47 protein-coding genes, 1 tRNA gene and 1 pseudogene (1 of these 49 running past the window's edge) are annotated in these 57,671 nt (G+C 39.4%); 42 read left to right on the forward strand and 7 right to left on the reverse strand.

The genetic code is table 11. The annotated features are described in order from the left end of the window. The first annotated feature begins 99 nt into the window (after positions 1-99). From AC0KSB_RS09930 to AC0KSB_RS09980, 11 genes and pseudogenes are all read left to right on the forward strand, one after another. Complete coding sequence (locus tag AC0KSB_RS09930) at positions 100-489, forward strand: small basic family protein (RefSeq protein WP_472308809.1); 390 nt, start codon at positions 100-102, stop codon at positions 487-489. Between the two features lie 204 nt (positions 490-693). Beyond that, positions 694-1,809, forward strand: a pseudogene (ftsZ, locus tag AC0KSB_RS09935) (cell division protein FtsZ); the annotation flags it as partial. 492 nt (positions 1,810-2,301) lie between these two features. After that, the gene (nrdR, locus tag AC0KSB_RS09940; RefSeq protein WP_472308811.1) at positions 2,302-2,757 is read left to right on the forward strand and encodes a transcriptional regulator NrdR; all 456 of its coding nucleotides are present in this window, start codon (positions 2,302-2,304) and stop codon (positions 2,755-2,757) included. A gap of 67 nt (positions 2,758-2,824) precedes the next feature. Further along, positions 2,825-3,526, forward strand: coding sequence for a response regulator (locus AC0KSB_RS09945; protein ID WP_472309010.1), 702 nt, complete (start codon positions 2,825-2,827; stop codon positions 3,524-3,526). 13 nt (positions 3,527-3,539) lie between these two features. After that, on the forward strand, positions 3,540-5,072 hold the full coding sequence (locus AC0KSB_RS09950; RefSeq protein ID WP_472308813.1) for a sensor histidine kinase: 1,533 nt from the start codon (positions 3,540-3,542) through the stop codon (positions 5,070-5,072). A gap of 134 nt (positions 5,073-5,206) precedes the next feature. Beyond that, on the forward strand, positions 5,207-6,490 hold the full coding sequence (locus tag AC0KSB_RS09955; RefSeq protein WP_472308815.1) for a S1C family serine protease: 1,284 nt from the start codon (positions 5,207-5,209) through the stop codon (positions 6,488-6,490). Beyond that, positions 6,487-7,167, forward strand: coding sequence for an endonuclease III (gene nth / locus AC0KSB_RS09960; RefSeq protein ID WP_472308817.1), 681 nt, complete (start codon positions 6,487-6,489; stop codon positions 7,165-7,167). Before AC0KSB_RS09955 ends, nth begins: the two co-directional genes overlap by 4 nt. Further along, positions 7,154-9,241, forward strand: a complete 2,088-nt coding sequence (gene recG / locus AC0KSB_RS09965; protein WP_472308819.1) for an ATP-dependent DNA helicase RecG — start codon at positions 7,154-7,156, stop codon at positions 9,239-9,241. Before nth ends, recG begins: the two co-directional genes overlap by 14 nt. A gap of 68 nt (positions 9,242-9,309) precedes the next feature. Then, on the forward strand, positions 9,310-9,867 hold the full coding sequence (gene rsmD, locus AC0KSB_RS09970) for a 16S rRNA (guanine(966)-N(2))-methyltransferase RsmD (protein ID WP_472308821.1): 558 nt from the start codon (positions 9,310-9,312) through the stop codon (positions 9,865-9,867). A gap of 37 nt (positions 9,868-9,904) precedes the next feature. After that, positions 9,905-10,384 (forward strand): pantetheine-phosphate adenylyltransferase, encoded by a 480-nt coding sequence (gene coaD, locus AC0KSB_RS09975; RefSeq protein ID WP_472308823.1) that lies wholly within the window; start codon positions 9,905-9,907, stop codon positions 10,382-10,384. A gap of 33 nt (positions 10,385-10,417) precedes the next feature. Next, entirely contained in the window at positions 10,418-10,897 is a 480-nt protein-coding gene (locus AC0KSB_RS09980; RefSeq protein ID WP_472308825.1) for an ATPase, read from the forward strand. 133 nt (positions 10,898-11,030) lie between these two features. Here AC0KSB_RS09980 and AC0KSB_RS09985 read toward each other — a convergent pair whose 3' ends face one another. Beyond that, entirely contained in the window at positions 11,031-12,104 is a 1,074-nt protein-coding gene (locus tag AC0KSB_RS09985; protein WP_472308827.1) for a branched-chain amino acid aminotransferase, read from the reverse strand. A 216-nt stretch (positions 12,105-12,320) separates the two neighbouring features. Here AC0KSB_RS09985 and uvrB point away from each other — a divergent pair, with 216 nt between their 5' ends. The 6 genes from uvrB (at position 12,321) to AC0KSB_RS10015 (ending at position 24,077) form a co-directional block, all read left to right on the forward strand. Further along, positions 12,321-14,330: an excinuclease ABC subunit UvrB gene (gene uvrB / locus AC0KSB_RS09990; protein WP_472308829.1), complete on the forward strand. Its 2,010-nt coding sequence runs from the start codon at positions 12,321-12,323 to the stop codon at positions 14,328-14,330. Between the two features lie 86 nt (positions 14,331-14,416). Continuing rightward, complete coding sequence (locus AC0KSB_RS09995; RefSeq protein ID WP_472308831.1) at positions 14,417-16,156, forward strand: phospho-sugar mutase; 1,740 nt, start codon at positions 14,417-14,419, stop codon at positions 16,154-16,156. Next, positions 16,153-19,869 carry a DNA polymerase III subunit alpha gene (locus AC0KSB_RS10000; protein ID WP_472308832.1) on the forward strand — a complete coding sequence of 1,239 codons (3,717 nt, stop codon included), beginning with the start codon at positions 16,153-16,155 and terminating at the stop codon, positions 19,867-19,869. Before AC0KSB_RS09995 ends, AC0KSB_RS10000 begins: the two co-directional genes overlap by 4 nt. Before the next feature lie 99 nt (positions 19,870-19,968). Beyond that, complete coding sequence (gene pfkA / locus AC0KSB_RS10005; RefSeq protein ID WP_472308834.1) at positions 19,969-20,949, forward strand: 6-phosphofructokinase; 981 nt, start codon at positions 19,969-19,971, stop codon at positions 20,947-20,949. A 95-nt stretch (positions 20,950-21,044) separates the two neighbouring features. Then, positions 21,045-21,596: a CDP-alcohol phosphatidyltransferase family protein gene (locus AC0KSB_RS10010; RefSeq protein ID WP_472308836.1), complete on the forward strand. Its 552-nt coding sequence runs from the start codon at positions 21,045-21,047 to the stop codon at positions 21,594-21,596. 3 nt (positions 21,597-21,599) lie between these two features. Beyond that, positions 21,600-24,077 (forward strand): endonuclease MutS2, encoded by a 2,478-nt coding sequence (locus AC0KSB_RS10015; RefSeq protein ID WP_472308838.1) that lies wholly within the window; start codon positions 21,600-21,602, stop codon positions 24,075-24,077. Positions 24,078-24,146: 69 nt separating this feature from the next. On the opposite strand, the gene AC0KSB_RS10020 is transcribed toward AC0KSB_RS10015, so the two are convergent. The 6 genes from AC0KSB_RS10020 to AC0KSB_RS10045 form a co-directional block, all read right to left on the reverse strand. Beyond that, positions 24,147-24,788 (reverse strand): corrinoid protein, encoded by a 642-nt coding sequence (locus AC0KSB_RS10020; RefSeq protein WP_472308840.1) that lies wholly within the window; start codon positions 24,786-24,788, stop codon positions 24,147-24,149. 19 nt (positions 24,789-24,807) lie between these two features. Next, positions 24,808-25,797, reverse strand: a complete 990-nt coding sequence (locus AC0KSB_RS10025; RefSeq protein ID WP_472308842.1) for a CobW family GTP-binding protein — start codon at positions 25,795-25,797, stop codon at positions 24,808-24,810. Between the two features lie 17 nt (positions 25,798-25,814). Then, the gene (locus AC0KSB_RS10030; RefSeq protein ID WP_472308844.1) at positions 25,815-27,200 is read right to left on the reverse strand and encodes a methyltransferase MtaB domain-containing protein; all 1,386 of its coding nucleotides are present in this window, start codon (positions 27,198-27,200) and stop codon (positions 25,815-25,817) included. A 956-nt stretch (positions 27,201-28,156) separates the two neighbouring features. Continuing rightward, the gene (locus tag AC0KSB_RS10035) at positions 28,157-29,386 is read right to left on the reverse strand and encodes a cofactor-independent phosphoglycerate mutase (RefSeq protein ID WP_472308846.1); all 1,230 of its coding nucleotides are present in this window, start codon (positions 29,384-29,386) and stop codon (positions 28,157-28,159) included. A gap of 158 nt (positions 29,387-29,544) precedes the next feature. Further along, a complete protein-coding gene (locus AC0KSB_RS10040) occupies positions 29,545-30,768 on the reverse strand; it encodes a sodium ion-translocating decarboxylase subunit beta (protein WP_472308848.1) in 1,224 nt (407 codons plus the stop codon). Between the two features lie 102 nt (positions 30,769-30,870). Then, positions 30,871-31,239: an OadG family protein gene (locus AC0KSB_RS10045; RefSeq protein WP_472308850.1), complete on the reverse strand. Its 369-nt coding sequence runs from the start codon at positions 31,237-31,239 to the stop codon at positions 30,871-30,873. A 156-nt stretch (positions 31,240-31,395) separates the two neighbouring features. Here AC0KSB_RS10045 and AC0KSB_RS10050 point away from each other — a divergent pair, with 156 nt between their 5' ends. The 25 genes from AC0KSB_RS10050 to AC0KSB_RS10170 all read left to right on the forward strand — a co-directional run. After that, on the forward strand, positions 31,396-32,094 hold the full coding sequence (locus tag AC0KSB_RS10050; protein WP_472308852.1) for a P-loop NTPase family protein: 699 nt from the start codon (positions 31,396-31,398) through the stop codon (positions 32,092-32,094). Positions 32,095-32,239: 145 nt separating this feature from the next. Beyond that, complete coding sequence (locus tag AC0KSB_RS10055) at positions 32,240-32,446, forward strand: 4Fe-4S binding protein (RefSeq protein WP_472308854.1); 207 nt, start codon at positions 32,240-32,242, stop codon at positions 32,444-32,446. 15 nt (positions 32,447-32,461) lie between these two features. Continuing rightward, on the forward strand, positions 32,462-33,526 hold the full coding sequence (locus AC0KSB_RS10060; RefSeq protein WP_472308856.1) for a 3-methyl-2-oxobutanoate dehydrogenase subunit VorB: 1,065 nt from the start codon (positions 32,462-32,464) through the stop codon (positions 33,524-33,526). Positions 33,527-33,541: 15 nt separating this feature from the next. Beyond that, entirely contained in the window at positions 33,542-34,291 is a 750-nt protein-coding gene (locus AC0KSB_RS10065) for a thiamine pyrophosphate-dependent enzyme (protein ID WP_472308858.1), read from the forward strand. 1 nt (position 34,292) lies between these two features. After that, a complete protein-coding gene (locus AC0KSB_RS10070) occupies positions 34,293-34,841 on the forward strand; it encodes a 2-oxoacid:acceptor oxidoreductase family protein (RefSeq protein ID WP_472308860.1) in 549 nt (182 codons plus the stop codon). A gap of 139 nt (positions 34,842-34,980) precedes the next feature. Beyond that, positions 34,981-36,240 carry a glucose-1-phosphate adenylyltransferase gene (locus AC0KSB_RS10075; protein WP_472308862.1) on the forward strand — a complete coding sequence of 420 codons (1,260 nt, stop codon included), beginning with the start codon at positions 34,981-34,983 and terminating at the stop codon, positions 36,238-36,240. 25 nt (positions 36,241-36,265) lie between these two features. Then, on the forward strand, positions 36,266-37,378 hold the full coding sequence (gene glgD / locus AC0KSB_RS10080) for a glucose-1-phosphate adenylyltransferase subunit GlgD (protein ID WP_472308864.1): 1,113 nt from the start codon (positions 36,266-36,268) through the stop codon (positions 37,376-37,378). Then, a complete protein-coding gene (glgA, locus tag AC0KSB_RS10085) occupies positions 37,375-38,838 on the forward strand; it encodes a glycogen synthase GlgA (RefSeq protein WP_472308866.1) in 1,464 nt (487 codons plus the stop codon). Before glgD ends, glgA begins: the two co-directional genes overlap by 4 nt. After that, positions 38,838-40,829, forward strand: a complete 1,992-nt coding sequence (locus tag AC0KSB_RS10090; RefSeq protein ID WP_472308868.1) for a glycoside hydrolase family 13 protein — start codon at positions 38,838-38,840, stop codon at positions 40,827-40,829. Before glgA ends, AC0KSB_RS10090 begins: the two co-directional genes overlap by 1 nt. A 69-nt stretch (positions 40,830-40,898) precedes the next feature. Beyond that, positions 40,899-40,981: transfer RNA gene (locus AC0KSB_RS10095), tRNA-Leu, on the forward strand. A gap of 500 nt (positions 40,982-41,481) precedes the next feature. Then, positions 41,482-42,948, forward strand: a complete 1,467-nt coding sequence (locus tag AC0KSB_RS10100) for a sodium:solute symporter family protein (RefSeq protein WP_472308870.1) — start codon at positions 41,482-41,484, stop codon at positions 42,946-42,948. Further along, on the forward strand, positions 42,945-44,246 hold the full coding sequence (locus AC0KSB_RS10105; RefSeq protein WP_472308872.1) for a phenylacetate--CoA ligase family protein: 1,302 nt from the start codon (positions 42,945-42,947) through the stop codon (positions 44,244-44,246). The genes AC0KSB_RS10100 and AC0KSB_RS10105 overlap by 4 nt, the downstream gene beginning before the upstream one ends. A gap of 56 nt (positions 44,247-44,302) precedes the next feature. Continuing rightward, the gene (iorA, locus tag AC0KSB_RS10110; RefSeq protein WP_472309012.1) at positions 44,303-46,078 is read left to right on the forward strand and encodes an indolepyruvate ferredoxin oxidoreductase subunit alpha; all 1,776 of its coding nucleotides are present in this window, start codon (positions 44,303-44,305) and stop codon (positions 46,076-46,078) included. Next, positions 46,075-46,680 carry an indolepyruvate oxidoreductase subunit beta gene (locus AC0KSB_RS10115; protein WP_472308874.1) on the forward strand — a complete coding sequence of 202 codons (606 nt, stop codon included), beginning with the start codon at positions 46,075-46,077 and terminating at the stop codon, positions 46,678-46,680. Before iorA ends, AC0KSB_RS10115 begins: the two co-directional genes overlap by 4 nt. 15 nt (positions 46,681-46,695) lie before the next feature. Further along, positions 46,696-47,127, forward strand: coding sequence for an acetolactate synthase (locus tag AC0KSB_RS10120; protein WP_472308876.1), 432 nt, complete (start codon positions 46,696-46,698; stop codon positions 47,125-47,127). Beyond that, the gene (locus AC0KSB_RS10125; RefSeq protein ID WP_472308878.1) at positions 47,124-48,401 is read left to right on the forward strand and encodes a methionine gamma-lyase family protein; all 1,278 of its coding nucleotides are present in this window, start codon (positions 47,124-47,126) and stop codon (positions 48,399-48,401) included. The genes AC0KSB_RS10120 and AC0KSB_RS10125 overlap by 4 nt, the downstream gene beginning before the upstream one ends. Further along, positions 48,398-49,879, forward strand: a complete 1,482-nt coding sequence (locus tag AC0KSB_RS10130; protein ID WP_472308880.1) for a biotin/lipoyl attachment domain-containing protein — start codon at positions 48,398-48,400, stop codon at positions 49,877-49,879. The genes AC0KSB_RS10125 and AC0KSB_RS10130 overlap by 4 nt, the downstream gene beginning before the upstream one ends. Next, complete coding sequence (locus tag AC0KSB_RS10135) at positions 49,869-50,582, forward strand: YggS family pyridoxal phosphate-dependent enzyme (RefSeq protein WP_472308882.1); 714 nt, start codon at positions 49,869-49,871, stop codon at positions 50,580-50,582. Before AC0KSB_RS10130 ends, AC0KSB_RS10135 begins: the two co-directional genes overlap by 11 nt. Before the next feature lie 149 nt (positions 50,583-50,731). Then, a complete protein-coding gene (locus AC0KSB_RS10140; RefSeq protein WP_472308884.1) occupies positions 50,732-51,217 on the forward strand; it encodes a cell division protein SepF in 486 nt (161 codons plus the stop codon). A gap of 180 nt (positions 51,218-51,397) precedes the next feature. Continuing rightward, positions 51,398-52,408: a glycosyltransferase family A protein gene (locus tag AC0KSB_RS10145; RefSeq protein WP_472308886.1), complete on the forward strand. Its 1,011-nt coding sequence runs from the start codon at positions 51,398-51,400 to the stop codon at positions 52,406-52,408. A 66-nt stretch (positions 52,409-52,474) separates the two neighbouring features. Further along, positions 52,475-53,299 (forward strand): type II pantothenate kinase, encoded by an 825-nt coding sequence (gene coaW, locus AC0KSB_RS10150; protein WP_472308888.1) that lies wholly within the window; start codon positions 52,475-52,477, stop codon positions 53,297-53,299. An 82-nt stretch (positions 53,300-53,381) separates the two neighbouring features. Further along, positions 53,382-55,934, forward strand: coding sequence for an AMP-binding protein (locus AC0KSB_RS10155; protein ID WP_472308890.1), 2,553 nt, complete (start codon positions 53,382-53,384; stop codon positions 55,932-55,934). After that, positions 55,921-56,754, forward strand: a complete 834-nt coding sequence (locus AC0KSB_RS10160; RefSeq protein WP_472308892.1) for a heparan-alpha-glucosaminide N-acetyltransferase domain-containing protein — start codon at positions 55,921-55,923, stop codon at positions 56,752-56,754. Before AC0KSB_RS10155 ends, AC0KSB_RS10160 begins: the two co-directional genes overlap by 14 nt. 9 nt (positions 56,755-56,763) lie before the next feature. Next, entirely contained in the window at positions 56,764-57,453 is a 690-nt protein-coding gene (locus AC0KSB_RS10165) for an HAD family hydrolase (protein WP_472308894.1), read from the forward strand. A 17-nt stretch (positions 57,454-57,470) separates the two neighbouring features. After that, positions 57,471-57,671, forward strand: the beginning of a protein-coding gene (locus tag AC0KSB_RS10170) for a DUF3810 domain-containing protein (RefSeq protein ID WP_472308896.1). The gene runs 936 nt beyond the window's last position; 201 of the gene's 1,137 nt are visible here — the first part of the coding sequence; it begins with the start codon at positions 57,471-57,473; its stop codon lies beyond the right edge, outside the window.

Consider the following 57,671-nt stretch of genomic DNA (forward strand, 5'->3'; position numbering starts at 1 on the left):
ATATTCAATAATATGTATTTATATTAGATAAATGATAGAATAATAAAGACATAATTAATATAATGCTTGTAAAATAATAAAAAGGTATGGTGTCCACAGATGTTTCCACTTATTGGGTTAATACTGGGTTTGATAATAGGGCTGTTGTGGAATATTGATATTCCACCCGCCTTTTCATCATATGTTGCAGTTGGTATACTTGCAGCGATTGATTCTGTAGTAGGTGCAATAACGGCAAATTTAAAAAATCAGTATAATACAAAATTATTTGTCAGTGGTTTTATCGGCAACAGTGCAATTGCTGTTTTGCTTGCTGCACTTGGCGATCAGTTGAATATTCAACTTAGTCTTGCTGCTGTTTTTGCTTTCGGTAACCGCATATTCATCAATTTTTCTACTATTCGCAGACTTTTGCTGGAAAGGGTGGAGGATAATAAAAAGAGCAAATCGAACATGGTTACAGAAACCAAGATTAAAACAGATGAATAGTTGTGTAATGAGGGTTTTACCAGAGTAATTATTGTATGACGGCAACAGTTAGTGTAAAATTATAACAATATGGCAAAATGCATATAACATATCAGCGAATCAGGCTATTTTTATGTTATGTAATGGCTTGTCAATATTTATAAAAAGCTGATGTAAATAAAAATAAATTGTCTGAGAGGGGATGTTCTTTTGGTTGACTATAAAATGGGTTTTGGTATGGATAATGACCATTTCGCGACTATCAAAGTAATTGGAATCGGCGGAGGGGGCTGCAATGCTGTTGACCGTATGATCGAAGGTGATGTGCAGGGAATAGAATTTATAACAGTCAATACAGATAATCAGGCCTTGCTCAGAACGAAGGCCAGCAATAGAATCCAAATAGGTGAGAAAATAACAAGAGGTCTTGGAGCAGGTGCTAATCCTGAAATAGGTGAAAAAGCAGCCGATGAATCTAAGGACGAGATATCACAACTTATCAGCGGCACCGATATGCTGTTTATCACAGCAGGTATGGGCGGCGGTACCGGCACAGGTGGTGCGCCTGTTGTTGCGCAGATAGCTCGCGAGCTTGGAATATTGACGGTAGGCGTTGTTACAAGGCCATTTAGATTTGAGGGTTCACGTAGAATGCAAAATGCAGAAAGAGGTATTCGTGAACTCGAGAAATATGTTGATTCTTTGATTGTTGTTCCAAATGATAAGCTGCTTGAAATTGCATCTGATGATACAACGGTTGATGAAGCTTTTACTATGGCAGACCAGGTTCTGAAATATGGGGTATCAGGAATTTCTGACCTTGTAGCAGTTCCCGGTCTGATTAATCTTGACCTGGCTGATGTGCGCAGAGTGATGACTGAAGCCGGTGTGTGTCATATGGGAATAGGCAGAGCATCCGGTGAAGGACGTGCAGCTGCGGCAATTCGACAGGCTATTAATAGTCCTTTATTAGACACTACAATTGATGGTGCTTGTGGTGTAATAATTAATTTCACTGGTGGACGTGATATGCGCATCAGGGAAGTGGATGATGCTGCTTCTGTGGTAAGAGACGCAGTATCACCTGATGCTGATATTATTTTTGGTGCTGTAATTGATGAGAATCTGCAGGACGAAATAATGATTACAGTTATAGCAAGCGGTTTTGACCGTGACGGTTCACCTGCAAGAAAACGTGATAGTGAACAGGAACAGCAAAATGAAGCTCCTGTTTTCTCATCTCCTTTTGCCAATTCTTCTCCTGTTGTAAAACCATATCAGGCTGGCATGAATACCAGAAATGGTGAAAAGGAAGGCAAATCGGAAATTCCAGGATTTTTATCAGGTAAAAGTGATATCAGCCAGACTGATTTGACCGAACAGAAAACTGAAAAACCAAAGGATAATGGCTTTCATCAGGTAGGTTCTTCAGGCGGTTTTTCTCATTCAGGCAAAAACGATATAACAGAAAAAACAGTTTTGGATTCTAAATCTGATAATTTTTCTGATTCGAGAGAACAGATTTCTATACCAGGAATTCAAAACCAGAATAAAGCTAAAGAAACAGAAGGGATAAAATCTTATCCTTCTGATCAGGAACCGTTTGATGAAAGACCTGACTCTGTTTTAAAAAGAAAGTCTGAAAGCAATTCTTCCTCTTTACGTCCTGAATCAGGTACAAGAAGCAAAGAAAATTCAAAAACGGATAAAGGGCGTTCAGGTAGAATTTTGCCCTGGTTTTTGCAGGATAATGACAATTGAGGATTTTGTTTGACATAATATACTGGCCGGTTTACTTGCAGGAAGTCTGATCGGCAGGCAGGAGGTATTGTTTTGCGTTGTCCGTTTTGTGGACATGATGAAGATCGTGTCATAGACTCACGTCCGGCAGATGAAGGATCAGCTATACGCAGGCGCAGAGAATGTATTTCTTGCAGCAAGCGGTTTACCACTTATGAGAAAATAGAAAATCTTCCTTTGCTTGTTATTAAAAAAGATGGAACCAGGCAGCCCTATGATAGAGATAAATTGATTTCAGGACTGTTAAAAAGTTGTGAAAAAAGACCTGTTTCAACAGTTCAGATTGAAAAACTGGCCGACACTGTTGAATTGCAAATTCAAAATTCTCTAAGGCGTGAGATTTCTTCTGTAGAAATTGGTGAAATGGTTATGGAACTGCTTAAAGAATTAGATGAAGTTGCTTATGTAAGATTTGCTTCTGTATATCGCCAGTTCAAAGATGTAAATTCATTTTTGCAGGAACTTAATGATATGTTGAAAAAAAAATAAAACTGTGATGCTTGGTTTGTTTTGAACCAGCAATATTATATAGGGGGTGTTTGAGATTAAAAAGGCAATGATAGTAGATGATGATCCCAATATCAGTGAACTGTTGAGACTTTATTTTGACAAAGACGGGTTTGCTGTAATTACTTGTCTTGATGGTGAAACTGCTTTTGATACTTTTGTACAATCCAGACCAGATGTTGTTATACTTGATCTTATGCTTCCGGGCAAAGATGGCTATGATGTTTTGAGAGAAATCAGAAGAGTGTCTGAAGTACCTGTTCTGATGCTTACTGCCCGTGGGGATACTCTTGATAAAGTGGTAGGTCTTGAACTTGGAGCTGATGATTATGTCCAAAAACCTTTTGAACCTAAAGAGCTTCTTGCCAGAGTTAAGGCTGTTTTGAGAAGATCAGATGGATCAATGGAAATAAAATCACAAAATAGTAATGAAGCGTCTGATGACTCAATAGTTCATCCTGGCCTGATTGTAGATAAATCAAGATATTCTGTAATGGTTAATCAGGTTGAGATAGAAATGCCGCCAAAAGAACTGGAGCTTCTTTTTTTCCTTGCAAGTCATCCAAACAGAGTTTTTACCAGAGAACAATTGCTGGAGAATATATGGGGCTTTGATTTTTATGGTGAATCCAGAACAGTTGATGTTCATATAAAGCGCATCAGGGAAAAACTTGATGATGCAGGAGAACATCTTGCCTGGCAGATAAAAACTGTCTGGGGAGTTGGCTATAAATTTGAAACTACAGTCTGAGTAAATCTGAATTATGAGAAAAACGCGCCTGATTCATTCTCTCTATGCCAGAACGATAATGCTTTTAACATTATCTATTCTTGTTGTATTCGTAATTCTGGGTGTAGTGTACTATGGAATCATTTCTGTAACTAATCAACGCCAGCAGGCTGATCAGCTTCTAGGTAGCAGTCAGGCTATTGCATCTGTTGTCGGGGGTGCTATGGAGGCGGTAACCGGCGAGATAACTGACAGTTCTGTTCGCAGTTACATAAATTTTACTGCCAGATCAACCGGTTCTGTAGTTTGGGTAGTTAATTCTTCCGGTGATATCATAATGCAGACAGGAATTCCTACACAGGCAGCAGAAAGAATGGAAATTACGGAATCGGGTTATTATAGACTGTCCGCAAATTATCTTGGCACATTAAACAGTGGGCAGACAGGAATAACTGAAATAGGAGATTATAAAGGTCTGCTCAAGGGTTCATCCAGGTGGATAAGTGCTGCTTGGCCGATCTCTTCGGCTACAGGTGCATATGCTGGTGAAATTCAAATTCACAGGGTTTTATCCGGCAGAACCATTAACAGCTTTCTTATGACAAACAGCCTTGTTATCTCTTTTGTTGTAGCGTTTTTGGTTGCAATGATTTTTATCTATATATTGTCGAAAAATATAACTAAGCCTATTAAGTTACTTTCACAGGCTGCAGACAGAGTATATCGTGGGGATCTGTCTGTCAGAGTTGTTCTTCCTGGAATAAATGATAAAGCCGGAGCAACAGCTTTCGAAGACCCTGAGCACGATGCCCTTGTAACAGATGATCTGACTGTTCTTGTAAATACAATGAATACAATGATAGCAAAACTAGAAAATCAGGAACGCGACCGCAAAGATTTTATGTCTAGTGTCTCTCATGATTTAAGAACTCCTGTCACTTCAATAAAAGGTTTTGTCGAGGGTATGATAGATGGAACAATACCTCCTGAAAAATATATACATTATCTTGAAATAGTCAAACAGGAAGTTTTAAGACTGCAAAGTCTGGTTGAAACAATTTTTGAAGCTGCCTTGCTGGAAAGCGGAAGTGGACTTCATCAATCTGTTTTTGATATTAATGAATTGATAAAGGAAGATGTAATAGGGCTTGAATCATTGCTTCTTGAAAAGAAACTGGGAGTTCAAACAGAATTTATAGAGGAAGATCAAGGTCGTCTGATGGTAACCGGTGATCGAGAGGCCATAAGCCGGGTTGTCTATAATATTTTGTCTAATGCCATAAAGTTTACACCGGTAGATGGAGTAATTGCGCTTACTACCAGACGTACTTCCCGTAATCGGGAAATTGAGGTAATTATTGAAGATAGCGGTCCGGGAATTCCGGAAGAAGAAATTGCATATGTTTTTGATCGTTTTTACATGGTTGATAAATCACGTACTGCCAAAGGCTCAGGTTTGGGGCTTTATATAAGCCGTGCTATTTTAACTGCGCATGGGCAAAGAATACATGCAACCAGAAGTGAACTTGGAGGTGCACGCTTTTCCTTTACCCTTTCAACACCATGATTTTTGGTTAATTTCACTAGTATGAAGATAAATGTTCATAATCCATTCATGAATATTGCGTAAAATGTAGATTGTTCCGTTTATCTGTAATCGTCTTAATTAGCGTTACGGATAAAGAAAAGGGAGGTTCATACGTGAAAGTAAAAACAAGATGGCTTTTTGGATTGGTGGCGTTATGTCTGGTTTCCGCTGTGGCGGCATCTTTTCTTACTGCTGTTTTCTTTATTAGAGGTTATTTTCGTCAAAGTCTTATTTGGGAGTCGGGCACAACTGCTACCGATACTTCCGAAACAACAGGTTCTCTTTCGGCAGTTACAACACAGAAACCTACCACACGCGTAACTTTGGCAGCAACATCAACTACTCCAACCGTGACAACTACCAGAGAAACACAAACAGAGACTTCTGAGTCTCATCCGGCAGTAGATCAATTATCTTTATGGCAGGTTCAGGATCAGATTGCGAATATCTATGAAAATGTATCTTTGTCTGTTGCCGGGGTTTCAGTTAAAGTTAATGCGACAACTACGACAAATGCCAGAAGCAATAGCGGTTCTGCTTTAGTAATGAGTACAGATGGTATTCTGGTTACCAATACAGGAACCTTGTCGATTGCTCTTGATCGTAACGGCAGTCTTAAAAGTAATTCTTCAATTGAGATATACCTGACTAACCATCCCGAGCCTTTACAGGCATCTCTGATTGGTAATGATGCTTTAACAGGTCTGTCTGTGCTGAGTGTCGATCCCACAGCTGCTTCTTTTCAACCTGCATATATGGCTGATAAAGCAGAGGTTAGGGTAGGACAGATGATACTATCTATGGGATATCCTGATATGCTTGCTCAGACCGGAGGTTTAAGCAGTGGTATTGTGACAGCGGTTAACAGAGAAATGCTGCTTGAAGACGGTACAAGTGTCAGTATGATCCAAACTGACGCACATATTAGCCAAAGCTGTTCAGGTGGCCCCATTCTTAATCTTGATGGCGAAGTTATTGGTTTATCGAATTGCAGTTTGAATCGTGATATCAGTGATGTCATGGGATATGCCCTGCCTATAGAAGTAGTTCAACAAGTTACAAAAAATCTTGTTACACAGGGATATGTTTCCGGCAGAGCTTGGCTTGGTGTGACTGTTTTACAGGAAACCAATTTTTTGGAACTTCAGAATCTTTATAGATTTCCCGATGGTCTTTATGTCAGTAGTGTCATTCAGGACAGCCCTGCATATACGGCCGACTTGCGTAAAGGTGATATAATCACTAAAATAAATGAAAATGATGTTGAAACTCATGAGAGTCTGACTATATTTTTACAAAGTCAGGCTATCGGGGCACTGGTCGACATTGAAGTATATAGACAAAGTGATGGACAGTATCATCAGTTAAAAGTTTATTTGCAGGAGTATCAGCGTTGACATCTGACAAACAAAGAGCCTTGAATATTGTAAAAACTTTAAAAGAATATTACCCCGACGCAGATTGTACTTTACAGTTTAGCAATCATTGGCAACTTTTGATTGCTGCTATTCTGGCTGCTCAATGTACCGATGAGCGTGTAAATATCGTTACCGAAAAGCTTTTTGTCAAATATCCTGATTTAGAAGCTTTTGCTTTGGCAAAACAAGAAGAAATGGAATCTGATATCAGGACATGCGGACTTTTTCGTAATAAAGCTCGTGCTATAATTGCCTGTTGTAAGGTATTAATTCAAGAGCATAATGGACAAGTTCCTGACAAAATGGAAGAATTACTGAAACTTCCCGGCATTGGCAGGAAAATTGCTAATCTTATTTTGGGCGAAAGTTTTGCTATCCCGGCGGTAGTGGTGGATACTCACTGTGCCCGCATTACTAATCTTTTAGGCTTGACTACGCATAAAGAACCAGAAAAAATAGAAAAAGATCTGATAAAATTACTACCATCAGAATGGTGGACTGCGTGGGGTCATCTTATGGTGGCACATGGACGCAATATCTGCAAAGCAAGACAAAAACAATGTCACATTTGTCCGGTCGGTGATTTGTGTGCGTATAACACGGCTGTGATTGATGATGGTAGGACAGCTAAGGGAAGAAAAAATGAGCAGCATTAATAGTGGCGGTCTTGGGGATACCCCTGTTACTGCGATTAAAGGCATTTCCAGTAAAAGGGCGGTTCAGCTTAGACGTTTAGGCATACTAACCTGGTATGATCTTATATCCTGGTTTCCAAGGGATTTTGAAGACTGGAAACCAGTTGAATCTCTTGATCAGTTAATAGATGGACAGGAACAGACTTTTATCGCAATAGTATCTCAAAATGCTGTCAGTACAAAAAAAGGTCGTCTGACTATTCAGAAAACTGTATTAAAGGCAGATGGTATGGCTATATCAGCTGTCTGGTTTAATCAGCCATGGCTGTTGCAAAAACTTGAAAAAAATAATCTTTATAGATTCAGAGGCAGAATTAAAAGAGATGGTCGATTTTTTTCTGTTCAGAATCCTATTTTTGAACCATATGAAGAATCGTCTGATTTACCTCAGCTTAAACCGGTATATCCATTAACTGAAGGCCTTAGCCAGACTATGATACGACAATGGATACAATCTGTTTTACCTTCCATGATAGGTTCAGTACCAGAACCTATACCTGCATGGATAAGAAAAGATAATAAACTTTGCGCTGTTGACTTTGCTTTTAACAAGATACATCAGCCTACTTCTCTGGAAGAAGCAGAATTATCACGTTATAGACTGGCTTTTGAGGAATTGTTTCTTGTACAGGGTGGCCTTAGAATTCTAAGACAGCAACGTTTGCTGCAAAGAGTAAGTAAGCCGGTAGAAATAAATGAAGAAAAAAAGACTGAAATAAAGCGAATAATTTCAACATTGCCTTTTGCATTGACTTCCGCTCAAAAACGTACAGTTAAAGAAATTTTTCTGGATATGTCAAACAGCAGGCCTATGAACAGGCTGGTACAAGGAGATGTAGGTTCTGGAAAAACTGTTATAGCCGCACTTGCTATGTATGCTTGTGCCTTAGTTGGCGGGCAGGCTGTTATGATGGCTCCAACTTCTGTTTTAGCAAATCAGCATTATAATTCTCTGGCAGAGTTTTTTAAAAATACTGATATGGAAATTGAACTTCTGACAGGCCAAACCACTGCTTCCAGACGTAAAATAATTCTGGAAAAAATTAAAAACGGAGCTTGCAGGATAGTTGTAGGCACACATGCCTTATTAGAGGATAAAGTAGTTTTTGATAATCTTATGCTTACTATTACGGATGAACAACATAGGTTTGGTGTTAAACAAAGATCGAAATTATCAAAGACGGATAATCTTGTTCCACATACTCTTGTAATGTCAGCTACTCCCATTCCCAGAACTTTGGGTCTTATTCTTTATGGAGATCTTGACATATCTGTAATAGACGAATTGCCGGCAGGCAGAAAGCCCATAGAAACATATACTGCAGCTAGCAAAGACCGTAAAAGAGTTAATGATCTTATTCGAAAAATGGTAGATCAAGGGCGTCAGGTTTATATAGTGTGTCCGATGATTGAAGAAGCGACAGATTCTGATTTGACATCGGCAACCGCTCTTTATAATCAGCTTTCGCAAAATGATTTTGCTGAGTATAAAGTAGGATTGATACATGGTGGTCTTAAAGCTGCGCAAAAAGACTCTGTGATGCAGTCTTTCTACGATGGTGAATGTCAGATATTAGTGAGTACCACGGTTATTGAAGTGGGAGTTGACCAGCCAAATGCTGCTATGATGGTGATTGAAAATGCGGAACGTTTCGGACTTGCTCAATTACATCAGTTGAGAGGAAGAATAGGAAGGGGCGGACACAGATCAATTTGTGTTCTGATGAGCGACAGTCAAGAGAGTCTTGCTAGAGAACGGTTAAAAACACTTTGCCATAGCCAGGATGGTTTTTTGATTGCCGAGAAAGATCTTGAACTTAGAGGTCCGGGAGATTTTTTTGGAACCAGACAGCACGGGTTGCCCGTATTTAAGCTGGCCAATTTATATCGTGATCGTGATATAATTGCTGCTGTTGCCAAAAGTTTGGATGATTTATTTCAAAAAGATCCAAATCTTGAAAAACCAGAGCATCAAATAATGATAGAGGTACTTCAGAACAGATATGGAGATGCTTTTCCTGATCTGGCTTTATAGCATTCTCTAAAATTTTTGTTGGAATGTGCTATTATTCAAATTAAGTTTAACAATGACAGGAGCAGACAATGCCAAGAATTATATCAGGCAAGGCCAGAGGAACACATTTAGTTACGCCTAAAGGGGATAAAACCAGACCTACTGCAGATAAAGTAAAGGAAGCCCTATTTTCTATTCTTGCACCTGTAATTTCAGATGCGGTATTTCTCGATCTTTATTCAGGCTCTGGGCAGATTGCTTTGGAGGCGCTAAGCAGAGGTGCTGCAAAAGCCTACATGATTGAGCAAAACAGATACAGCCTTGATTGCATAAAAACAAATATAGAAAAAACGGGACTTACAGAACAGACCTTTGTAATGCGTGGTTCTGTTAGTCCGCAATTAAAAAACTTGCTGACAAAGCAGTTAAAATTTGATTTGATCTATATTGATCCTCCTTGGGATCAGGCTGAAAAAGATTTTATGAAAATAAGTGTACTTCTTTCTGATCTTATAGCTGAAAACGGCTGGATTATTCTGGAACATGACAGTAGACAACAGCTACCTGAGGTTGTTACAAAATTGAAATGCTTCAGACGTTGCCAGTATGGTTCTGCAATGCTATCATTTTATCAATTAGAAGAATAAATATTTTTTCTGATAAAATATAACTGGAGGGCATGCTTTGAGAATCTTTATTTATCCTGGTACATTTGATCCTTTTACAAATGGACATGTTGATATTGCCCGTAGGGCTGCCAGTATTTGTGATAAGCTGATTGTAGCCGTTTTAACAAATAAAGGTAAAAGACCTGCTTTTAATGTTAAAGAAAGAACTGAAATGGCAAAGCTGTCTTTGAAGGATATAAGCAATCTTGAAGTTCTCTCTTTTGATGGACTGCTGGTAGATCTTTATCGGCAATCAGGTGCAAGTGCAGTTGTAAGAGGCTTAAGAAGTGAATCGGATTTTAGATTTGAAGCCGAAATAGCTGCTGCAAATAAATTGCTTTTGCCGGAATATGAAACTTTTTTGCTGCCTTGTCGGATAGATCTGGCTTTTACCAGTTCGACGATTGTTAAGGAAGTTGCATCTTACGGAGGCGATATTTCCAATATGGTTCCTGCTGAAACAAAGGATAAAATAGTAAAAAAACTTAAATCATAGATCAGAATATTTGGATGATAAATGGAGGTTTTTATGCCGATGTATGATGGCAAATCGGTTAATAAAGGTCAGGATAATGATATAGACGCTTTGCTTGCAAGATTGGAAGAGATTGTTAGTACGGCACGCTCAGTACCTTTTTCTGATAATTATATGGTTGATCGTGAAGAAATGCTTTTGCTGCTTAGTATGCTGCGGGAGGGGTTGCCTGCAGAACTAAAGCAGGCCAGATGGCTGCTGCAGCAAAACAAGCAATTAATAGCGGAGGCGAGAAAAGAAGCTGAAAGTATTATGCGTGAAACAGAATCAAGAATGGCAAGAATGGTAGATGAGCATGAAATAACGCAACAGGCACGTCAGCAGGCTGCCCAGATGATGGAAGCAGCAGATCGTGATAGCCATCAGATTAGATCTGGTGCTATGGAATATGCCCGAGGGTTATTGAATAATGTAGAAGAAGAGCTAACTGAGCTTCTGGTTACTGTACAGCGTAATAAAAAGCAACTAAAATAAAATTTTTTCAAAGATATAAATCAATAAAAAAAGTCCGATTTCTTTTGCCTGAAAAAGGTAAGTAAACCGGACTTTTATTAATTATATTTTGGCAAATAATAATTATCTGGCAAGGGTTTGTATCAGGCAAGTATTAGTCAAGATACTCAATCCAGCCATAATCATCAGGTAATTGACCGTATTGAACACCTGTGATGATATCATATATTTTCTGACTGACTTCCCCAATTTTACCGTTATTAAATACCATTATCATATCTTCATATTTCAATTTGCCAACAGGAGAGATAACAGCAGCTGTACCAGAACCGAAAACCTCGCTGACTTGTCCTTTTTTATAAAGTTCTGCCAGTTCATCAATAGCTAATTGTCTTTCCTCTGTTTCATAGCCTAGTTTTTTGGCCAGTTCAAGTACTGTGCGTCTGGTTATGCCTGGTAAAATACTACCATTTAATGAGGGTGTGATCAGCTTGCCGTTTATAACAAAAAATACATTCATTGAGCCGACTTCTTCAACATAACGTCTATGAACACCGTCAAGCCAGAGAACCTGAACATATCCACTCTTATACGCGTTAGCTTGAGCAATTAGACTGGCTGCATAATTTCCAGGAGTTTTAGCGAATCCTGTTCCGCCTTTTACAGCACGTACATATTCGTCTTCTACGTAAATATCAACTGGATTTAATCCCTGTGGGTAATAGGCTCCTGAGGGAGACAGAATTATCATAAAGCTGTACTTATAAGCTGGTCTTACTCCCAGGAATGGATCGGTTGCAATAATGAATGGTCTGATATAAAGTGAAGTTCCTGCAGCCGAAGGTACCCAATCCTGTTCTATTTTTAACAGTTCTTTTAAAGCATAAACGCAAAAATCAGGATCAACCGGTGGTATAACCATACGAGCATTTGATTGATTTACTCTTTCGAAGTTTAAGCGTGGGCGGAAAAGCTGTACTTTGCCTTCAGCATTTTTATATGCTTTGAGGCCTTCAAAAATTGCCTGACCATAATGCAGAACCATTGCAGAAGGTTCTAATGAAATAGGAGCATATGGTACTATGCGTGCATCAATCCAACCTTTACCTTCTTCATAATCCATAATAAACATGTGATCTGAAAAAAGCTGACCGAAGCCCATATTTGCATCTGCCGCTGGTTTTGATTTTGGGTTGCTGTTTCTGGTAAACGGAATTGCTGGATACATGAAATTTCCCCCATTCTTTCTTTTGAAGATTAATTTAGCATTATAATACTTTGTGCTGATACAATCAAGAAAAGCTGTTATATAGGGCTGTATTAATGTAAATAATCAATCTTTTTATGATATAATCAAAAGAACATATTTTTGCTTTTAAAATTGGAAGTTGGAAAATGATCCGCTCTATTGTGAAATTAATTATTTATATTTTTGAGGTGGTATATGAATCAGTTTAAAATGAAAACAGAAATGAAGCCTCAAGGTGATCAGCCACAGGCTATTGATAAACTTGTTTCCGGTTTTGGAGATGGTCTTGCAGCTCAGACTTTATTAGGAGTAACCGGCTCTGGTAAAACCTTTACAATGGCAAATATTATAGAAAGACTGCAAAGACCAACTTTGATTATTGCACATAATAAAACACTTGCAGGACAGTTATGTGCTGAATTTATGTCATTTTTCCCAGACAACGCTGTTGAATATTTTGTTAGTTATTATGATTATTATCAACCGGAAGCTTATATACCAACTACTGATACCTATATAGAGAAAGATTCATCAATAAACGATGAAATTGACAGGCTTAGACATTCCGCAACCTCATCCTTGCTCGAACGCAGAGATGTTATTGTAGTAGCATCTGTTTCATGTATATATGGTCTTGGTGATCCGGAGGATTATCAGAGTTTAATGGTTTCGCTGCGGCCAGGCATGCGCAAAGACAGAGACGCAGTTATTGAAGAGCTTGTGAATATTCAGTACAGCAGAAATGATTTTGAAACCAAACGTGGCTGTTTCAGAGTCAGAGGAGATACCTTGGATATATTCCCGGCATCGTCTGAAAACCTGATAACAAGAGTAAGTTTTTTTGGTGATGAGATCGAAAAAGTGTCGGAAATAGATTATATAACGGGAAAAGTAAGAGCTGTAAGACAGTACGCATCAATCTTTCCAGCAACTCATTATGCTACTACACAGGCAAAGATGAGGCAGGCTTCAATTTTGATAGAGCAGGAGCTTGAGGAGCGCCTGGAGCTTTTGCGTAGTCAAGGAAAACTGGTTGAGGCCTACAGATTAGAGCAAAGAACGAGATATGATCTTGAAATGCTAAGAGAAACAGGTTTCTGTAAAGGAATAGAGAATTATTCACGACATCTTGCAGAACGTAAAGAAGGAGAGGCTCCTTTTACCTTGATAGATTTTTTCCCGGATGATTATCTTTTGATGATAGATGAATCGCATGTTACTGTTCCGCAGATAGGAGCTATGTATAACGGCGACAGATCACGTAAGCAATCTCTGGTAGAATATGGATTTCGTCTGCCCTCAGCACTTGATAACCGGCCTCTTGATTTTTCGGAATTTGAACAAAGGATGGGGCAAACTCTTTTTGTCAGTGCTACACCTTCTAAATATGAAGCTGAGCATACCGGGCAGGTTGTTGAACAAATAATCAGACCTACAGGACTTATTGACCCTGAAGTATCGATAAGACCTGTAGATAATCAAATAGAAGATTTACTGGCAGAAATAGCAAAAGTAACAGCCAGGGGAGAGAGAACTCTCGTTCTTACTTTGACCAAAAAGATGGCAGAGGATTTAACTTCCTTTTTAAAAGAGGAGGGTATACGTGTTCAGTATCTGCATTCGGATATATCGACGGTTGAACGTCTAAAAATTCTAAGATCATTACGCCAGGGTCAGTTCGATGTTCTGGTGGGAATAAATTTGCTGCGTGAAGGTCTTGATTTGCCGGAGGTATCAATGATAGCCATAATTGATGCTGATAAGGAAGGTTTCCTGCGTTCAACCACATCTTTAATACAGATGATCGGACGTGCAGCCAGAAATGTAAATGGCCATGTAATTATGTATGCTGATGAAGTCACTGAGTCAATGCACAAGGCTATCGAGGAGACAAACAGAAGAAGAAGCCGTCAGCAGGAATATAATAAGCAAAATAATATTACTCCCCGTAGTATCAAAAAAGATGTCAGGGATGTTATTGATACAATCGCTGAAGTAGCAGAAGAAGAGGGTCTGGACAATACGTTTGTCGATGATGTTCTTGAAAACCGACTGGATTCAATGAAGGAAAAAGAGTTGAAAAAGCTGGCTCAGCAGCTTGAAAAAGATATGAAAGCCGCTTCTGCAAAACTGGCTTTTGAAGAAGCCGCCAGACTTAGAGATATTTTAATAGAGGTAAAAGGAAGATTAAACGTTGAACACTGAACTATGTTATAATTTTTTCTAAAATACATCGATTTATAATAACGAGAATAATACAGCAAAAGTTATATTGATCAGGAGGAAAAAATATGTCAAGAGCAACAGATATATACGGACAATGGCTGGTAAATGATGCCTTTGATCAGCAAACAATCGCGGAACTCAGTTCAATATCTGAGCAGTCGGCGGAAATTGAAGATAGATTTTATACTAATCTGGTATTTGGCACAGCAGGATTGCGTGGGATTTTGGGTGCTGGTACTAACAGAATGAATAAATATACCGTGGCAAGTGCGGCAGATGCTTTTGCCAGATATGTTGTGGCAGAAGGTAAAGCTGCATGTGAGCGTGGCATTGTAATTTCCTATGATTCCAGAAGATATTCTCCGGAATTTGCTTTGCTTACAGCAAGAATTTTTACTTCTCACGGAGTTAAGGTGTTTTTATCAGATGAATTAAGGCCGGTGCCGCTGCTTTCTTTTGCCATCAGACATTATAAAGCTTTTGGCGGAGTAATGATAACTGCAAGCCATAATCCGGCTAAGTATAACGGATTTAAGGCATATGGCGAAGACGGAGGACAAATGCCTCCTGAAGCGGCAGATATTATCAGCCGCAATATGGAACAGAACAAAGACCTGCCTTCTTTGCTTGATATTCATGATGAATCTGCCGCCAGGGAAAGTGGACTGTGGCAGGATGTAGGTGAAGATCTCGATAAGGCGTATAATGATATGCTAATGTCTTTGTCGGTACAGCCTGATGTGGTTAAACGCCAAAGTAAATTAAAAATAGTATTCACTCCGCTGCATGGGTCTGGAAATAAGCCTGTAAGAAGAATATTAAAGAGTATAGGTTTTGAAAATGTCATAGTTGTTCCCGAACAGGAACTGCCGGATCCAGATTTCCCGACTGTATCATATCCGAATCCTGAAGAGCGTGATGCCCTTAAGCTTGCGATTGATCTTGCTGCCAAAGAGAATGCTGATCTTGTTATAGCGACAGATCCTGATGCTGACCGCACAGGTCTTTGTGTAAGAGACAGCAGCGGGAATTATCAGGTTTTGACCGGTAATCAGATTGGTTTGCTCCTAATGGACTATATTCTTTCTGGTAAAGCCAAGACAAATAAACTGCCGGCAAAATCTTTTGTTGTTAATAGTATTGTTTCAACCAGATTAAGTAGAAAAGTAGCTGCTGCTTATGGAGTAGATGCATACGAAGTTTTAACCGGTTTTAAATATATCGGCGAGATGATTAAGAATAAGGATGAGTACGGCGATTGTTATTTTCAGTTTGGCTTTGAAGAGAGCTTTGGTTATCTTGCAGGAACCGATGTCAGAGATAAAGATGCTGTGGTTGCAAGTATGCTGATAGGAGAAATGGCAGCTGTTGCTGCTGAACAGGGAAAAACAATCTATGATCTTTTGCAGGATTTGTATAGTAGATTTGGTTATGCGGCTGAGAAAACAGTTTCAATAACTCTTGAAGGTAAAGTTGGCCTGGAAAAAATCAAGAGTGCAATGATTTCTCTTCGCGCTAACAAAACAGAGGGTATGACTGATATCAATATTGAAAATATTCTTGATTTTTCTGATGGCACAATCCTCAAAATGTCAGATAAGTCTGTTAAACCTTTGGATTTCCCCCAAGCTGATGTTTTATTATATGAGCTTGGTGGTATAGACTGGTTTTGTATCAGGCCTTCCGGCACAGAACCTAAAATAAAGATATATTATGGCATATATTCCGAAAATCCTGAACAATGTTCATCTGAGCTTGCCAAGCTCGAAAATAAGGTAAAAGAGGTTATACATCAATACTTATGACCGAAAAAGTTATTAATAATGATTTAGATAAGGCCAAAACAGATGCTGCAAAGGTTTCTGATTTTGTGCATCTGCACTTGCATACGGAATACAGTTTGCTTGACGGAGCCATAAGACTACGTGATTTGCCGCATAGGCTTAAAGAGTACGGCATGAAAGCCTGTGCTATTACCGATCATGGAGCTTTGTTCGGAGCCGTTGATTTTTACACAGAAATGCTGGAAAACGGTATAAAACCATTAATAGGCTGTGAAGTTTATGTTGCGCCGAGAAAGCATACTGATAAGGAAGCCGGTACAGATAAAGAACCTGCACATCTGGTTTTACTTGCAAGTAATGATCAGGGTTACAGGAATTTGATGAAACTGGTTTCTACCGGATATATAGAAGGCTTTTATTACCGTCCACGTATAGATCATGATCTTTTAAGTCAATATCATGAAGGCATTATTGCACTTTCTGCCTGTCTTGGGGGCGAGATACCCCAGGCAGTTCTTTCCGGGCAAATAGATAAAGCTAAAGAACTTGCCTTGTTTTATTCCAATCTTTTTGGCAAAGATAATTTTTATCTTGAACTGCAGGATAATGGTATACCTGAACAAAACCTTGTTAATAGTGCCTTAATCAAACTTAGTAAGGAAACAGATATTCCTCTTGTTGCGACAAATGATTGTCATTATCTGACAAAAGAAGATGCACAGGCTCATGAGGTTCTGCTTTGCATGCAAACCGGAAAAAGAATGAGCGACCCTGATCGCATGCGTATGTCATCTGATCAATTTTATCTTAAATCAAAAGAAGAAATGCTGGCTGCTTTTTCTAATGTGCCGGAAGCTCTGGAAAATACTGTAAAAATAGCTGAACGTTGTAATCTGAAATTCCGTTTTGATCAAATTCATCTGCCGGAATTTGATGTTCCTGATGGCAAAGGCCATGAGGACTATTTATTGGAAAGATGTTTTGAAGGGCTTGATGAACGACTGTTATCTGCAGGGCATGATCTCCCCAGAGCTGAGTATGAGCGGCGTTTGGAGTATGAATTGTCAGTTATCAACAGTATGGGATATACGGATTATTATCTGATCGTCTGGGACTTTATAAGATTTGCCCGAGATAATGGAATAATGGTTGGTCCCGGTCGTGGTTCAGGAGCAGGCTCACTTGCTGCCTGGTGTTTGCGGATAACTGATATTGATCCACTCAAATACCAATTGATATTCGAACGTTTTCTAAATGCAGAAAGAGTCAGCATGCCCGATTTCGATATAGATTTTTGTTATGAAAGACGACCTGAAGTCATAAATTATGTAACAGAAAAATATGGCAACGATCATGTTGCACAGGTAATTACTTTCGGTACTCTTGCTGCAAGAGCCTGTATCAGAGATGTGGGAAGGGCTTTAGATGTTTCATATGCGGAGACAGACCGTGTAGCACGCATGGTACCTACAACCCTGGGTATCACTTTACCGTCTGCAATGAAAGCAAATCCTGAACTACGCAGTGATTATGAAACAAATCAAGTAACCAAAAAAATTCTTGATCTGGCGATGAAATTTGAAGGTATGCCCAGACATGCATCAACACATGCTGCAGGTGTTGTTATTTCTAGCCAGCCATTAACCGAACTTGCGCCTTTATCAAAAAATGAAGATGCAATTGTGGTTCAGTTTGCCAAAAATAATATTGAGAAAATAGGTTTGCTCAAATTTGATTTCCTCGGTTTGCGTACATTAACAGTAATGCGTGAAACCGCAGATCTTGTTTTGACTCAAAGAGGAGAGAAAATAGATTATGATCATATAAATATGGAAGATTCAGCTGTCTATGCTATGATCAGTGAAGGAAGCACAGAGGCTGTTTTCCAGTTGGAAAGTCCAGGCATGACAGCTTTTATGAAAGAATTAAAGCCAGAATCTCTGGAAGATGTAATTGCCGGTATTTCTCTTTATCGGCCAGGTCCAATGGAGCAGATTCCCCGATATGTAGCTGCAAGACATGATCCTGGCAAAATACGTTATGATCATCCTTTGCTGGAGCCGATTTTAAATGTTACATATGGATGTATAGTCTATCAGGAACAGGTTATGCAGATTGTAAGAGATCTGGCAGGTTTCTCAATGGGTCAGTCAGATAATGTCAGAAGGGCTATGTCAAAGAAAAAGCCTGCGGAACTGGCAAAATATAAACAATTGTTTTTGCATGGCGGTGAAGATGAAAAAGGAAGACCTGTAGCAGGAGCTGTGGCAAGAGGGGTTTCTCTGCCGGTTGCGGAAAAAATATTTGAAGATGTAATGGCTTTTGCAGGCTATGCTTTCAATAAGTCTCATGCAGCAGCTTACGCAGTAGTTGCCTATTACACCGCCTGGCTCAAATTCTATTATCCTGTAGAATTTATGGCTGCCATGATGAACAGTTATCTAGGGAATCTTTCACAGGCAGCACATTATGTCAGAGCTTGCCGCAAAATGAATATAAAGGTTTTGCCACCTGATATCAATAATAGCTCTTCTCGCTTTAAACCGGAAAATAGCGGTATCAGATTTTCTCTTGCTGCAATTAAGAATGTAGGAACTGCAGCGATAGAACAACTAATCAAGCTGCGCAATAATGATGGTGAGTTTACCAGCTACGGTGATTTGTTAAGACGTCTTAGCGAAACCGACCTTAACAGAAAAATGGTTGAAAGCCTGATCAGATCATCGGCACTGGATTGTTTTGGAATACCAAGAGTAAAAATGATGGCTGTTTCAGAATCATATCTTGCGCAGCTTGCATCAGCCAAAAAAAGCAGAATGGAAGGACAGCTTAGTTTGTTTGAAATATCTGAGGAAGAATCTTTACAAACAGATGTAGAGCCTTTATATCCTGACCTGGATGAGTTTGCACATATGGAACTTCTGGCAATGGAAAAGGAAATGCTTGGATTATATGTAACCGGTCATCCTTTGGACTCTTTTTACCAGGTTCTTGATAAATTTGTTACTATGGACAGCAGTGCCTTTGGGTTAACAGAAAATATAGATGAAGAAATAGCAGATAAACTAAATGAACATGTTGTTGTCAAAGATGAAGCAAAAGTAATTATGGCAGGTATTGTTACAGCTTGCCGTAATAAAATGACCAGAAATAATGACATTATGAGTTTTGTCCAGATTGAAGATTTATACGGTTCTTTTGAAGTAATTGTTTTTCCCAAATTATATCAGTCTGCCGTAAAAAGTTTGCAGGAAGGAAATGTAGTAATATTAGCTGGTCGTTTAAGTGTAAGAGAAGATGATATTCCCAAACTTATAGCAGAGCATATAGCGGATCTTAATCCTGATCAGCTTGATTTACCTTCGGTTTTTAATCATTACCGTTATAATAAACCTCAAAACAATAAAAAGACAGATTCAGATAATGCTAAAAGTGAAAATGCAGGAACTTTATCCAATAATTTCAAATCTTCTGGTGAAAAACAGTTTGATAACAACAGTAAGATCACTTTTAGACCATTAATTATAAGATATGGCGGCGAATATAATGATGATGGTTATGATCGTTTAATATCAATGTTAAAATATTTTAATGGCAGCCAGCCTGTAAAAGTTTTTCTGGCTAAAGAAAATCGTCTGATTGATTTGCCCGTAGAATGTTGGATAAAGCCTGATAATGATATATTACAAGAGTTAGCTTGCAGATATGGCGCAAAAAACATAGGACTGTTATAATATTGTAAGTGTACAAAATAAGCATGCAAATTTTTTTGTCTGAATATGTTTGTAGAAATAATTTCTGGCAAAATTAATAATATAATAAGGAGCATTTATATGAGCGAAACAAAAATTATTCGTAATATAGCAGTACTTACAAGTGGTGGAGATGCACCTGGAATGAATGCCACTATCAGATCTGTTGTCCGCAGCGGCATTTATTTTGGCTACAGAGTATTTGGTGTCCGCAGAGGATATCATGGTTTATGGAGAGGTGATATTGAAGAGCTCAATGGCAGGTCTGTTTCCGAAACTTTGCAAAGAGGCGGTACTTTTCTGATGACTGCCCGCAGTAAAACCTTTAATACACCTGAAGGTGTCGACAAAGCAATAGAAATGTCACGTGTCTTTAATCTTGATGCAGTTGTAACTATTGGTGGAGACGGTACTTTTAGAGGTGCTCTTGATTTAGCGCGCAAAGGTTTGCCTGTTATTGGTATTCCCGGAACTATCGATAATGATATTTCATGCTCTGACTACACAATAGGCTATGATACTGCTATGAATACAGCTATGGAGGCCATTGATAAACTTCGTGACACTGCTTCATCGCATGAGCGCTGCAGTGTTATTGAGGTTATGGGCAGAAAAGCTGGTTATATAGCATTGAATGTTGGTATTTCAACAGGCGCGGAGGTTGTGCTTATACCTGAAAGAGAAAGTGATTTTGACCGTGATGTGGTTAAAGTTATGCTCCAAGGAAGAAATCAGGGAAAACGTCATTACATTGTTATAGTTGCAGAAGGCTCAGGAAATGCTACCGACATAGCTCAGAGAATAGAGGCTTCAACCGGCATCGAGTCAAGACCAACCATATTGGGACATTTGCAACGTGGTGGCAGTCCGACTGTTCGCGATCGTCAGATGGCCAGTCTTATGGGCATACATGCGGTAGAATGTTTGCACAAAGGTTGTTATAACAGAGTTGTTGCTTATAAAAATGGTGAGATAATCGATATAGATATAGAAGAAGCTCTACAGGCAAAAAAGACTATCAGTCAGGAAGAGCTGGACAGAGCAAAAATACTTTCTATCTGATCTATTTCGGCTGTAAATTAGCTTTGATATATGCAAGATAAGTATAGAGCAATCTTTTACTTGCTTTCATTAAATCTATATGTCAAAATAGTCCCATGAAGCTGAAATTTGAGCCAACAATTCCCAATATACTAACATTGCTGCGATTTTTTGCTATTCCGGTTATGGCATGGTTTATTATGGCAGGAGAAGAGTATCTGATACTTTCCTTTGTCATATTTCTGGCTATCTGGCTTACAGATATGCTTGACGGATATATTGCAAGGCGCTTTAATCAGATGACTGATTTTGGTAAATTATTCGATCCTTTGGTCGATAAAATATTTCAGTTAACTCTGGCAGTGATGATGTTTCTCATTGGCAGACTGCCATTATGGGTGCCGCTTGTTCTGGCGGCACGTGAATTAATGATGGTAGCCGGCAGTGCTGTGCTTTATAGGCAAAAAGAGATGGTTGTATATGCTAAATGGTATGGAAAAGTAACTACAGTTCTTTTTGTACTGGCATTCTCCGCATTATTTTGGATACCTGGTGATCAGCTATGGCTGTCAGGCTTGATTTTTTTATTGCCGATGGGCTGGTCGGTTTTTGCGTACATAATGTATGGAATTTCTTATGTACGAGTGATTTCAAAAAAAGAAAGTTAAAAAATGATTGATAAAAAAACTTTAACAACTCTTGAATACGACAAAATAATGCAGGAGCTTTCTTCTTTAGCTCAAACCGAGCCGGGCAGGAGGCTTTGTACAGATTTACAACCTGTGTCTGAATATGAAGTTATTCTTAGCAGACAGCAGGAAACAGATCATGCTGTAAAAGTTATTTTTGAACAAGGTGTTTTGCCTTTATCTGGCATCAGTGATATAAAACCTTCGGTAAAAAGATCTATGACAGGTTCAATACTAAACTGCGCTGAACTTATGCGAATAGCAGCTTTTTTACGAGCGGTTAAACGTGTACGTGCTCAAATGCCAGAGGATAGTGCATTAAAAGAAAAAGAAGATTTTCCTTTTGTGATTTATGACAAAATAAGTCTTCTGGTTCCGCTTCGCCCGTTATTGGACAGGCTGGAAGAATGTATTGCCGGTGAGGAAGAAATTCATGACAAGGCAACTACTGATTTATTCAATATAAGACGACGAATAAAAGATACCCAGCAGGATGTAAAAGATCATCTGGCGAGAATTATTCGTAAACATGCTCACTCTTTACAGGATCAGCTTGTTACTTTAAGAGGAGACAGATATGTTGTGCCTGTCAAAGCCGATCATAGAGGTGATATAACGGGCATTGTTCATGACACTTCTTCAAGTGGTGCAACTCTTTTTATTGAGCCTATGGCAGTAGTTGAAATGAATAATAAAATCAGAGAACTGATGAGTAAGGAAAGAGATGAGATAGAAAAAATATTGAAGGAACTCTCTGATCTTACAGCCGAAAATTCCGATATTATTTTAACAAATTTGCAATTATTGACAGAGCTTGATTTTGCAATGGCTAAAGGCAAACTTGCAATAAAAATGAAAGCCATGCCGCCACAGATAAATAAGAACGGACAGATAAAGCTAAAAGCCGCCAGACATCCACTTATACCTGCAGACAGGGTAGTACCGATCGATGTTGAGCTGGGAATTGATTTTCATACTCTGGTTATAACCGGACCCAATACAGGTGGTAAAACTGTAACTCTCAAAACTTGCGGACTGTTATGTTTGATGGGAATGGCTGGATTACAGCTGCCGGCAAAAGAAAACTCAGAGATATCTTCTTTTGATCAGATATTAGCTGATATAGGTGATGAGCAGAGTATTGAACAAGATCTAAGTACTTTTTCCTCGCATCTTCGTCAAATAATAAAAATTACTGAAAACGCCCGTCCGGGAACACTGGTACTTGTTGACGAACTTGGCTCTGGCACAGATCCTTCGGAAGGCGCTGCACTGGCTATATCAATACTGAATTATCTTCACCTGCAAGGATGCCTGACTGTGGCAACAACACATTATAAAGAACTAAAAGGGTACGCTATTCACACGCCTGATGTAGAAAATGCATGCTGTGAATTCGACACAGAAACTTTAAGACCAACTTATAAACTGCTTATTGGTGTGCCTGGAGTTAGTAATGCTTTTGCAATTTCCAGAAAACTTGGGTTAATGCCCCGGATAATAGATCAAGCTGTTTCATTAATATCGGAAGAAGGAATGAAATTCGAAGATCTTGTACAATCAATTGAAAAAAGCAGATCAGAAGCAGATCGTCTTAAAGATGAGTCCAGACGGTTGAATCAGGAAGCAAAACAACTAAGAGATCAGTTGCGTGCGGAAAAAGAAGAGTTCAAAAAGAAAAAAAGAGAATTGCTGCAACAGGCCAGGGAAGATGCCAGAGAATTGTATCAGGAAGCCGAGCAGGATATTCAGTCTCAGTTAAAAGATCTAAAACAAAAAATGAAAAAACAAGATGCCAGACAGCAGCATCATATGACTTCCAGAACCAGGCAGAATCTGAGAAGCGGTCTAAGTCTGATTGAAAAGCAGATAGGTTCAGCAACTCTCAATTATTCCGGTAAACCTTTGCCGGCTGATTTAATTAAAGTAGGCGAGACTTATTTTGCTCCGCATCTTGGAATTACCGGCAAACTGGTGGAAGCTCCTGACTCTCGAGGACAGGTTGTTTTGCAACAGGGCTCTATGAAAGTCAGCGTATCTGCTAATGCTCTGAGATTGCCTGAAAAAGAAAATGATCAGAAGCAAGACAGCTTTGGTAAAAATACAGATAGATTTCACAGTAATCAAATTCAGGCAGGCCAAAACCGGGCTGCCAGAAGAAAGGCACAATCTTCTGGAAATAATGACAATAGTCTGACCATGAATACCAAGTTAAATCAGACTACTGAAATTAAATTACTGGGACAGACTGTCGATGAGGCAAGAAGTAATCTTGATCAGTTTTTGGATCAGGCTGTATTATCAGGTCTGCATCAGTTAAGAGTTGTACATGGTAAAGGAACAGGTGCTTTAAGGACTGCTGTTCACCAGATGATGAAAAAAGACAGCAGAGTTAAAAACTTTCAACTTGCTGCCTTTGGTGAAGGTGACAGTGGTGTAACTATAGTTGAGCTAAAATAAATTCAACTATGTAATAATTATTACCACTGCCACCACTTTAGAAAATTTTTATTCAAAAAAGATGCAAAATTATAAACCGTTTAGGATAACATTGGCAGCAGCCTCTGCAGCGCTGGCAGCATCTGGAGTGTAGATATCAGCTCCGATTGATTTGGCAAAAGTCTCATTTACAGGAGCTCCACCAACCATAAATACAACTTTATCTCTGACCCCGGTTTTTACAGCTTCGTCAATAACTGTTTTTATTTCGCCCATTGTCGTAGTCAGCAAAGCAGAGCAGCAAATAATCTGAGCATCTGTTTCCATAGCTGTTTCAATAAATTTCTCGGCAGGAGCATCTACTCCTATGTCAATAACCTCAAGCCCTTTTCCTTCCATCATCATTGCTACAAGATTTTTACCTATATCATGAAGATCGCCCTTAACTGTTCCGATAACAACCCTACCGTTGGCTTTTACACCTTCACTTGCCAACTGTGGTTTCAGAATAGCAGATCCTGCTTTCATTGCACGTGCTGCTATAAGAACATCTGGGACATATACTTCATTTCTTTTGAACTTGCCACCGAGTATACCCATACCATCAAGTAATCCTTCGTTAAGTATCTGTTGTGCGCTAAGTCCTGCATCTAATGCTTCCTGAACGAGTGTTTTTACTTCTTTTGCTTTTCCTTTTTGGAGAGCCTCCGATATTTTTGCTAATAATTCCATTTTTTTACCTCCATAAATTTTACTCAAATAGTAATTCCAGCTTTTTTTTATTAAGATTTTGTCCTATAAAAATAAGTCTTGACTCTTCTTTGTATTTCAATGGTTTCAGACTTACTTCATCTTTAACAAGTTGCAGGAGCTGACTTTTTCCCTCGGCAATAAGATAACCTTTTGCCCGAATAATATTACCTGCAGCGCCAGCTTTTATTTGTATCATTATTTTTTCAAGCTCTGATTTTATAAACCCGGCGCTGGCAGGTATAATTAAAACTGCCTCTGTTTGTGCATGCTTTCTTATCCAGATAGACTTATCAGTCATGAGTTTACGCATAGTTTGCCGCTTGGTATTCTGTACAGTGCGATTCCGGCTATGAAGAATTTTATCCCAATCTTCGGGCACAAGATCACAGGCATCAGCCGCTATCATTTCAACAGAAGGATAGTGAAGCGTAATATTGCTTATAGCCTCTGCAGCAGCTTCTGGGTCTGTAGGTATTTTGCTGACTATAATAAAATCAGATAATTGTGCCTGATTTGCCATCAGCTGATTATATGTCTGCGAATTAACTGCATCATTTGAAGCATCTACCATACAAATCATGGCTGATATTCTCAATTTGTCTGTATATTCTTCACCAGATAATGCATTAAAAAGTTCACTTAGTATAAATAAACCGGAAGGCTCAAAAATTATTCTATCAGGATCATGTTCTGCAATAATTTTTCCAAGCAGCTGGCTGAATTCAGCTTTTAATGTGCAGCAAATACAACCATTGTCCAGTTCATAAGAGATCAATTTCTCCTGATTATTTACCGTTTCAAGGTTCCGGTTAAGGATATTTAAATCCAAACCGCTTTGTCCAAATTCATTTACGACATAGACCGTTTTTTTGCCGACTGTGCTGTCATTTTCCCGTCGTGCGATTTCCGACAGCATATAACTGATGAAAGTTGTTTTGCCTGCTCCCAGAAAACCGGAAACAATTATCAGATCAATTTTTTTACTCATGACAGATACCTTAAAGCTTAAACGAGGTCATACATTTCAGGATTAAGTTTTTCACACTCATCAAGCATTTCTTCAATAAATTCTTCTTCGTCAACAGGTATTGATTCAATCTGAGATTCCAGAGTGTCAAGCCAGCCTGCTTCACGTTCATCCAGATTTAGTTTGCCGGTTTCTATGCCTTTACGCATAGCATCTACTGCGGCTTGAGCAGCTGTTATTGACCTTGATAAAGGTCCTTTCTGATCTTCGACAATTTTCTTTGATATTTCAAATACGATATCAGGACGAAGAACATATGCCTGAGGATCCAGGTAACTATCACTGTCAGCATGTAGATCGCGAAGTAAAAGGGCTGCTTCAGGAGATCTTTTGGTTGCTCCATTCATCAGTCTGCAGTCATAGGCAAGTTGTTCCATAGATACGATTGGTGCATAGCCTCCAAGAAGTTTTATCTGCTGTACTGATTCATTACTCCAAAGATCTGCCGCGCATGCCGCTATATTACCGACAGGGCTTAGATGGGCAACTGCGCTTGTACGTCCTTCCATTGTAATAGGAGTACCGGTTATAGCCTTAACATATACACCTTCATAGCCACAATCCTTATGAGGGCCTACCGCACCGGCTTCAATAGCTGCCAGACTCCTAACTGCAGATACTACTCTGTCAACTGCTGCAAAGGTTCTAGGAATGAATTTTCTGTCAGCAAGCACCATAGCAGTATTGGCAAAACCACATGCCGTATCCCCTGATGCTATTGAATCATATTGTTTGGCAATAGCTGCGATTTCAGACCAGAGAATTCGCATATCCTTAACACCGAGGACTCCAAGAGCGAAAATTGCTTTGCGAATATCGCAGTACATATTTGCTTCATCATGAGTTTCTTTACCACCTATAGACTCTATAGCCAAAAGATCAGCACCTACAGCAGCATTTTTCCTGAATGAATCAAGAACATTTTCCCATTGTTTTCCACGATGCATATGTTCGAGATCTCGTCCTTCTCTAACGTCTATAATTGTTGATCTAAGAGCTGTTTTGATTCCATGTTTCTGACTAAATTCATTCATCGTTTCAATCAGGATTTTACTTACATCGGCTCCCCACTGTGCATTCCAGGTGCAAGGAGGCAGAAGCTCTACTTCGGCTACAAAACCAGGAACATAAAGATCGACAGCTCTCTCAGTAATTCCTGTGATCATTTCCTTATAAACATTTAGAACATCTGGCATTGTTTCTTCAGTAATCATCATAGGTGGTAAGGTAAAGTTTATTTCCGGGTAAACCTCTCCTCCGCCGATGACCATTCCATTTTTTAGTGTTACAGGCTCCAGCGATTTGCCAAAAATAAAATCATCAACTGAGTTATAAGCCAATTTATTAAATTGTTTTAAAGACATAATGATTCCTCCCATTCATAATAGGATCAGCTGCAATAATTTGTTTTCAAAGTCTAACTATCAAGCTACCTATTATTTCATTCTTAAATTTGATTTTGCGCGCTTTGTATTTACAAAATAACCTGCAAAGACAAGAGATTATTGTAAAAATAAGTCATTATTTGTACAAATTAATTAATCGCACTAATTCTGTAGGAAATATAGCATAAAAATACATAGGATCATAAAATTTTATCAAACCGGTAATGCAAAAAGGGGGCTATATTCATTGGCTAAGAAAAGGAGAGCCGGTGCCGGAACGCAATTAAGGGGACACTCTATATAATTTAATTCAAGTCTGTAACCGCATTATTTGCAGGCTTATACAGACTTTTTATTATATTAGTACCAGACAAGGATCTCAGAATAATCCTTTGAAGTGTCTTTATATCAGCACATTTGACAATTTAAAGCGATAACGTTGTCTGGCACCAAGTGCCAGACAACGTTATCGGTAAATACGGCTGTAAAGACCTATTGCCAGGCATTCTAAGGGTTTTTTGATTTGAGATAGAGTGTCCCCAAGTCAAATATGACAATTACAACAACCTATTTGGTGCTTGGATTTAATGTCAACAAGCTCCACAAGCGAATTCAATGCGGACGAATCGGGCAGGCGCTATTTGCACCTGAACAAGCCGCTTAAAAATTTTTTTCAGTTCAGATTCGCTCCTGAGCTTAATTTCGTACGCCATAAATTTGTTTTTTACTGATTTTCCACAAAAATTACTTGTCCTGATTTGGTTTTCCCAATTTTTTAGCCTGTTTAGGCATGAAAAAGGAGCTGTCTCTCACGTTCTTTCAAACAGTTTCGAGACAGCCCCTTTAGACAGTTCAATATTAAAGATACTTGAAAAAAGTTTACTCTGAGCTTCTGCTTAAAGCAGATTTTGTTAAAGGCTATATAAACATTTTTGTCAGAAATTCCCAGTTATAAAACGTCTGAACAAATCATACCCAGGCTCAATATAGACACCTGTTAAGTTACATTGTTCTTCCGAATACCCAGAAGATGGATTAATCAGACTGTTATCACTGCTGTAAACAGCAAAAGGCACAGGATCACTTGTATGCGTTCTTAAAGCAATAGGTGTAGGATGGTCAGGAAGAACCATCATTCGATAGTCTTCACCTGTTTCTTGTCTATTTGATTCCAAAAAATCCCAGACTGGTTTAATTATTCTTTGATCAAGCCATTCAATAGATTTAACTTTATTTTCGGTTTCAGCTCTATGACCACATTCATCAGGTGCTTCGAGATGAAGATATACATAATCCTGACCTCTTTTGAAAGCATCGATGGCGGCCTGAGCTTTACCTTCAAAATCCGTATGTATGTTTCCTGTTGCTCCTGGCACATCAATTATTTCCATTCCCGCGCATATTCCGAGACCAAAAATAAGATCAACCGCAGAGATTACAGAAGCTTTTAAGTTGTAAGTATCGGCGATACGAGGAAGCTGAGGTCTGGTTCCTTGTCCCCATATCCAGATACTGTTTGCCGGGCGCAGACCTTTTTTCTTCCTTGACTCGTTGACCGGATGGTTTTGTAAAATCTCTTTGCTTTGATCCATAAGCTGCAGAATTTTTTCTGCACCATTTCCTCTGGGCAGCCAATCGGCAATGTTGCGAGTCAGAATATCATGGGGCGGAGTAAGCTCCATATCTAATAATCCATTATGCCATACCATACAATGGCGATAACTTTTACCGGCATGGAAATCTATTACGCCGTCACCAAGTTTTTGCTGAATATCCGATATCAGAATGGCAGCTTCTTCGCTCGAAATTTCATCTGAGCTATAGTCGTCCATAAAAATATTACCGTTTTTATCCGGTTCACTAAGTGTTACAAGATTACATCTGAAGGCTACATCATTTTCTGCCAGCTCTATACCCATACTGACTGCTTCCAAAGGTGATCTGCCGCTATAATATTTGTGAGGATCAAATCCCATAACACTCATATTAGCAGTATCGCTGCCGGGTGAAAGATCAGATGGCACTGTTTTAACCATACCAGATAACCCTGTACCGGCCATTTTATCCATCAAGGGTTTGTTTGCAACCATCAGAGGGGTTTTATTGTTAAGCTCTGCCAATGGCTGGTCAGCCATACCGTCACCAAGAAAAATTATATATTTCATTAGTTTTCTTTTTCGATTTATGTAATAAAATCGACCTTTCCGATTCTTTGAGCAGATCATAAATCTGCCTGTCATATATTATCAAAAAAGAGGACTCCTGAAAAGGAGTCCTCTTGATTAAATCATCTGTGTAACATAGCTTCGAGACGATAGAAAAATTATCGCAGCAATGCCAGCAGGATACCGGCGGCAACGGCAGAACCAATAACACCGGCAACATTTGGACCCATAGCATGCATCAAAAGGAAATTGTTCGGATTTTCTTCCTGTCCAACTTTCTGAGATACACGAGCAGCCATTGGTACAGCGGAAACGCCAGCTGAACCGATAAGCGGATTAATTTTGCCTTTAGTTACGATATACATGATTTTACCGATTATGACTCCACTTGCGGTACTGAAAGCAAATGCTACAACACCTAGAACTATAATCATTAATGTTTCCATCCTGAGGAATGTATCAGCTGTTGCTGTAGCACCAACAGATATTCCCAGCAATATGGTTACAATATTCATTAGCTCATTGCTTGCTGTTTTGACGAGTCTTTCACAAACTCCGCTTTCTTTCAGCAGGTTACCGAGCATAAGCATACCTACCAGAGTAAGAGCATCAGGAATAAGAAGAGCAACAATCATTGTAACTGCTATTGGGAAAATTATACGCTCTTTGCGTGAAACCTCACGCAACTGCTCCATAACGACTCCACGCTCTTTTTTTGTTGTCAGTGCACGCATGATAGGTGGCTGAATAACAGGTACAAGAGCCATATAGGAATAAGCAGCAACCGCAATTGCGCCAAGAAGTTCAGGAGCTAGTGTCTTGGTAAGGAAGATAGCTGTCGGACCGTCGGCTCCGCCGATGATACCGATTGACGCTGCCTGATCAGGTGTAAACCCAAGGAACAAAGCTCCCAAGAAGGTAAAGAAGATACCAAACTGAGCGGCGGCACCAAGAATAAGCGATTTCGGATTTGCCAGAAGCGGTCCGAAATCTGTCATTGCACCAATACCAAGGAAAATAAGCGGTGGATATATACCCAGCTTTATACCGAGATAAAGATAATCCAGAAGTCCTCCATGATGCAAAACTTCATTTACGGCAAAGAGAGTTCCGTCAGCATAACCGAGTTCTTTAATGTACTCTGGGTTGAAGTATTCCATGTGGACAACTCCGCCCATTGGTATATTAGATATAAGCATACCAAATGCGATTGGCAAAAGCAGTAACGGTTCAAACTTCTTTGCGATTGCCAGATAAAGTAAAACAAGGGCAATCAGAATCATACCCAGCTGATTAAGCTGAAGATTGGCAAATCCTGAAACCTGCCAAAGTCGGCTGATTGTTTCGCCGAAGGCTTGAAAAATTGTTATGATGGATTGCATGCAATTCCTCCAGTCGTTGTTACAGATAGATTATGCAAAATCAACTCTGTACATTTTTATGGCTGAAAGCCAGCCGTTAGAACGATTGATGTATGAAAACAATCATACCCTGCGAATACGGCGGATTGTAAAGCCCGCTTTTGCGCTGGGTGACTTGTCACCGTTCATCATAGCCTGCACGGCTGCAGCAATAACTGCAATTATAGCCGGATCATGTTCGTTTCCTGCAGCTGCTGCAGAATTAGAAACAGTCGCTGACTTAGGCTCTTCTTTGATCTGTGGCGCCGATGGCGGCCCTTCTTTTTTTGCACCACTGATAATTTTTGACATCAGACTGACTATAATACTCAGTGATACAAGGATTATCAGAACTAGGGTTATTCCAACAAGCAACATGGTTATTCCAAGAAAAGCCTGCTCCCCTATAGTGCTGAATTGTTCGGTCCAGTGAGTTAATGAGACAATTGGCATAAAACGTCCTCCTGCGTTAGAATGGTTCAAAGCTTACTTTAAGCCCAAAGAATTCCGAGTACCATTTTACCTGATCAATCGTACAGACGCAAATAAAAACTTATAAAAAATACAAACTTTGTAAAAATCCATCATCTATTATACGGAGGTTACAGAATGATTGAACGATTTATACATTATAAACCAAGACGGATAACTGCTTTTGTAGGTGCATATGGCAGTGGTAAATCAGAAGTTAGCGTTAACTTTGCCATATGGCTTGCCAAAAAGAAAAAAACATATCTGGCAGACCTTGATATGATCAATCCTTTTTATAGATCTGCAGATACGGCAAAAACTCTTGCCGATAATAATGTAGAGCTTATCAAATCAATATATGCCGGAACAAATGTTGATGTTCCAGCCATGCCTGCGGAAATCAACCGGACATTTTCTGATGACTTAGCTTATAGTGTACTGGATATAGGCGGTGAAGATTTAGGTGCAAGAGTTCTTGGTTCATTAAAGCCACAAATGGAGAAAGCTGATTGTGATTTGCTTTTGGTCGTGAATCCTTATAGACCTTTCACCGATACTCCTGAAAAAATTGCCAAAACTGCTTTGGAAATTGAACATTCGAGCGGACTTAGACTGACAGGAATAGTACATAACCCTAATCTTTTAGAATTTAGTGACACCCTTATAATAGAGGAATCTTGGGAAATTGTCAGAGCGGCAGCAGATGTTTGCAATTTGCCGATTGCTTTTATTTCGGTAATGGAAGAAAAAATTGATTATTTGTGGCAATTTAATCAGCCTGAAATTCCTGTATTGGCAATGCATAGAACTATTTTTTACCCATCTGACGACCGCTAGCTAACAGTTAACACTGAACAGTAGTTGATAAACACAGTTTTGATCTTTATAATAGTGTAATCCTGCATTTTTGCTAAGTGAGGTTGATATTCCCTGGAATGTTGACTGTCTGGAGGATGTAATTATACCAACGGGAGGAAATGAAATGGCGAGGGTTGAGTTTCGTGAAGAACGCTGCAAGGGCTGCAGTCTATGTGTAAATGCCTGTCCCAGAAAAATTATCAAACTGCGAACAACAAAATTAAACGGTAAGGGTTATCACCCTGCCGGAGTAGATGAGATGGATAAATGTACAGGGTGTACAATCTGTGCAACCGTGTGTCCTGATAATGTTATTGAAGTCTGGCGATAGGGAGGAACAAAGATTATGACAAAAAGAATATTAATGAAGGGCAATGAGGTTATAGCCGAAGCTGCTGTAAGAGCAGGTTGCCGTCACTATTTCGGTTATCCCATTACTCCTCAGACTGAGATTATGCATTATATGGCAAAAAGGATGCCTGAAGTATCGGGAACTATCCTGCAGGCAGAAAGTGAAGTTGCTGCAATAAATATGGTTTATGGAGCCTCTGCAGCCGGTGCCAGGGTTATGACAACAAGCTCAAGTCCTGGAATAAGCCTTAAACAAGAGGGTTTTTCATATATAGCAGGGGCGCAATTGCCGGCTGTAGTAGTAAATATTGTCAGAACCGGACCAGGGCTTGGTGGTATTTTGCCTGCTCAGGGTGATTATTTTCAGGCAACCAAGGGCGGAGGTCACGGCGATTACAGAAATATTGTTCTGGCACCTGCAAGTATTCAGGAGTTGTATGAGCTCACAGTAGAGTCATTCAATATTGCTGATAAATACAGAAACCTCGTAATGATTCTTGGCGATGGAACATTAGGGCAGATGATGGAACCTGTAGAGTTCAGAGATCAGGAGCCAATTGATAAATATAATAAAGATTGGGCTGTTACAGGGAGAAATGGCCGTGATGAGCATAATGAAATCACTTCTATATATATAAATCCCGACGTAATGGAAGCTTTGAATAATGATCTTCAGGCAAAGTACCGCCTTATTTCCGAAAATGAAGTAAGAGTAGAAACTATGCAGTGTGAAGATGCAGAAATTGTGATTGCAGCATTTGGTGTTGCCAGCAGAATTTGCCGCAATGTTATCAGACAGGCTCGTTCAGAAGGCATTAAAGTTGGTATGGTAAGACCTATTACACTCTGGCCTTTCCCAACAAAGAAAATAGCTGAAATAGCTGCATCTGACAAGGTAAAAGCATTTTTGACAGTTGAACTCAATGCAGGGCAGATGGTCGAGGATGTGAGACTGGCTGTTAATGGTGTAAAGCCGGTTGATTTTTACGGTAGAATGGGTGGTAATCTGCCTTCTCAAAAAGAGATTCTCGATAAGATTAAAGCGATTGCAGGTCAGTAAGGGAGATTATTTGATATGGAAAAAGTTTTTAGTAGAACAGAAGGATTGATCGATAAGCCTCTGCATTACTGCCCGGGCTGTACTCATGGCGTTATTCACCGTCTTATAGCGGAAGTAATGTGTGAAATGAATGTACTTGAAAGTACGATTGGTGTTTCACCTGTTGGTTGTACTTATAACAATTATGAATATTTTTCCTGTGATATGGTTCAGGCTGCTCATGGACGTGCTCCGGCAGTTGCTACAGGAATAAAAAGTGTACACCCTGATAATATGGTTTTTACATATCAGGGAGATGGTGATCTGGCCGCTATTGGGACAGCAGAAATAATACATGCAGCCGCCAGAGGTGAGAAGATAACGACATTTTTTGTAAATAATGCCATTTATGGTATGACTTCAGGCCAGATGGCTCCCACAACCTTGATAGGACAGAAAACTACCACATCTCCTTTTGGCCGTGATCCACAAAAACAGGGATATCCGATCAATGTAAGTGAAATGATGGCAACGCTTGAGGGCGCAGTCTATGTTGAAAGAGTTTCGGTAAATAATTTCAAAGAAATAACAAAAGCCAAAAAAGCGATTCGCAAAGCTTTCAGAGTCCAGCAGGAAGGTCTTGGTTTTTCGATGGTAGAAATACTTTCTACCTGTCCTACAAACTGGGGAATAAATCCTGCCGATTCACTTAAATGGCTGGAAGACAATATGATGACCAAGTATCCTCTGGGTGTTTTCAGAGGAGAAGATCTGGAGGTAAAATAAAATGGCTTTAACTGATTTTTCAATAATTATTGCCGGGTTTGGTGGTCAGGGAATTTTGTCAGCCGGCCGTATAGTTGCTACGGCTGCTTTGCTTGAGGGACATGAAGTATCATGGTTTCCCTCATATGGACCAGAAATGAGAGGCGGAACCGCAAATTGTGGAGTTGTAGTATCGGATAGTATGATTGGTTCACCGGTAATAAATGACGCAGATGTTGTAATTGCTCTTAATGCACCCTCTTTGGAAAAATTTACCCGCCAGGTTAAACCTGGTGGAGTGATTATAGTTGACAGTTCTCTGGTCAAAGCAGTTCCTGAAAGAAAAGATATCAGATTTTTCCCAATACCTGCTTCTGAGCTGGCAAATGAATTGGGCAATATGAATTTTGCTGTTATTTATTTGCTCGGCTGTATGAACGCAAACAGTAATTGCATAAGTGCAAAAACTTTCGAAGCTGCTCTTAAAGAGGTTTTGCCTGAAAGACATCATCATCTGATACCTGCAGAGATGGAGGTTTTTGCTAAAGGTGCCGAATTTACTGCCCAATAAGCAATAGACAATAAACACGATATTTTTATAAATTTTATGTTAATGATGATGAAAGAGCAGTGAAAACTGCTCTTTTTTGTTGTGCAAAAAGACCAATGAGTTATAATGTTATTAATAGATGAATATAGGAGGTACTAATATGGCGCGTCAAGAAGTCGTTGCAATGATTCTTGCAGGGGGGCAAGGTTCAAGGTTAGGTGTTTTGACCAGATATCTTGCAAAACCGGCGGTGCCCTTTGGCAGCCGTTACCGCATTATTGATTTCCCTTTAAGCAATTGTACAAATTCCGGAGTAGAAACAGTAGGTGTTTTAACCCAGTATCAGCCGCTGGCATTGAATAGATATATCGGTAATGGTCATTCTTGGGATCTGGACAGAAATAACGGTGGAGCATATATTCTACCTCCTTATCAGAGTTCTGCCCGGAGTGACTGGTACAAAGGAACGGCAAATGCAATTTACCAGAACATAGAATTCATAGAAAGCTATGATCCTAAATATGTTTTGATTCTTTCTGGAGATCATATTTACAAAATGAATTATGCAAATATGATTAGAAGTCATATAAAAGAACAGGCTGATGCAACTATTGCTGTATTTGAAGTGCCCTGGGAAGAAGCTTCCAGATTTGGCATCATGAATACTGATAAGAACAATAACATAATTGAATTTGAAGAAAAACCCAAAAAACCCAAGAGTAATCTTGCTTCTATGGGAGTTTACATATTTAACTGGGAAGCTTTGCGCAGCAAGTTGATTGAAGATGAGCTGATAAAAAATTCCAGCCATGATTTCGGTAAAAATATTATTCCCTCCATGCTGGCTGATGGCATGAAACTGTCTGCTTACAGATTTTGCGGTTACTGGAAAGACGTTGGTACAATAAGCAGTCTCTGGGAATCTAATATGGATATACTCGACAGGCCTCAGGAAATAAATCTGATGGACAGGAGTTGGAGAATATATAGTAGAAACCCTATTAAACCTGCTCATTATATTTCTCAAGGTGCAAAAGTAATAAACAGTGCCCTGACCGACGGTTGTAATATTTATGGAACTGTTGAACACTCTGTTTTGTCAAACAGTGTTACAGTAGAAAAAGGAGCAACTGTTAAAGACTCTATTCTCATGCCTGGTGTAACCGTAAAATCAGGGGCTTATCTTGATAAGTGCATAGTTGGTTTTGAAACAATAATTGGCAAGGATGTAAGAGCTGGTGCCAGTTTTGAAGGTGATTGTAAATATGAAGATAAAAAACTCTGCAGTGGAGGCATTACTGTTTTTGGACGAGGCTTATGCATCAGAGAGGGCGTAGTTATTCCTGGAAACTGCATGATAGAACTTGAAGACGGATTGGAATCTGATGAGATTGTGGAATACACATTCCGTGTTCGTTGATTAAGTTTACAGGAGGGAAAAATATATGTTTATAAATGCAATGGGATTGATTCTTGCCGATCATAAAAAAATTGTACTTGGTGATTTAAGTAAGCCGCGTGCGCTTGCGGCTATGCCTATAGGCGGAAGATATAGAATTATAGACTTTATGCTTTCTAATATGGTTAATTCAGGTATTACAAGTGTTGGTGTAATCGCCTTAAATAAATATAAATCACTAATGGATCATCTTGGAACCGGCAGCTCTTGGGATCTGGACAGAAAAAAGCAAGGGCTGTCACTTCTGCCGCCTTATATAAATTCAATTAATGTAGACAAAGGTGGAGAGATAGACGATCTTACGGGATTGCTTGATTTTTTCCAGTCAAACAATCAAAAATATGTAATAGTTTCTGACAGCAATATAATCTTCAATAGTTTACTTAATGAATTTGTAAACAAGCATGAAGAATCAGGTGCCGATATGACAATCATGTACAATCGTGATGGTGTTAAATACGGTTCTCCCAGTGTTATGCTCGATCTGGATCGTCGTGGTTATCTCAAAGATATGATGATTAATCCGGCAAAACCATCAACTACAAGATGCTCTATGGGTGTGATGGTTCTGGACAGGGAATTATTGATCGATTTGGTAAGTGAATCGATAGCCCGTGGTGAACATGATTTCTCAATTGACTATTTATTAAAAAAATATAGCAGTTACAAAATACGAGGGTTTGAGTACAAAGGCCTTACACTAAGAATAAATTCTGTTCCATCTTATTTTTCCGCTACTATGCGGCTGCTAGAAGACTCTGTCAGGAAAGATCTTTTCTGGTCTGGTCTGCCGGTATATACAAAGGTAAAAGATGAAGCTCCAAGCTTATATGATGAGAACAATATTGTCAGCAATTCAGTGATATCAGATGGTTGCAGCATAATGGGATCAGTTACAGACAGTATGCTTTTTCGTGGAGTGACAATATCTCGTCATGCTGTTATAAAAAATTGCATTATCATGCAGGATGTTCATGTTTCGGAAGCTGTAGAACTGGAAAATGTCATAATTGATAAAAACTGTGTGATCAGACCGGGAATTAAGCTGCTTGGACAAGCCGAATATCCTGTAGTTATCGGTAAGGGGGCAATAGTATGAAGATTCTTTTTGTTACTTCTGAGCTTGCTCCGCTTGCCAAATCCGGGGGCTTGGGTGATGTTGCCGGAGCCTTGCCTCAGAGCATAAAAAAAGCTGGTCATGATATCAGAGTCATTATGCCGTTATACAAGATCATAAAAGATAAATATGAAGATCAGCTTAAATTTATCCGCTGGTCAATGCTTAAGCTTGGCTGGCGCACTATGTACAGTGGCCTTTTGAGTATGGATTTCAATGGAGTGGAAATATATTTTATTGATAATGAATACTATTTTGGACATGATCAGCTATATATAGATTATTCCTTTGATATTGAAAGATTTAGCTTTTTCCAGCTGGCAGCAATTGATGCAATGGGTAAACCAATGAATTTTGAACCTGATATAATGCATCTTAATGACTGGCAGTGCGGTATGATCCCTTGCCTGCTTGATGCAAATTATAAACCATATGGACATCATGAGAATGTAAGAACTGTGTTTACAATTCATAATCTAAAATATCAGGGAATACATGGACGTGAAAGAATACTGGATTTGCTTGATATTCCTGAAAGATACCTTAATGATAACGGAATACTCAAAGATGGTGTGCCTAATTTTATGAAAGCTGCCCTGGTTTATGCAGATAGAATAACAACCGTATCTCCCACATATTCGAGGGAGATCATGATGCCGTATTATGGAGAAGGGCTTGATAATGTTCTGAATGAACAAAGCTGGAAACTTCAAGGTATATTAAATGGTATTGATACCGAAACATATAATCCCAAAACTGACAAGCAGATTGCAGAAAATTATGATGTTGATAATTGGCAAAAAGGTAAAACTGCCTGTAAGCTTGCACTGCAAAAAGAACTTGGTCTGAAGCAGGATCCGGATACACCTTTGATTGGTATGATTACAAGACTTGTAGATCAAAAAGGACTGGATCTTCTGATCAGAATTCTGGAAGAATTGTTACAGGAAAATATTCAGTTTGCTCTTTTGGGTACAGGCGATCCTGATTACGAAAATACTCTTCGCGAAATAGCCCAGAGGAATACAGATTCAATGGCTGCCTGCATAACCTTCAGCCAGCCTCTATCTCATAGAATATATGCAGGATCAGATATGTTTTTAATGCCTTCCTTGTTTGAGCCTTGTGGGCTGTCACAGATGATTTCAATGAGATATGGTACAATACCTGTTGTTCGTGAAACTGGTGGACTTATAGATACGGTAGAACCGTATAATCAGTATGAAGGAACAGGTAATGGTTTTGCTTTTGCCAATATAAACGCCCATGAGCTTTTGTTTACTGTAAAATATGCTTGCGAAGTATATCGTGAATCGCAGGAAGCATGGCAGTCAATGGTTTTACGAGCCATGGCCGGAGAATACTCCTGGGATAAATCGGCAAAAACTTATTTGGAGATGTACGAAGAATTACTTCGTGCAACAGGACAGGCAGGTAATTAATGTTTGCGACTCATAACAGCCGTTTGCTGGCATATCGTCAACCTTTTGGTGCAGTTTCTATCGATTCTGCAGTTCGGTTCTCTTTAAGAGTAGAGCCTCAGGGAGACAATGTTCAGTCAGTTTATCTATGTTATGCATACGGCTTAAAAACCTTTCACCAAAGCAGATTAAGACTTGAGTTGAAGCCTCTTTCTGCAGACGTGAAAACAGAGAAAGAAAATCAGTGGTATAAAGGTATTTGTGATATGCCCTCCGAACCAGGACTTTTTTTCTACTGGTTTGAAATTCATGTAAATAATACTAAAACATGGTTTACGGCAGATCTGGAAAAGTACGATGGTTCAGGTCGTTTTAGTCCGTCTGCCCCACAGTTTATGGCTGGTGATGGCATGACTCCGGCACCTTTTCAGGTAACGGTTCATCTTTCTGCTTTTTCAGTTCCTGCCTGGTTGCCAGGATCTGTCATGTATCAGATTTTTCCAGATAGATTCAAGCGTGACTCAGAATATTCTTATGAAAGAATGATTGAATCTGGAAATTACCCTGAAAGAATATGGCATAAAGAATGGGATGAGGATGTCGATTATCATGGTAAGCCTGATACCGGTTATATTGCCTGTGATTTTTTTGGCGGATCTATCAGAGGAATCATTGAAGAACTTGATTATATTGAGAATCTGGGAATTGAAATAATTTATCTCAATCCTGTATTCAAAGCTCGTTCTAATCACAGATATGATACGGGAGATTATGAAATAATTGATCCAATGCTGGGAACAGAGCAAGATTTTAAATCTTTGTGTCAGTTGGCTGAAAGCCGCGGTATCAAGATTATTCTGGATGGCGTTTTCAGTCATACCGGAGCAGACAGTAAGTACTTTAATAAATTTGACAGATATGACGTTCGTGGAGCATGGCAGGAAGCCATTGAACAGGAATCATCGGCTCAGGTATGTTCTAAATACTCCAGCTGGTATAGTTTCCATCGTAAAAACGAAGAGGTTTTCTACGACTCATGGTGGGGCTTTCCTGACTTGCCTGCTGTAAATGAACATGATTTATCTTATCGTCATTATATGACAGGGCCAGAGGGAATAATTAGATACTGGCTCAAAGCTGGTATATCAGGCTGGCGGCTGGATGTTTCTGATGAATTGCCTGATAGTTTTCTCAGGGATGTCAGAAGAGCATGTCTAGCAGAGAAAAAAGATTCATTTATCATGGGCGAGGTGTGGGAAGATGCCAGCCGCAAAGTAAGTTATGGCAAATACAGAGATTTCCTGCTTGGCAGAACCCATGACAATATCATGGGTTATCCATTTAGAAATGCTCTTTTAAATTGGTTGTCCGGACGCCATGACGCAAAACGCATGCTTAACGAGCTTGAAACTATAAGGGAGCATTATCCTGTTGTTAGTTTTTACAGCAGCATGAATCTTATCAGCAGTCATGATGTACCAAGAGCAATAACAGAGATTGCGGGAATTCCCGACCCTGGCAGCAGAGACGCTCAACAAAAAACAAAACTTTCTGATTCGGCAAGAAAAAGAGGTGAGCAGCTTCTGGCACTGGCGATAATGTTTCAGATTGCCTACCCGGGTATAGCCGCTATTTATTATGGTGACGAAACTGCTATGGAAGGCTACAGGGATCCTTTTAACAGAAGAACTTTCCCTTGGGGCAAAGAAAACAAAAAACTTCAGGCATGGTATGCAAAAATTGCCAAGCTGCGGAAAGAACTTCCTGTTTTAAAAACAGGTTATTATTCAGCTCTTTATGCAGAAGGTGATGTTTTTGCTTTTGAACGAACTCTTGATAATGAAAGCAAAGATGTTTTTGGCAATATACTCCCAGGAACTAAGCGTGTTCTAGCAGTATTTAATCGTAGTCAGCACAGTTCGGAAGTTAATATTTCAGGTCAGATCATTACATTATCTCCATATTCAGGGATAATAGAATTTGATGGTCAAAAAATAGAAAATCATTCTTGACAAGCCACCCGCAGATGCGTATAATTGCTCATGCTGATGCAAATTAGTTGCCTCAGAAAAACAATAAATGCGGCCATGGCGGAACTGGCAGACGCGCACGTTTGAGGGGCGTGTGGGAGACCATATGGGTTCAAGTCCCATTGGCCGCACCATCGAAAACACTTGAGGCTCTAGGGTCTTGGGTGTTTTTGTTTTCCTCAGGTACTAGATTTTATTTTTCAAAATACCTTGACGATATTGTATAAAAAGATCCATCTTCATATATAACGGGTGATTTTAGTTATCATCGATTTTCAGATAAATCTATACTTAGAATAAAATATAAGCTAAACAGCGAAAGACAATATGTTGTAGCTGAATTTGATTACATCGATGACTCCAATTCTGTAAGCAATTATCAAATTTGCTGTGTGGCATCCCTTGTCACCGATTGCCAAATTTGTAATTTGCGGTTATAGTATTTGGGTAGCGTCTGTTACAGTATTGTCTGTAGCGGTTGTTTTTTTATCTTTTAGTAGCGAATAGTAGCGATAAGCTTAAACTTTGACTATTAATACTGACTTTGATTTTTGACATGGTTTTGCTAAATTATTACAGGCTTTTGCTTTTTTAGATTTAGACATTTAATTTTGTAGTACGGAAGGACAATTTGATGCAGTATTTTATTCTTGGAACATTTATGTTTATTATGATTACGGTTGGTATTATTAGCAGCCGTAAGGTCAAAACTACTGATGATTTCGTGCTTGGTGGCCGTAAAATGGGACCATGGCTTTCTGCTTTTTCTTATGGAACGACGTATTTTTCGGCTGTTGTATTTGTAGGTTATGCCGGCAGATACGGTTGGTCTTTCGGTCTTGCTTCGACCTGGATAGGTATTGGCAATGCAATAATAGGCAGTTTGTTGGCCTGGCTTCTTCTGGCCGACCGCACCAGAAGAATTTCACATGCCTTGAATGTTAATAATATGGCTGATTTTTTTGGCAGGAGATATGAAAGTAAAGGACTTGAGAAATTTTCAGCTTTAATTATTTTTGTTTTTCTGATTCCTTATTCTGCATCAGTTTATCAGGGATTAGGACATATTTTTGTAAGGTTTTTCGCTGGAACTCCTTTAGAGCATCTGGAATTAAGTATGTTGCTGATGGCTGTTATCACAGCTGTATATCTATATTTTGGTGGCTATATATCGACTGCAGTTAACAGTCTTATACAGGGGATTGTAATGTTGTTTGGTACAGGCTATATGGTCTGGAAAGTTCTTGATATTGTAGGCGGTTATCAACAGGGTAAAATTGAACTTGCTGCTGAGCAGGTAGAAGGCGTAGCTTCAGGAGCTTTAGCTACTCCGCTGGGCGCGCAGCCCTTTGATTTGATGATTCTGCTGCTGATGACAAGTGTAGGTACACTGGGATTGCCTCAGATGGTTTCAAAATTCAAAGGTATACGCGACCGTAAGACTGCTCACAAGGCTACTATAATGAGCACTGTTTTTGCAATTATTATCGGTGGTGGTGCTTATTTCATGGGTGGTTTTTCCAGAATCCTTAATCATAAACTGAATCTGGGTTTTGAACAGGGTGATAATCTTGATACATTGATGCCATTAATTTTTGAAAATCTTCTTACACCTGAATTTTTGGCTGTTCTTGTTGTCCTGATGCTTTCGGCGTCAATGTCTACGCTGGCTTCGATTGTTCTTGTTTCTGCGCCTGTTTTCAGCAAAACTATATTGAAAAAAGATAATATGAAAATATTGCGTCTGCTTTCTATAGGCTTTGTTTTTGTTTCCTGGCTGGTTGCCGTTATTCCAAGTGCGATCGTAACTTTGATGGCTTTTTCATGGGGGGCGGTGTCCGGTTCATTCATAGGCCCTTATATCTGGGGGCTTTACAGTAAAAAAATAACTCGTTTCGGGGCAACGGCTGGTATGGTAAGCGGTCTGATGACTGTTTTGATCGGTGCGGCTGCAGCCTTTATGCAAAATTCTCAAACAGCTACCAGCTGGTCTCCTAGACTGGCTGTTCTGGCTATGGGTGTTTCATTATGCGTAACACCTCTGGCTAGTTTGATATCACAGAAATGGTCAAAAATACCTGAAGGAGCGAAAGTATTATGATCTGGAATTCAGCAGAAAAAATGAGTCGCAGTGAAATGAAGTCTCTGCAGCTTGAGCGTTTGCAGCAGGTTGTTAACAGAGTCTGGGATAAGGTTCCGTTTTACCGTAGTAAAATGGAAGAGATGGGAGTAAGACCTGAGCATATCAGGGAATTAAAGGATATCTCTCTTTTGCCAGTAACTGTGAAAAATGATTTGCGTGACCATTATCCATATGGTTTGTTTGCAAGCCCGCAGAAAGATATTGTTAGATTTCATGCATCTTCTGGTACTACCGGTAAACCAATTGTAGTTGGTTATACCAAAAATGATATGGAAGTATGGACTGATTGTTGTGCCCGTGTTGCTTCTGCTGCAGGAATTGGTGAAGATGATATTTGTCAGATTGCTTTTGGCTATGGCATGTTTACCGGTGGTTTCGGTATGCATTATGGTATCGAGAGAGTTGGAGCAACCGTTGTTCCCGCTTCCAGCGGTAATTCTGAAAGACAACTTATGTTTATGCAGGATTTTGGTACTACAGCATTAATTGCTACCCCTTCTTATGTGCTTCATTTATCCGAGGTTATGGATCAGGCAGGTATTACGCCTGATGATTTGAAACTAAAGACCGGCTTATTTGGCGGTGAAGGTCATACTCCGCAAATGCGTGAACTGATCGAACAAAAGTTAGGAATCGTGGATACTCAGAATTATGGTCTAACAGAATTATGCGGTCCTGGTGTTTCTTATGAATGTCTGGAAAACAAAGGCATGCACATAAATGAGGATCATTTCTTCCCTGAAATAATCGATCCTGCTACAGGAGAAGTTTTACCTGAGGGAGAACAAGGTGAACTGGTATTTACTACACTTACCAAAGAAGGAATACCTATGATACGTTATAGGACGAAGGATATTTCCAGACTGACTTCTGAACCTTGTGCCTGTGGCAGAACCAATGTGAGAATGGATCTGGTCAAGGGTCGTTGTGATGATATGATGGTAATCAGAGGAGTAAATGTATTTCCTTCACAGATTGAATCTGTTTTAATGACTGTTGAAGGAATCGGCCCGCATTATCAGATTATTGTTACTACGGAACACTATATGGATAAAATGGAAGTCCAGGTAGAATTGATTGATGGACAGAAGCTGGAAAGCTATGCCGGACTTGAAAGCCTGATTAATGAGATACGACATAAGATCAGAACCGTACTGCAGATAGATGTTAGAGTTACTCTGCTTAATCCACAGACCTTGGAACGGACTGCTGGTAAATCCAAAAGAGTTCTTGATAAGAGAGAAAAATGTTTTTGAGTTAAGGGTAAATGTTATAGATTGGAATTTTTTATGAAAGGGAACAGGTGAGTGATTTGAAAGAGATTTTACTTGGCAATGAAGCCATTGCCCGCGGCGCATATGAAGCCGGAGTCAAAGTTGTGTCGTCCTATCCCGGTACGCCTAGTACCGAAATAACCCAGGCTGTGTCAGGATACGAACGTATCTACAGTGAATGGGCTCCTAATGAAAAGGTTGGTCTTGAAGTGGCCATAGGAGCGAGTATAGCAGGTGTTAGAGCTATGAGCTGTATGAAGCATGTAGGTCTTAATGTTGCTGCCGATCCTCTTTTTACTGTTTCTTATACAGGTGTTTCCGGTGGTCTGGTGATTGTTGTTGCTGATGATCCAGGTATGCATAGTTCACAAAATGAGCAAGATAGCAGAAATTATGCAAGAGCTGCCAAATTACCAATGCTTGAGCCTTCAGATAGTCAGGAATGTCTGGATTTTACCAAAAAAGCTTTTGATTTATCGGAGCAGTACGATACCCCTGTTATGATACGTTTGTCAACGCGTATTTCTCATTCAAGAACTCTTACTCAGACAGGTGAACCTCTTGAAATCAAGCGCATTCCTTATGAGAAAAATATGCAAAAGAATGTCATGATGCCGGCGATGGCTATAAAAAGACATCCTTTTGTAGAAAAAAGGCAGGTTCAACTTGCTGCTGATGTAAGTGCGGACAAAGTTGAAGGCTTATACCAGATAGATGAAGGGTCATCTTCAATAGGTATAATAACCAGTGGTATAGCATATCAGTTTGTTAAAGAAGCAATACCTGAAGCAAAAGTCCTCAAGCTCGGAATGATTTGGCCGTTGCCTTTTGACCTGATCCGTAATTTTGCTGACTCAGTCGATCGCTTGGTTATAGTCGAAGAGTTGGATCCTGTGATTGAAAATGAATGTCGTGCCGCAGGTATAAAGTGCGAAGGCAAAGATCTGTTTTCTTTGTGTGGCGAATATAACCCGGTGATGATTCGGGAAGCGTTGAGTGATAATCCCCAACCTGTATCGGCTTTTGACCAGTCAGCTTTACCTTTTGCACCTGGCCGTCCGCCTGTAATGTGTGCCGGTTGTCCGCATAAAGGTCTGTTTATGGCTCTTAACAAACTCAAGGCAATAGTTAGCGGAGATATTGGCTGCTATACTCTAGGTGCTCTTAGTCCTACAAGTGCGATGGATGCTTGTGTATGTATGGGTGCTTCCGTAAGTATGGCACATGGTATTGATAAAGCCACAGATAACGAACTTTCTAAGAAAACTGTTGCGGTTATAGGTGATTCAACCTTCCTTCATACAGGTGTCAATGGTCTGATAAACAGTGTTTATAACAGCAGTCAAAGCACAATAATTATTCTTGATAATTCTATTACAGGTATGACCGGACATCAGCAGAATCCCTCTACCGGTATGGATATACATCTGCAGCCTGCACCTGTTGTTGATCTTGAGGCTCTTTGCAGCGCGATTGGTGTTAAATCAATCCGTGTTATAGATCCGGCGGATACCGCTGTCTGCCGCAAAGAAATTGCTGCAGCGATGGCTGAGCCTTTTGTCTCTGTTATCATTGCTCGTAGGCCATGTGCACTGATCCCTACAGGTAAAGGTACTCCTGAACAGGTTGTAAGCCTCGAAGAAGAAACATGTAAACGCTGCGGAGTATGTCTCAAAATTATGTGTCCTGCACTTACTAAGGGCGCCGAGGGATATCCGGTTATAGATCCGGTGACCTGTAATGGCTGTAACCTTTGTGTAAGGGTTTGTCCTTTTGATGCTCTTAAAGCTGGTAAAGGGGAGGTAAAAGTATGAAAAAATCTCTGAATATAGTTCTGGCCGGGGTAGGTGGTCAGGGAACTCTGGTTGCAGGAAAGCTTTTTGGTTTAATTGCCGCCCGTCTGAATCTTGATGTCAAAGTATCTGAAGTGCACGGTATGGCACAAAGAGGCGGCAGTGTTATAACTTATGTAAGAATTGGTGAAAAGGTAAATTCTCCTGTAATTGAACCGGGAGTCGCAGATTTTATACTTGCTTTTGAGGAACTTGAAGGAATGCGCTGGGCATATCTTCTGAAACAAGGGGGAACCTTGTTCATGAATACCAGGCGTACTATTCCTATGCCGGTAGCGATGGGACAGGCTGAATATCCTGATAACATAGTTGAGTCCATAGAGGAACTGGCCGACGAAGGTACTAAAATATATGCTTTTGACGCACATAAAATTGCTGCGGAAGCAGGTAGTGTAAGAGCCGTAAACTTTGTTATGACAGGAGCATTGTCAAAACTGACTGATATTGATCCTGAGATTTTCAAGCAGGCTATAGAAACACTCTTTGCAAATAAAAATCAGAAATTTGTTGAAATAAATCAACGTGCTTTTGATCTTGGTTCTGCTATAATAGAATCAAAATGACAGGAGGTTGAGACTATGCTGGTAAAACAGATATCGGTATTTCTTGAGAATAAATCAGGTCGTCTGGCAGAGGTGACAAAAAATCTGGGAGAGAATAATATTGATATTAGAGCTCTCTATATTGCAGATACGACGGAATATGGAATTCTGCGTATGATTGTTGATCAACCGGAAGCTGCATTGAAATCTCTGACCGACAATGGCTTTACTGTTAGTTCTACCAATGTCATAGCCATTGCAGTTGAGGATCACCCGGGAACTTTGGACAAAGCACTGGAAACATTAAGTGAAGGTTCCATTTCAGTAGATTATCTATATGCTTTTGTAGGACGTTCATCCAGTGATGCTATCGTAATTATAAGAGTTGAAAATCCCCAGCTTGCACTGGATAAGCTGGAGCAGACAGGTATCCGTGTGCTGTCAAGCAAGGAGGTATACGGAACTTGAGTTTTACCGCATATAATCAATTTGGTATCAGCAAAACCGTCTATGATCTGTCGGAACAGATTTTACAGGCGGTTTTGCCGGTATTTAAAAAGCTTGAAAATATTAAAATGGAAAATCAGCTGCGTGTGATCAAATCAATGCAGGAGGCCGGTGTATCAGAGAGTATGTTCGGCGGCACTACTGGTTATGGTTATGATGATACAAGCCGCAGTCAAATAGAGCAGACATATGCATTGGCTTTTGGTGCCGAAAAGGCGCTTGTTCGTATTCAGATAAGTGCAGGCACACAGATTCTCTCTCAATGTATGTCAGCACTTTTAAGACCGGGTGATGAAATGTTGTCTGTCACCGGTTCGCCTTACGATACTCTTAGACAGACAATAGGTATGGATAATGAGCATGGCACCGATACAGGTTCTTTAAGAGATTTTGGCATTAAATATAAGCAGATTGAATTAACTCCTGCAGGCTTTCCTGATCATAAGGCAATAACCTCTGCAATCAGTGAGAAAACGAAACTTGTATTTGTTCAGAAATCAAGAGGATATACTACAAGAAGGTCGTTGCTGTCTGATGATATTGAGGAAATTGTTAAAACGGTAAAAGCCAAATCAGAAAAAATCATAGTTCTGGTTGATAACTGCTATGGTGAATTTGTTGAAACAAAGGAGCCTTGCATGGTTGGGGCTGACATATGTGCCGGGTCTCTTATAAAAAATCCCGGTGGAGGCATTTGTCCTTCCGGTGGATATGTGGCTGGTCGTCAGGATCTGGTTGAGAAGGTTGCCTCAAGGCTTACTGCACCAGGTTTGGGCAGTCATGTGGGACCAACCCTGGGTTTTTCCAGAATTATTTCGCAAGGTTTTTATCTTGCTCCTCATATTGTATGTGAAAGCTTAAAGGGTGCAGTATTTGCAGCAGAAATGTTTAAACAGGCAGGATTTAAAACATATCCGGCAACTGATGATGTTAGAGGAGATATTGTTCAAACTTTAGAGTTTGGTGATCCCGATGCACTTGTACATTTTTGTCAAGCTGTTCAGCAGGCTTCTCCTGTTGACAGTTTTGTAAGACCTGAACCTTGGGCAATGCCTGGTTATGACAGTGAGGTAATAATGGCAGCCGGTGCTTTTGTGCAGGGATCATCGATTGAACTTTCGGCAGATGGTCCTCTTAAGACTCCTTATCCGGCATATTTGCAAGGTGGATTATGCTTTGAAAATGTCCGGTTGGCTTGCATGATGGCTTTGCAGAAAATGGAGAAAACTGTGTGAAAAGAAAAAATTCACCATTTTCAGATAGTGCAAATAGAACAAACCGAGGATACAGTCAAAACGACAGACTGAGAACCGGCTCTTCTAATGGTGCCAACACTAATAAACGAAGAAAAGGCACAGTTGATAATTTAAGCAAAAAAAATAGTTTAAAAAGGCCTGTTCTTGAACCCCGTACTGCAACTGATGTTGAAAGGCTAATGCGTATTGAACGTCGTAAAGCCAGAAATCGTGCTATTGGTATGTCAATTCTGGTAGTTTTCATTATGCTGCTTACAACAGTAATGATTATCCTTGTTATGAACAGAACAAAACCAAGACCTCGTTTTATGTTTATTCAACATGGTACTGTTGAGCATACTGTTCAAAGTACAGGCCTTATAATCAGAGATGAAACAGTATTTAACGCTCCTGCTTCAGGTATTGTTAAACCTTTAGCAACTGAGGGCAGCCGTATATCAAGAGGGCAGAAGGTTGCTTTGATAATCCCGGCCAATCAGGAGGATAAAATCAAAGAACTGCAAAAATATGAACAGGATATTGTAGATCTGCAGATTGAACTTATGAATAGTGGTAAGGGAGCAGGAGCAAGGGCTATTTATGATGAAACAAATGCAGCAATGTCCTCAGTTATAAATCTGATTCGAAGCGATATAACAAGAGATGATCTTTCGGGAATTTCTAATTATTCAACCTCATTATCTGTATTAATTGATCAGAGAAGCACAAAGCTGTTGTCCGTAGATTTCAGAGATTCCAGAATTGATCAGCTGAAAAACAGTAAAGCCCAGCTTGAACTAAGTCTTGGTCTTGATTCAGGTACTTTGATATGCCAGACTCCCGGAATTTTGTCTTTCCAGCTTGATGGTCTGGAAGCAGAATTAAATACGACTTCAGCTATGACAGTAACACCGCAGCAGTTTGATGATTACCTGAATAAAAAAGCTGATTCGCAAAGACTATCGGAAATAGTAGAAACTGAAGACCCGGTTTTAAGAATAACCGGCAGTTTGAATCAGGTACTTTTATTTAAGCTGGAGAATACATCAGCTGATAATTTTGAAGTCGGTGAGTATTATGACCTTTCAATACCTTCTGATGGCATAAGTATTCCTTCCTGCAGAATTATAAGATCTGATCAGACAGGTGATGATCTTATGCTTGCTTTTGAAACAGATAGAAGAATTGAATGGTTTTCCGACCGCCGAAGTATTGAAACAGAACTTATTCTTTCGAGTACCGAAGGAATGAAGGTTCCGATGGTATCTCTGATTGATTTTAATCAATCAGCAAAAACAGCCGAAATAATGATTGTATTTGATGGCTTTACACGAATTTGTCCGGTAAAAATAATTGATCATGACAGAGATTATGCAATAATTGAAGCTATTGAATCAGCACAGTATAAACCGGAAATTTCAACTATTCTGGTTGTTAATCCATTATCGATCGGGGAAGGTGAGTTAATTGCAGATTAAACCAGACATTGATCAAATGAAAAGCAGACTCGGAATTATACGAGATGAAATTATGCAGGCTGCAATTGATTGCAATCGAAATCCTGCAGAGATAACTCTTATAGGTGTTTCCAAATTTTTTCCGCCGGAATATGCACAGGCGGCAGTTTCTTTAGGACTGAAGGATCTTGGTGAAAACAGGGTTCAGGAAATGATAGAAAAAATAGATGTTCTGGAACAAATGGGAATGAAACCCAACTGGCATCTGATAGGCACTTTGCAAAAAAACAAGGTCAAATATGTTATTGGGAAAGCACATCTGATTCATTCTGTGGATAAGATATCTCTGCTTGAAGAAATAAATAAATGTAGCGAAAAAAAGAACATTGTCACTGATGTTCTTTTGCAGGTAAATATTTCAGGTGAGCAAACAAAGCACGGTTTTATTGCTTCTGAACTTTGTGAGAATATTGAAAATTTTTCTAAGCTTGCTTTTGTCAGGATAAGGGGGCTTATGACAATGGCTCCTATAATGTCAGATCCCGAACTTACCAGACCAATATTTACAGATACAAAAGAATTGTTTGACGAGCTTAGGCTTAAATATAACAACCGTAATTTTTCTCATTTATCAATGGGGATGAGTCAGGATTATCGCCAGGCTATTGCCTGTGGTGCAACTCATGTCAGAATAGGTACAGCTATTTTTGGTTCTCGTATCTAGTAATTCCTGTAATAAAAATGACATATAAGCAACCTCAGATTGCAGCATGATTACAGCCCTTTTACTCTTGGTATTTTAGGTTGATTCAGATTGATGCCAAACTTATAATGACTTTATAGTTCAAGCTTAGATAGCTGGAGGGTGACATTATGGCAGCCATTTTAGACAAAATATTTAATCGTTTTGGTGGATTTGAAGATGAATATGAATACGAGGAATCTTATGCACAGGATTCTTATGATGAACCAGAATATGAGGAAGAGCCTATGGAAGAAGAACCTATTACTTCTACAATACGCCGTCCACAAACTTCATCACGTGTAGTTGATTTTAAGTCCAGTAGTCAACAGCAGGTTGTTATCATGCAACCGGCAGACATAGAGTCTGCACAACAGGCATGTGATCATATAAGATCAGGAAAAACTGTTATATGCAATATTGAGAAAATAGATCCTAAGGTAGCACAGCGTGTAATTGATTTTGTTACAGGTGCTGCATATGCTCTTGATGGTAAAGTTTTGCCTGTTTCATCAGTCATCTTTGTTGTTGCACCAAGAAATACTTCTTTGCTTGAAGGCGGCATAGTCGGTCAGAGTATGGATTATGTTAAACAGCAGTCTTCATATGCAAAATAAAATTTGAAATCGATGTTTAGATATTGATTTCAGAGTGAAATTTACATTCATTTTTCTTATTAATAACACACTATAAGGATTATCTCTTGATAATATGGAGATAGTCCTTTTATTTTTTGTTTTTTATCAATATACTGTATTTCTTTTATGATATAATTACCGATACTGGAGGGATATGTTATGAAAATTCTTTCTATAGCTGTGCCATCATATAACTCAGAAGATTACCTGCACCGATGCCTTGATACACTTGTTAGCGGTGGTTCTGATGTAGAGATTATAATTGTAGATGATGGTTCTACAGATAAGACATCTGCAATAGCCTTTGAATATAAAGAAAAATATCCTGATATCGTTCGAGTAGAGGTTAAGGAGAATGGTGGACATGGTTCTGCTGTTAATCGCGGACTTATGGTCGCTACGGGTAAATTTTTCAAGGTTGTAGACAGTGATGACTGGATTGAAAAAGCTGCTTATTTAAGAATTCTTGATTGTCTGCGTACACAACAGGATCTTGATTTGCTGATTACAAACTATGTTTACGAGTATTTCTATAATGGAACAAGCCATACTGTTCATTACCGTAATGTATTCCCGCAGGAGAAAATATTTGGCTGGGAACATATTCATAAATTTAGAGTAAGTCAGCTTTTATTGATGCACAGCATGATCTACCGTACTGAGGTATTGCGTGATTGTGGTCTTCATTTACCTGAACATACATTTTATGTCGATAATGTTGTTGCTTATCAGCCATTACCTTATATAGGTAAAATGATGTATCTTGATGTTGATTTTTACAGGTATTTTATTGGCAGGCCGGATCAGTCTGTGAGTACCGTAAACATGATAAAAAGGATAGATCAGCAGATCAGAGTAACGAAGATGCTTGTATCGCTGTATCATTTGGAGACTGATATATCAGATAGAAAACTCAGACGTTATATGTACAGATATTTATCAATGATGGTTGCTATTTGTCTTGTTCATCTTATTATTTCCAAAGAAGAAGCAAATCTGGCTAAGATACCTGAAATCTGGTCATTCATAAGAAATTATGATCAGAATATGTATAAAAAAATAAGAAGAAGTCAGATTAACCGGGTTGCAAGTCTGCCTGGAAGAAGTGGGCGAATGCTTACCAGAACGGGCTTTTATCTGGCCAGAAAGATATTTAAATTCAGTTCTTAGTTTTTATTACATAAATTCATAAAAAGCGGCTGATTTATGCCGTTTTTTCATATCAGGGGGAACTTAATGGGTATAATAATCGGATTGGATATTGGCGGAAGTACAACCAAAATAGTTGGACTAAAAGAAAAAGAACTGATTGGAACGACTCTGGTCAGAGCAAGTGATCCTGTTGCTTCTGCTTTTGGAGCTTTCGGCAAATTCATGAACGAAAACAATATTGATATTTCTGAAGTAGAAAGAGTAATGGTTACAGGTGTAGGGTCTTCATATCTTACCGGCAGACTTCTGAATATAGATGCAATTAAAACACCTGAGTTTCAGGCGATCGGACTTGGTGGTCTTTACGTTTCAGAACTTGAACAGGCTATTGTTGTCAGTATGGGCACGGGAACTGCTTTTATTAGTGCCTGTCAGGAGGAGGTTGAGCATATTATTGGTTCAGGAGTCGGTGGAGGAACTTTATTGGGTTTATCGAACCGAATGATTAATGTCAGAGACTTCCAGATGTTTACAGATCTTGCCGAAACAGGTGATCTGGCACATATTGATCTCACAATTGGAGATATCAGCCGTCGCGAAATACCAGGATTGTCCTCAGATACAACTGCTTCAAATTTCGGCAAGGTTACGGATACAGCGACAAATTCGGACATTGCCCTAGGTATTGTTAATCTTGTTTTTCAGTCTGTTGGCACTGCGGCCGTACTTTGTGCAAGGCTTAAACAAATAAATCAGATAGTATTCACTGGTAATCTGACTCTTGTGTCTCAGGGCAAAAGAGTACTTGGAGCCTTTTCCAGACTCTATGGAATTGATATAATCGTACCGGATCATGCTGAATTTGCAACTGCGATCGGTGCAGCATTATGCAATCCTGAGACTTTGTAAGATAAGTATAGTATGATTTTTTCAGAATAGGTTAATTTTTCAGTCATCAGAGTATTAAACAATGAATGAGGAGAGTGAATGTATGAAAATTGCTTTTTCAACACTAGGTTGTCCTGAATGGTCGTGGTTGGAAATTACTTCAATGGCCAAGGATCTTGGTTACCAGGGAATAGAAATTCGTGGTCTGGGTCAGGAGATTCGTGCTGCCAGAGCAAAACCTTTTACCGCAGAAGCATTGCCTGAAACTTTAGAAAGACTAAAAAATCTAGGAATCAATCTTACTTGTTTTTCTTCTGATTGCTGTCTTAAGCAGCCGGAAAAAAGACAAGAGATAATGGCTGAAGGTTTTGAATATATTGATCTTGCTGCCAGAGCAGGTGTGCAGTATGTACGTGTTCTAGGTGATCGTGGACCTGCACCGGAAGGTGAGGTTGATGATTCTGTTGTCCTCGAATCTTTACGAGCACTGGCTGATTATGCTTCATGGAGACAGGTAACACTTTTGATAGAAACGAATGGTGTATATGCCCAGTCGAAACGTTTGGCTGCTTTACTGGATACACTTAATCACCAGTCGGTTAGAGTTTTGTGGGATATAAATCATCCATATCGTTTCTTTTCAGAAAAGCCTGAAGAGACTTGGAATAATCTCAAGAAATATATTTCTTATGTTCACGTTAAGGATTCTGTTGTAATAGATGGAAAACTGAAATACCGTATGACCGGATCAGGAGATCTTCCTGTGCGTGAAGCTCTTGATATACTGCATGAAAATGGTTATGAAGGCTATGTTTCACTGGAATGGGTAAAACGCTGGAGTCGTGATCTGGAAGACGCAGCGATCGTTTTTCCTGCTTATGCAACCTGGATGCAAAGTTATCTGGCAGATAAAGCTCACGTCTGCAAGCCCAAAAGTGAAAAAGAACAGCTTAAAACTTCTGCAGATGACAAGGCTGGCAAAAGATTATTTGATAAAGATATTCTCATTGATTTGACAATGGGTGAATTGTTGGAAAAAGTGGCTTGTGAATTTCCTGATCAGTATGCTGTAAAATATATAACTCAGGATTATACACGTACATATAGTGAGTTTCTTAGTGATGTTGATCAGGCTGCCCGAAGTCTGCTGGCAATCGGAGTGAGAAAAGGAGATCATGTTGCTGTATGGGCTACCAATTATCCACAATGGTTGCAGATTTTCTTTGCTGCTGCCAGAATTGGTGCTGTGCTTGTTACTGTAAATACAGCATATAAAATACATGAAGCTGAATATCTTCTTCATCAATCAGATACCCATACCCTGTTCATGATGGACAGTTATAAAGATTCAGATTATGTTTCTATTTTAAACGAAATTTGTCCTGAACTTAAAGAATCCGCACCTGGTCAGCTTAATTCGAAAAAGCTGCCTTTGCTTAAAAATGTAATTAACTTTACGAGTGAACAACCTGGATGCTTCAACTGGAAAAACTTTATAGAACTGGGGCAATCTGTTCCACAAAGCAGAGTAGTGGAAATTGGGAAAACACTTCATCAGGATGATGTGGTAAACATGCAGTACACATCAGGAACAACAGGTTTTCCTAAAGGGGTAATGCTGACACACTATAATATAATAAATAATGGTAAATGCATTGGCGACTGTATGAATTTTACAACAGATGACAGACTGCTGATTCCTGTGCCTTTTTTCCATTGCTTTGGTCTTGTGCTGGCAATTCTTGCTTCTGTCACACATGGTACCACCATGGTTCCTCTTGAGTATTTCCAGCCGGCAAAAGTTCTGGAAGCTATTGATAAAGAAAAGTGTACGGCTATGCATGGTGTGCCAACAATGTTTATTGCCGTACTTGAACATCCTGATTTTAACAAGACAGATTTCTCCAGTATGCGTACCGGTATAATGGCAGGTTCTCCTTGTCCGATCAAAGTTATGCAGGATGTTGTTGATAAGATGAATATGTCAGAAATTACAATTGTTTTCGGACAGACGGAAAGTTCTCCCGGGTGTACACAAAGCCGTGTTGATGATCCGCTTGAAGTTCGTGTTGGTACAGTCGGCAGTGCTCTGCCGGGCGTTACATGCAGAGTAGTTGATCCTGAGACAAACAAAGAAGTTGCCAATGGAACGGCAGGTGAGTTTGTCGCTAAAGGCTATAATATCATGAAAGGTTATTATAAGATGCCTGAGGCAACTGCTGCAGCTATTGATGAAGATGGCTGGTTGCATACTGGTGATCTGGCTGTACGTGATGATAATGGTAATTATAAAATAACCGGTAGAATTAAGGATATGATTATTCGCGGTGGTGAGAATCTTTATCCCAAAGAAATTGAAGATTTTATGTATACACATCCGGAAGTAAAAGATGTTCAGGTGGTAGGTGTGCCTGATAAGACCTATGGTGAGGCTGTTTTGGCTGTTGTAATAAAGAAAGAAGGTTCAACCGTAACTGAAGATGAGCTCAAAGAATTTGTTCGCAGTCATATGGCTAAACATAAAACTCCAAAATATGTACGTTTTATTGATAGTTTCCCAATGACAGGCAGCGGTAAAATTCAGAAATACAAGCTTCGTGAATGGGGTATTGAAGTTTTAAACCTCAAGGAGGCGGCCTCAATTGAAACAGCCTGATTTAGTCAAAAATATTGAAAGCAGTTCTGATGATCTGAACCACGATTCCCGAAAAAAAGGGAATCGTGGCTTGGCTTTGAGAGCTTTTGAGCTCGATATGCTGCGTGGATTAGCCATACTAATGATGATTTTGCACCATTTTATCTTTGATTTACGACATCTTTTAGGTATTGATGTATTTGCTTTTCAGGATACCTGGTGGTTTGATGCCTTGCTGCGACCAGTTTTTTTATTTGTTTTTCTGACCGTATCCGGCATCTGTTGCACTTTTTCGCGAAGTAACAGCAAAAGAGGCTTGAAAATGGCTCTTGCTGCTTTATTGTTTACTTTAGCCACCACGATCGTCTGGCAGATAACCGATATGCAGCTGGCAATATTTTTTAATATTTTACATTTACTGGCTATAGGTACAATCATATATGCTTTGCTGGAAAAATTACTTAAGCAAAAGAGTAATTTGTTTACCTTTTTACTATTGTTTCCGGGAGCGGTGATTATCTGGGCTGCAAGTACTCTTCCTGAGATTCCTGATATTAATACCTATTTGCTTTTGCCGCTGGGTATTTTGCCTCCCGGCAGTGTAGGAATGGGTGATTATATGCCAATTATTCCCTGGTTGGGGTTTTTTCTGATAGGGGCTGCGATTGGCAGATTGTTTTATGCAGACCGGTCTACGCTTTTCCCTGATACTCCTGATTGGATTAATAAAGCGGTAATGCCTCTCAACTGGCTGGGGCGTAATGCATTATGGGTCTATATTTTTCATCAGCCTGTTTTGCTTGTGTTACTGTTTGGTCTGCGTTTTGCCGGTATTATATGAGGAGAAACAATGAATTTAGAAACAATAATATTTGATCTTGATGGTACTTTGCTTGATACGCTGGAAGATTTAGCAGACAGCAGTAATCTGGCTCTCAAAAAAGCAGGACTACAGGCTTTGCCTATTGAAGAGTTCAAGCAGCATATTGGTTCTGGAGCACGCAATCTTATTGCATCTGCGATAGCATCTTCCAAAACGTCAATCAGTGGCAGCAGGATCAGGCCGGAAGAAATAGAGGATAGCTTTGTAGACAGGATATTGACAGAATATCGAAAAATATATGCTGCAGATTGGGCGAAAAAGACAAAACCATACCCAGGAGTAAAGGAAATGCTCAGATTGTTAAAAATGAAAGGCATAAAGCTGGCTTTGCTTTCAAATAAACCTGATGATTTTACGACCTTGATGGTAGAGCATTATTTTGATAAAACAATTTTTGATCGGGTTTATGGACTGAAAGATCCCTGGCCTCCTAAACCAGATCCGGCTCTTGCCTTGAATATCTGTCGTCAGATAAATGCAGATCCGCAAAAAACAGCTTTGATAGGTGATTCCGGATCAGATATGGAAACAGCAGTAAATGCTGGATTATTACCGTGGGGTGTGACCTGGGGATTTCGCAGTAAAGAAGAGCTGTTGAATGGTGGAGCAAGCAAACTTTTTTACTCAGCTGTGGAAATAGCGGAGTTTGTCAAATAAAAGCAGGAGTTATGTTTATGAAACAAAAAACAGAAACAAAACAGTCAAATAAAAGCAGATTTTGTATCTGGTTTTTCTATCTGGGCTGGATTTTACCTGTTGTCATTTCCATTGCTGCACAGCGGATACTGGCAAATTTCCCTGTTTTTGTAGAAAATATTTATACAAGAGGTATATTTTATTTTATTTCGTGGCCCTTCTTGAGAATAAGCTCATTA

This window comes from Ercella succinigenes, from assembly GCF_900002895.1.

Excerpts from the sequence above, each read along its gene's own strand:
- AC0KSB_RS09930 (WP_472308809.1), top strand. The coding sequence starts at position 100 with ATGTTTCCACTTATTGGGTTAATACTGGGTTTGATAATAGGGCTGTTG.
- AC0KSB_RS09945 (WP_472309010.1), top strand. The coding sequence starts at position 2,825 with ATGATAGTAGATGATGATCCCAATATCAGTGAACTGTTGAGACTTTAT.
- AC0KSB_RS09950 (WP_472308813.1), top strand. The coding sequence starts at position 3,540 with ATGAGAAAAACGCGCCTGATTCATTCTCTCTATGCCAGAACGATAATG.
- recG (WP_472308819.1), top strand. The coding sequence starts at position 7,154 with ATGAGCAGCATTAATAGTGGCGGTCTTGGGGATACCCCTGTTACTGCG.
- rsmD (WP_472308821.1), top strand. The coding sequence starts at position 9,310 with ATGCCAAGAATTATATCAGGCAAGGCCAGAGGAACACATTTAGTTACG.
- AC0KSB_RS09980 (WP_472308825.1), top strand. The coding sequence starts at position 10,418 with ATGCCGATGTATGATGGCAAATCGGTTAATAAAGGTCAGGATAATGAT.
- AC0KSB_RS09985 (WP_472308827.1), bottom strand. The coding sequence starts at position 12,104 with ATGTATCCAGCAATTCCGTTTACCAGAAACAGCAACCCAAAATCAAAA.
- uvrB (WP_472308829.1), top strand. The coding sequence starts at position 12,321 with ATGAATCAGTTTAAAATGAAAACAGAAATGAAGCCTCAAGGTGATCAG.
- AC0KSB_RS09995 (WP_472308831.1), top strand. The coding sequence starts at position 14,417 with ATGTCAAGAGCAACAGATATATACGGACAATGGCTGGTAAATGATGCC.
- AC0KSB_RS10000 (WP_472308832.1), top strand. The coding sequence starts at position 16,153 with ATGACCGAAAAAGTTATTAATAATGATTTAGATAAGGCCAAAACAGAT.
- pfkA (WP_472308834.1), top strand. The coding sequence starts at position 19,969 with ATGAGCGAAACAAAAATTATTCGTAATATAGCAGTACTTACAAGTGGT.
- AC0KSB_RS10010 (WP_472308836.1), top strand. The coding sequence starts at position 21,045 with ATGAAGCTGAAATTTGAGCCAACAATTCCCAATATACTAACATTGCTG.
- AC0KSB_RS10015 (WP_472308838.1), top strand. The coding sequence starts at position 21,600 with ATGATTGATAAAAAAACTTTAACAACTCTTGAATACGACAAAATAATG.
- AC0KSB_RS10020 (WP_472308840.1), bottom strand. The coding sequence starts at position 24,788 with ATGGAATTATTAGCAAAAATATCGGAGGCTCTCCAAAAAGGAAAAGCA.
- AC0KSB_RS10025 (WP_472308842.1), bottom strand. The coding sequence starts at position 25,797 with ATGAGTAAAAAAATTGATCTGATAATTGTTTCCGGTTTTCTGGGAGCA.
- AC0KSB_RS10030 (WP_472308844.1), bottom strand. The coding sequence starts at position 27,200 with ATGTCTTTAAAACAATTTAATAAATTGGCTTATAACTCAGTTGATGAT.
- AC0KSB_RS10035 (WP_472308846.1), bottom strand. The coding sequence starts at position 29,386 with ATGAAATATATAATTTTTCTTGGTGACGGTATGGCTGACCAGCCATTG.
- AC0KSB_RS10040 (WP_472308848.1), bottom strand. The coding sequence starts at position 30,768 with ATGCAATCCATCATAACAATTTTTCAAGCCTTCGGCGAAACAATCAGC.
- AC0KSB_RS10045 (WP_472308850.1), bottom strand. The coding sequence starts at position 31,239 with ATGCCAATTGTCTCATTAACTCACTGGACCGAACAATTCAGCACTATA.
- AC0KSB_RS10050 (WP_472308852.1), top strand. The coding sequence starts at position 31,396 with ATGATTGAACGATTTATACATTATAAACCAAGACGGATAACTGCTTTT.
- AC0KSB_RS10055 (WP_472308854.1), top strand. The coding sequence starts at position 32,240 with ATGGCGAGGGTTGAGTTTCGTGAAGAACGCTGCAAGGGCTGCAGTCTA.
- AC0KSB_RS10060 (WP_472308856.1), top strand. The coding sequence starts at position 32,462 with ATGACAAAAAGAATATTAATGAAGGGCAATGAGGTTATAGCCGAAGCT.
- AC0KSB_RS10065 (WP_472308858.1), top strand. The coding sequence starts at position 33,542 with ATGGAAAAAGTTTTTAGTAGAACAGAAGGATTGATCGATAAGCCTCTG.
- AC0KSB_RS10070 (WP_472308860.1), top strand. The coding sequence starts at position 34,293 with ATGGCTTTAACTGATTTTTCAATAATTATTGCCGGGTTTGGTGGTCAG.
- AC0KSB_RS10075 (WP_472308862.1), top strand. The coding sequence starts at position 34,981 with ATGGCGCGTCAAGAAGTCGTTGCAATGATTCTTGCAGGGGGGCAAGGT.
- glgD (WP_472308864.1), top strand. The coding sequence starts at position 36,266 with ATGTTTATAAATGCAATGGGATTGATTCTTGCCGATCATAAAAAAATT.
- glgA (WP_472308866.1), top strand. The coding sequence starts at position 37,375 with ATGAAGATTCTTTTTGTTACTTCTGAGCTTGCTCCGCTTGCCAAATCC.
- AC0KSB_RS10090 (WP_472308868.1), top strand. The coding sequence starts at position 38,838 with ATGTTTGCGACTCATAACAGCCGTTTGCTGGCATATCGTCAACCTTTT.
- AC0KSB_RS10100 (WP_472308870.1), top strand. The coding sequence starts at position 41,482 with ATGCAGTATTTTATTCTTGGAACATTTATGTTTATTATGATTACGGTT.
- AC0KSB_RS10105 (WP_472308872.1), top strand. The coding sequence starts at position 42,945 with ATGATCTGGAATTCAGCAGAAAAAATGAGTCGCAGTGAAATGAAGTCT.
- AC0KSB_RS10115 (WP_472308874.1), top strand. The coding sequence starts at position 46,075 with ATGAAAAAATCTCTGAATATAGTTCTGGCCGGGGTAGGTGGTCAGGGA.
- AC0KSB_RS10120 (WP_472308876.1), top strand. The coding sequence starts at position 46,696 with ATGCTGGTAAAACAGATATCGGTATTTCTTGAGAATAAATCAGGTCGT.
- AC0KSB_RS10140 (WP_472308884.1), top strand. The coding sequence starts at position 50,732 with ATGGCAGCCATTTTAGACAAAATATTTAATCGTTTTGGTGGATTTGAA.
- AC0KSB_RS10145 (WP_472308886.1), top strand. The coding sequence starts at position 51,398 with ATGAAAATTCTTTCTATAGCTGTGCCATCATATAACTCAGAAGATTAC.
- coaW (WP_472308888.1), top strand. The coding sequence starts at position 52,475 with ATGGGTATAATAATCGGATTGGATATTGGCGGAAGTACAACCAAAATA.
- AC0KSB_RS10155 (WP_472308890.1), top strand. The coding sequence starts at position 53,382 with ATGAAAATTGCTTTTTCAACACTAGGTTGTCCTGAATGGTCGTGGTTG.
- AC0KSB_RS10165 (WP_472308894.1), top strand. The coding sequence starts at position 56,764 with ATGAATTTAGAAACAATAATATTTGATCTTGATGGTACTTTGCTTGAT.